The sequence below is a fragment of the Sphingobium sp. KCTC 72723 genome (assembly GCF_014280435.1).
GTDB lineage: Bacteria > Pseudomonadota > Alphaproteobacteria > Sphingomonadales > Sphingomonadaceae > Sphingobium.
On the sequence record NZ_CP060388.1, the window covers coordinates 57,672 to 113,941 of the forward strand.

The 56,270-nt window shown below is 63.4% G+C and carries 54 protein-coding genes (1 of these 54 only partly in view); 37 read left to right on the forward strand and 17 right to left on the reverse strand.

The window, feature by feature from the left end; genetic code table 11:
* Nucleotides 1–208, forward strand: the end of a protein-coding gene (locus SPBM01_RS00295; protein ID WP_188063482.1) for a hypothetical protein. The gene continues 209 nt to the left of window position 1, outside the view; 208 of the gene's 417 nt are visible here — the last part of the coding sequence; its start codon lies off the left edge, out of view; its stop codon occupies nt 206–208.
* A 97-nt stretch (nt 209–305) separates the two neighbouring features.
* Here the strand turns inward: SPBM01_RS00295 and SPBM01_RS00300 are convergent, their stop codons facing one another.
* Entirely contained in the window at nt 306–1,952 is a 1,647-nt protein-coding gene (locus SPBM01_RS00300; RefSeq protein WP_188062844.1) for an IS1634 family transposase, read from the reverse strand.
* A gap of 625 nt (nt 1,953–2,577) precedes the next feature.
* On the reverse strand, nt 2,578–3,546 hold the full coding sequence (locus SPBM01_RS00305) for a magnesium and cobalt transport protein CorA (RefSeq protein ID WP_188063483.1): 969 nt from the start codon (nt 3,544–3,546) through the stop codon (nt 2,578–2,580).
* 247 nt (nt 3,547–3,793) lie between these two features.
* Here SPBM01_RS00305 and SPBM01_RS00310 point away from each other — a divergent pair, with 247 nt between their 5' ends.
* From SPBM01_RS00310 to SPBM01_RS00350, 9 genes are all read left to right on the forward strand, one after another.
* Nucleotides 3,794–4,318 carry a hypothetical protein gene (locus tag SPBM01_RS00310; protein ID WP_262504286.1) on the forward strand — a complete coding sequence of 175 codons (525 nt, stop codon included), beginning with the start codon at nt 3,794–3,796 and terminating at the stop codon, nt 4,316–4,318.
* Nucleotides 4,319–4,520: 202 nt separating this feature from the next.
* Nucleotides 4,521–5,231 (forward strand): response regulator transcription factor, encoded by a 711-nt coding sequence (locus tag SPBM01_RS00315; protein WP_188065485.1) that lies wholly within the window; start codon nt 4,521–4,523, stop codon nt 5,229–5,231.
* 175 nt (nt 5,232–5,406) lie between these two features.
* Complete coding sequence (locus SPBM01_RS00320) at nt 5,407–6,105, forward strand: carbonic anhydrase (protein ID WP_188063484.1); 699 nt, start codon at nt 5,407–5,409, stop codon at nt 6,103–6,105.
* 3 nt (nt 6,106–6,108) lie between these two features.
* Nucleotides 6,109–7,605 (forward strand): SulP family inorganic anion transporter, encoded by a 1,497-nt coding sequence (locus SPBM01_RS00325; RefSeq protein WP_188063485.1) that lies wholly within the window; start codon nt 6,109–6,111, stop codon nt 7,603–7,605.
* Between the two features lie 281 nt (nt 7,606–7,886).
* Nucleotides 7,887–8,732: a TorF family putative porin gene (locus SPBM01_RS00330; RefSeq protein WP_188063486.1), complete on the forward strand. Its 846-nt coding sequence runs from the start codon at nt 7,887–7,889 to the stop codon at nt 8,730–8,732.
* A 189-nt stretch (nt 8,733–8,921) separates the two neighbouring features.
* The gene (locus tag SPBM01_RS00335) at nt 8,922–9,632 is read left to right on the forward strand and encodes a response regulator (protein ID WP_188063487.1); all 711 of its coding nucleotides are present in this window, start codon (nt 8,922–8,924) and stop codon (nt 9,630–9,632) included.
* A complete protein-coding gene (locus SPBM01_RS00340; RefSeq protein ID WP_188063488.1) occupies nt 9,629–10,960 on the forward strand; it encodes an ATP-binding protein in 1,332 nt (443 codons plus the stop codon). Before SPBM01_RS00335 ends, SPBM01_RS00340 begins: the two co-directional genes overlap by 4 nt.
* A 97-nt stretch (nt 10,961–11,057) precedes the next feature.
* Nucleotides 11,058–12,050, forward strand: a complete 993-nt coding sequence (gene epsC / locus SPBM01_RS00345) for a serine O-acetyltransferase EpsC (RefSeq protein WP_188065486.1) — start codon at nt 11,058–11,060, stop codon at nt 12,048–12,050.
* Between the two features lie 137 nt (nt 12,051–12,187).
* Nucleotides 12,188–12,553: a hypothetical protein gene (locus SPBM01_RS00350; RefSeq protein ID WP_188063489.1), complete on the forward strand. Its 366-nt coding sequence runs from the start codon at nt 12,188–12,190 to the stop codon at nt 12,551–12,553.
* A gap of 49 nt (nt 12,554–12,602) precedes the next feature.
* Here the strand turns inward: SPBM01_RS00350 and SPBM01_RS00355 are convergent, their stop codons facing one another.
* Nucleotides 12,603–14,246 (reverse strand): alkaline phosphatase family protein, encoded by a 1,644-nt coding sequence (locus SPBM01_RS00355; RefSeq protein WP_188063490.1) that lies wholly within the window; start codon nt 14,244–14,246, stop codon nt 12,603–12,605.
* Between the two features lie 75 nt (nt 14,247–14,321).
* On the opposite strand from SPBM01_RS00355, the gene SPBM01_RS00360 reads away from it, so the two are divergent.
* From SPBM01_RS00360 to SPBM01_RS00405, 10 genes are all read left to right on the forward strand, one after another.
* Nucleotides 14,322–16,352, forward strand: coding sequence for a protein-disulfide reductase DsbD family protein (locus SPBM01_RS00360; RefSeq protein ID WP_188063491.1), 2,031 nt, complete (start codon nt 14,322–14,324; stop codon nt 16,350–16,352).
* Nucleotides 16,352–17,089: a TlyA family RNA methyltransferase gene (locus SPBM01_RS00365; protein WP_188063492.1), complete on the forward strand. Its 738-nt coding sequence runs from the start codon at nt 16,352–16,354 to the stop codon at nt 17,087–17,089. Before SPBM01_RS00360 ends, SPBM01_RS00365 begins: the two co-directional genes overlap by 1 nt.
* Nucleotides 17,090–17,177: 88 nt before the next feature.
* Nucleotides 17,178–18,239, forward strand: coding sequence for an efflux RND transporter periplasmic adaptor subunit (locus SPBM01_RS00370; protein ID WP_188063493.1), 1,062 nt, complete (start codon nt 17,178–17,180; stop codon nt 18,237–18,239).
* 9 nt (nt 18,240–18,248) lie between these two features.
* Nucleotides 18,249–21,353 carry an efflux RND transporter permease subunit gene (locus SPBM01_RS00375; RefSeq protein WP_188063494.1) on the forward strand — a complete coding sequence of 1,035 codons (3,105 nt, stop codon included), beginning with the start codon at nt 18,249–18,251 and terminating at the stop codon, nt 21,351–21,353.
* 32 nt (nt 21,354–21,385) lie between these two features.
* Nucleotides 21,386–21,934, forward strand: a complete 549-nt coding sequence (locus SPBM01_RS00380; RefSeq protein WP_188063495.1) for a TspO/MBR family protein — start codon at nt 21,386–21,388, stop codon at nt 21,932–21,934.
* A gap of 40 nt (nt 21,935–21,974) precedes the next feature.
* Complete coding sequence (locus SPBM01_RS00385) at nt 21,975–22,238, forward strand: accessory factor UbiK family protein (protein ID WP_188063496.1); 264 nt, start codon at nt 21,975–21,977, stop codon at nt 22,236–22,238.
* Nucleotides 22,239–22,279: 41 nt separating this feature from the next.
* Nucleotides 22,280–22,786, forward strand: a complete 507-nt coding sequence (locus tag SPBM01_RS00390) for a YbjN domain-containing protein (RefSeq protein ID WP_188063497.1) — start codon at nt 22,280–22,282, stop codon at nt 22,784–22,786.
* A gap of 8 nt (nt 22,787–22,794) precedes the next feature.
* Nucleotides 22,795–23,607, forward strand: a complete 813-nt coding sequence (locus SPBM01_RS00395) for a pyrroline-5-carboxylate reductase family protein (protein ID WP_188063498.1) — start codon at nt 22,795–22,797, stop codon at nt 23,605–23,607.
* Between the two features lie 33 nt (nt 23,608–23,640).
* Nucleotides 23,641–24,144: an asparaginase domain-containing protein gene (locus SPBM01_RS00400; protein ID WP_188063499.1), complete on the forward strand. Its 504-nt coding sequence runs from the start codon at nt 23,641–23,643 to the stop codon at nt 24,142–24,144.
* 70 nt (nt 24,145–24,214) lie between these two features.
* On the forward strand, nt 24,215–24,448 hold the full coding sequence (locus SPBM01_RS00405) for a hypothetical protein (protein ID WP_188063500.1): 234 nt from the start codon (nt 24,215–24,217) through the stop codon (nt 24,446–24,448).
* 107 nt (nt 24,449–24,555) lie between these two features.
* Here the strand turns inward: SPBM01_RS00405 and SPBM01_RS00410 are convergent, their stop codons facing one another.
* From SPBM01_RS00410 to SPBM01_RS00425, 4 genes are all read right to left on the reverse strand, one after another.
* On the reverse strand, nt 24,556–25,083 hold the full coding sequence (locus SPBM01_RS00410) for a CarD family transcriptional regulator (protein ID WP_188063501.1): 528 nt from the start codon (nt 25,081–25,083) through the stop codon (nt 24,556–24,558).
* Between the two features lie 247 nt (nt 25,084–25,330).
* The gene (gene fdxA / locus SPBM01_RS00415; RefSeq protein ID WP_167302765.1) at nt 25,331–25,669 is read right to left on the reverse strand and encodes a ferredoxin FdxA; all 339 of its coding nucleotides are present in this window, start codon (nt 25,667–25,669) and stop codon (nt 25,331–25,333) included.
* Between the two features lie 100 nt (nt 25,670–25,769).
* The gene (locus tag SPBM01_RS00420) at nt 25,770–26,054 is read right to left on the reverse strand and encodes an RNA-binding S4 domain-containing protein (protein ID WP_188063502.1); all 285 of its coding nucleotides are present in this window, start codon (nt 26,052–26,054) and stop codon (nt 25,770–25,772) included.
* 4 nt (nt 26,055–26,058) lie between these two features.
* Complete coding sequence (locus SPBM01_RS00425; protein ID WP_188063503.1) at nt 26,059–28,707, reverse strand: helicase-related protein; 2,649 nt, start codon at nt 28,705–28,707, stop codon at nt 26,059–26,061.
* A gap of 285 nt (nt 28,708–28,992) precedes the next feature.
* Here SPBM01_RS00425 and SPBM01_RS00430 point away from each other — a divergent pair, with 285 nt between their 5' ends.
* Together SPBM01_RS00430 and SPBM01_RS00435 are read left to right on the forward strand one after the other, a co-directional pair.
* Nucleotides 28,993–30,489, forward strand: a complete 1,497-nt coding sequence (locus SPBM01_RS00430; protein ID WP_188063504.1) for a M23 family metallopeptidase — start codon at nt 28,993–28,995, stop codon at nt 30,487–30,489.
* Nucleotides 30,490–30,529: 40 nt separating this feature from the next.
* Entirely contained in the window at nt 30,530–31,330 is an 801-nt protein-coding gene (locus SPBM01_RS00435; protein ID WP_188063505.1) for a nucleotidyltransferase family protein, read from the forward strand.
* Here SPBM01_RS00435 and SPBM01_RS00440 read toward each other — a convergent pair.
* Together SPBM01_RS00440 and SPBM01_RS00445 are read right to left on the reverse strand one after the other, a co-directional pair.
* Nucleotides 31,318–33,630 (reverse strand): putative bifunctional diguanylate cyclase/phosphodiesterase, encoded by a 2,313-nt coding sequence (locus SPBM01_RS00440; RefSeq protein ID WP_262504287.1) that lies wholly within the window; start codon nt 33,628–33,630, stop codon nt 31,318–31,320. The two genes, SPBM01_RS00435 and SPBM01_RS00440, sit on opposite strands and share 13 nt — an antisense overlap.
* Nucleotides 33,631–33,638: 8 nt before the next feature.
* Nucleotides 33,639–34,262 carry a methylamine utilization protein gene (locus tag SPBM01_RS00445; RefSeq protein ID WP_188063507.1) on the reverse strand — a complete coding sequence of 208 codons (624 nt, stop codon included), beginning with the start codon at nt 34,260–34,262 and terminating at the stop codon, nt 33,639–33,641.
* A gap of 122 nt (nt 34,263–34,384) precedes the next feature.
* Between SPBM01_RS00445 and SPBM01_RS00450 the strand changes: the two genes are divergently transcribed.
* The 3 genes from SPBM01_RS00450 to SPBM01_RS00460 all read left to right on the forward strand — a co-directional run bounded on the left by SPBM01_RS00450 (nt 34,385) and on the right by SPBM01_RS00460 (nt 36,002).
* Nucleotides 34,385–35,257 (forward strand): DUF3034 family protein, encoded by an 873-nt coding sequence (locus tag SPBM01_RS00450; RefSeq protein ID WP_188063508.1) that lies wholly within the window; start codon nt 34,385–34,387, stop codon nt 35,255–35,257.
* 12 nt (nt 35,258–35,269) lie between these two features.
* On the forward strand, nt 35,270–35,740 hold the full coding sequence (locus SPBM01_RS00455) for a group I truncated hemoglobin (protein WP_188063509.1): 471 nt from the start codon (nt 35,270–35,272) through the stop codon (nt 35,738–35,740).
* Between the two features lie 79 nt (nt 35,741–35,819).
* Nucleotides 35,820–36,002, forward strand: coding sequence for a CsbD family protein (locus SPBM01_RS00460; RefSeq protein ID WP_188063510.1), 183 nt, complete (start codon nt 35,820–35,822; stop codon nt 36,000–36,002).
* Nucleotides 36,003–36,037: 35 nt separating this feature from the next.
* Here SPBM01_RS00460 and SPBM01_RS00465 read toward each other — a convergent pair whose 3' ends face one another.
* Entirely contained in the window at nt 36,038–37,429 is a 1,392-nt protein-coding gene (locus SPBM01_RS00465; protein WP_188065487.1) for an alanine/glycine:cation symporter family protein, read from the reverse strand.
* A 100-nt stretch (nt 37,430–37,529) separates the two neighbouring features.
* Here SPBM01_RS00465 and glmM point away from each other — a divergent pair, with 100 nt between their 5' ends.
* From glmM to SPBM01_RS00490, 5 genes are all read left to right on the forward strand, one after another.
* Nucleotides 37,530–38,870 (forward strand): phosphoglucosamine mutase, encoded by a 1,341-nt coding sequence (gene glmM / locus SPBM01_RS00470; protein ID WP_188063511.1) that lies wholly within the window; start codon nt 37,530–37,532, stop codon nt 38,868–38,870.
* Between the two features lie 12 nt (nt 38,871–38,882).
* Nucleotides 38,883–39,107 carry a DUF1272 domain-containing protein gene (locus SPBM01_RS00475; protein WP_188063512.1) on the forward strand — a complete coding sequence of 75 codons (225 nt, stop codon included), beginning with the start codon at nt 38,883–38,885 and terminating at the stop codon, nt 39,105–39,107.
* Nucleotides 39,104–39,859, forward strand: a complete 756-nt coding sequence (gene thiD, locus SPBM01_RS00480) for a bifunctional hydroxymethylpyrimidine kinase/phosphomethylpyrimidine kinase (RefSeq protein ID WP_188063513.1) — start codon at nt 39,104–39,106, stop codon at nt 39,857–39,859. The genes SPBM01_RS00475 and thiD overlap by 4 nt, the downstream gene beginning before the upstream one ends.
* Entirely contained in the window at nt 39,852–40,451 is a 600-nt protein-coding gene (locus tag SPBM01_RS00485) for a ribonuclease HII (protein ID WP_188063514.1), read from the forward strand. The genes thiD and SPBM01_RS00485 overlap by 8 nt, the downstream gene beginning before the upstream one ends.
* A gap of 90 nt (nt 40,452–40,541) precedes the next feature.
* The gene (locus SPBM01_RS00490; protein WP_188063515.1) at nt 40,542–41,186 is read left to right on the forward strand and encodes a L,D-transpeptidase family protein; all 645 of its coding nucleotides are present in this window, start codon (nt 40,542–40,544) and stop codon (nt 41,184–41,186) included.
* A 45-nt stretch (nt 41,187–41,231) separates the two neighbouring features.
* Here SPBM01_RS00490 and SPBM01_RS00495 read toward each other — a convergent pair whose 3' ends face one another.
* From SPBM01_RS00495 to SPBM01_RS00515, 5 genes are all read right to left on the reverse strand, one after another.
* On the reverse strand, nt 41,232–43,703 hold the full coding sequence (locus tag SPBM01_RS00495) for a TonB-dependent receptor (protein WP_188063516.1): 2,472 nt from the start codon (nt 43,701–43,703) through the stop codon (nt 41,232–41,234).
* Nucleotides 43,704–43,895: 192 nt separating this feature from the next.
* Entirely contained in the window at nt 43,896–45,476 is a 1,581-nt protein-coding gene (gene ahpF, locus SPBM01_RS00500; RefSeq protein ID WP_188063517.1) for an alkyl hydroperoxide reductase subunit F, read from the reverse strand.
* Nucleotides 45,477–45,569: 93 nt separating this feature from the next.
* Nucleotides 45,570–46,133 (reverse strand): alkyl hydroperoxide reductase subunit C, encoded by a 564-nt coding sequence (gene ahpC / locus SPBM01_RS00505; protein WP_188063518.1) that lies wholly within the window; start codon nt 46,131–46,133, stop codon nt 45,570–45,572.
* 143 nt (nt 46,134–46,276) lie between these two features.
* Nucleotides 46,277–46,915: a transcriptional regulator BetI gene (betI, locus tag SPBM01_RS00510; RefSeq protein ID WP_188063519.1), complete on the reverse strand. Its 639-nt coding sequence runs from the start codon at nt 46,913–46,915 to the stop codon at nt 46,277–46,279.
* Nucleotides 46,916–47,004: 89 nt separating this feature from the next.
* Nucleotides 47,005–47,343, reverse strand: coding sequence for an ArsR/SmtB family transcription factor (locus SPBM01_RS00515; RefSeq protein WP_188063520.1), 339 nt, complete (start codon nt 47,341–47,343; stop codon nt 47,005–47,007).
* A gap of 288 nt (nt 47,344–47,631) precedes the next feature.
* Between SPBM01_RS00515 and SPBM01_RS00520 the strand changes: the two genes are divergently transcribed.
* Complete coding sequence (locus SPBM01_RS00520; protein WP_188063521.1) at nt 47,632–48,762, forward strand: site-specific DNA-methyltransferase; 1,131 nt, start codon at nt 47,632–47,634, stop codon at nt 48,760–48,762.
* A 135-nt stretch (nt 48,763–48,897) separates the two neighbouring features.
* On the forward strand, nt 48,898–50,019 hold the full coding sequence (gene folP / locus SPBM01_RS00525) for a dihydropteroate synthase (protein ID WP_188063522.1): 1,122 nt from the start codon (nt 48,898–48,900) through the stop codon (nt 50,017–50,019).
* Here folP and SPBM01_RS00530 read toward each other — a convergent pair.
* A complete protein-coding gene (locus tag SPBM01_RS00530) occupies nt 50,016–50,636 on the reverse strand; it encodes a hypothetical protein (protein ID WP_188063523.1) in 621 nt (206 codons plus the stop codon). The two genes, folP and SPBM01_RS00530, sit on opposite strands and share 4 nt — an antisense overlap.
* A gap of 94 nt (nt 50,637–50,730) precedes the next feature.
* Nucleotides 50,731–52,179: a sigma-54-dependent transcriptional regulator gene (locus SPBM01_RS00535; RefSeq protein WP_188063524.1), complete on the reverse strand. Its 1,449-nt coding sequence runs from the start codon at nt 52,177–52,179 to the stop codon at nt 50,731–50,733.
* 166 nt (nt 52,180–52,345) lie between these two features.
* Between SPBM01_RS00535 and SPBM01_RS00540 the strand changes: the two genes are divergently transcribed.
* The 5 genes from SPBM01_RS00540 (at nt 52,346) to SPBM01_RS00560 (ending at nt 56,238) form a co-directional block, all read left to right on the forward strand.
* Nucleotides 52,346–52,471 carry an aa3-type cytochrome c oxidase subunit IV gene (locus SPBM01_RS00540; RefSeq protein WP_188063525.1) on the forward strand — a complete coding sequence of 42 codons (126 nt, stop codon included), beginning with the start codon at nt 52,346–52,348 and terminating at the stop codon, nt 52,469–52,471.
* Nucleotides 52,472–52,505: 34 nt separating this feature from the next.
* On the forward strand, nt 52,506–53,627 hold the full coding sequence (locus SPBM01_RS00545; protein ID WP_188063526.1) for an NAD(P) transhydrogenase subunit alpha: 1,122 nt from the start codon (nt 52,506–52,508) through the stop codon (nt 53,625–53,627).
* A gap of 86 nt (nt 53,628–53,713) precedes the next feature.
* Nucleotides 53,714–53,998 (forward strand): proton-translocating transhydrogenase family protein, encoded by a 285-nt coding sequence (locus SPBM01_RS00550; protein WP_006950157.1) that lies wholly within the window; start codon nt 53,714–53,716, stop codon nt 53,996–53,998.
* Entirely contained in the window at nt 53,998–55,431 is a 1,434-nt protein-coding gene (locus tag SPBM01_RS00555) for an NAD(P)(+) transhydrogenase (Re/Si-specific) subunit beta (protein WP_188063527.1), read from the forward strand. The genes SPBM01_RS00550 and SPBM01_RS00555 overlap by 1 nt, the downstream gene beginning before the upstream one ends.
* 117 nt (nt 55,432–55,548) lie before the next feature.
* Nucleotides 55,549–56,238: an aspartate/glutamate racemase family protein gene (locus SPBM01_RS00560; protein WP_188065488.1), complete on the forward strand. Its 690-nt coding sequence runs from the start codon at nt 55,549–55,551 to the stop codon at nt 56,236–56,238.
* Nucleotides 56,239–56,270: the final 32 nt, after the last annotated feature.

Genomic DNA, 56,270 nt, shown 5'->3' on the forward strand with positions numbered 1-56,270 from the left:
TCGCGAAAAAATCAAATCTGATGGAGGTAAGCCTGTTTTTGGATGGACCATATGGGAATGGCCATCTTTCCTGATTACAGCAGAATTCCATTGTATTTGGCAATCCGACGCTTCCGAGCTTTACGACATTACCCCTAAGCCCAAGGGCGAAAGCACCATATTATTCGCTCCCGATCCAACCTGTAGTGAGGACTTTGACCCAACTTGAACAGTGCTTTTGGAAAAGGCATTTTTGTTCAATGACATGCACGCACCGGCGCGAGTGTTACCACTACATTTTTGGGTTTGGTTGAGCTTGCAGAGGCTCAGGTTCGCGGCGGCAGTTCGCTGATATTGGCCGGCAGCGCGATGCCGGTTGCCTTGAAGACATTCCCCACCTGGCCCGAAACGTGGGTGCGGGTGGTAATGACCTTGCCGTCCTTTTCGATGGTGGCTTCCTGAAGGCGATCGAGATCGTTGAGGAGCGGCTGCCATTCGGGCTGCAAGCCCTTTTCCTGACACAAGCGGGTCAGTTCCTTGGCCAGCGTCAGGGCCAGGAACGAGACAAACACATGGCCGCGGATAGCGGCATCGGACTGATGGAAGATGGGACGGGTATCGAAGCTCGCCTTGGCAACCCGGAACAGGGCCTCGACCTGAAGCAGGTCACGGTAGCGGATGACGGCCTGCAGCGGGGTGATCCGGGCATTGGTGCGCAGCACGCTGATGCCGTCGTAGCGCGCCTCGTCGGCAAGCTTTCCCATGTCGATCTCGAAGGTCTTGCCGCTGGCCTTGAGATAGCGGCGATAGGCTGAGTTACCGACCAGGGCCTTGTCGCCCTTCTTCAGCTGGGTTTGGAGGCCATCGATGATCGCTTGCCGGTCGGCCTTGTCCTTCCTTGCCTCAGCTTCGTTGAGCGTGACGACGTAGCGCTGGGCATCTGCGCCTTTGCCAACGCGCACTTCCTTGACCCACAGCTGGGTGTCTCCTGCCTGTCGCTCGAGGACCAGGGGCACCATCGGAGCAGTGTCGGCAAGCACGACATCGCGGATGACGTTGCTGGTGCGCTCTCGCGCACCCAGGATGTATTCCATCCCCAGCTCTTCAAGGGCGGCGATCGTACCGGCACTGATCATGCCGCGGTCGGCCACGACGCACGAGCGGGTTATCCCAAAGCGGGTACGCAGGCGCGTGACGATGGGCATGAGCACCTTCACGTCGGCCGTGTTGCCCGGGACCATCTCGGTGCAGATCGGACGCCCCTCGGCGTCGATCACCACGGCCAGGATCATCTGGGCAAGCTCGGGCCGGTGGTCCTTGGAATGACCACGCCGACCCAGCGTGTCGCCGCCTGCACCGTAGAACGAGAGCGACGTCGTATCCATGAACACCAGGCTGAGATCAGTGAACAGGTCCCGCCGGCGATCGAACAGCTTCTCCTCGATCACGTCCTTCACACAGCGAGGTGCCAATGCGCCTTCTGTCTTCTCCTCGATCTCCTCGCCGAGCCAGGCCATGGCGCGATAGAAGTGATGAAGGGCAAGATCCTCGCTGCCGTCGATGGCGTAGCTCTCCATCCAGTCCAGGCAGGCTCGGTCCGAGCCGGAGACAAACAGGCGGTGCAGTGTGGCGACAAACACGGCGCGCTCCACGGCAAAGCCGAACTGGCGGCCTTCCAGCACCTCTTCCATTACAGCATCGATGCCAAACCGCTGCCACAGGCGCCCGAACAGCAGCGGACCGCCTATCCGGCGGGCTGCGATCCGGCCTGCATCAATGTCAGACAGAATGACACTGCGTCCCGCGTGACGTGCGATCGAGGCGGCCAGCCTGTCGAGTTCGCCACTGGCGGCCAGCACATCCTTACGGCCCAGAGCCTTGATCGTGCGCTGGCGGACGGCTTTGCCCTCGCGCACGCTCTCGACCAGGTACAGATAGCGGTGCCCGCGCGCGACTCGTTCGACGACATACATAGGCAGGTTGTTACTGCCTGCACCCGTAAAAATAAACCAAGCCGCCAGTCACAGGCAAAATGTTGTTAGCACACCCGGTTTTGCCACCAAATCCACGCCCAGCAATATCAGATACTTACTAGCTCACGTTCTCTGCGTGTTCCGCTGGCACTGTTCAACTTGGGTTTGATTTCGATCAGCGCCCCCGCAACCGGAGAGCAAACATCTACAAAGTTGCTGATCCTACGGCTCAAGTGGACGCAATTCTGAAGAGCCTTACAGGTGCAAAACTGCATTATGAGCAAACCCGGGCGGCCAAAGCTGGTTTGCCCCTAGAAACTTGGCTTTTACGCAAAATACCAGCCGATCCGGTCGCGACCGCTATCCATGAGTGGATAGCGGCTTGCGATGAACACGAAGAGTATTTCGACACATTCGGGGCCTATGGTGCAATAGTGCCTGACGCAAAATTGATTCAGCTTATGAAGCGAAGGGTCGCAACCCAAGCCCGATTCAAAAGCCTTATATAACTGCACTGTCCGTTAGGGCTGGGGCGGCTTGATCGACGTTGCCGCTAAAATCCGGTTCCAGTCTTCCAAATCCTGAAAGATTTGGTTTGCAGACTCGCCGGAGAGGGGCACCACCTTTACAGCCACTTCACCTTCTTGAATCGCGCGTAGAGAATGGCGCAGACCAGCGTGATGACGCCCAGCACGATGAAATAGCCGTAACGGGTCTTCAGTTCGGGCATATTTTCAAAATTCATACCGTAAATGCCCGCAATTGCGGTCGGCACAGCCAGAATGGCGGCCCAGGCGGCGAGTTGGCGCGTGATGACGCCGGTGCGCTGCTGTTCCAGCAGGTTGCTCGATTCGAATACCGAATTCAGCACTTCGCGCAGGTCGTCGACCATCGTCTGCACCCGGCGCACATGGTCGCGCACGTCGCTGAAATAGGGGCGAGCCTCCGGGTCGATGCACGGCACGTCCAGCTTGACGAATTTGGTCGCCACTTCATGCATGGGGCCAAGGATACGTTGAAAGCGAATGAGCTGGCGCCGAAGGTTGAAGATGCGGGTGATTTCGTCGCGGCCTAGGAAATTGTCGATCATATGCTGTTCCATGGTCAGCACTTCGTCTTCGATCCCCTCGATGATCGGCAGATAGCCATCGACGATGAAGTCGAGGATGGCGTGCAGCACATAGTCCACCCCTTGTGCAAGGCGGGCAGGGACCGCCTCCAGTTCATGGCGCAGGGTAACATGCGCGCGGGCGGAGCCATGGCGCACGCTGATGATATGGCTATGCCCCACGAAGATCGCGGTTTCACCATAACAGATGCTGGCGTCCTCGACATGCGCGGTGCGGGCGACGACGAACAGCTGGTCGCCATAAATATCGACCTTGGGCAGCTGATTCGCATTGATCGCATCTTCGACCGCCAGCGGGTGCAGCGCATATGTTTCTTGCAGGGTCTTCATTTCCTGCGGCGTGGGGTCCGCGACGCCGACCCAGACAAATTCCGACTTATCCTGCGCGCAGTCGATCCGTTCGTCGATCGACACTTCGCGCACGCGCGCACCATTACGGTAGAGATAGGCGGCGACGACGGTCATGAGCGGTTCCGGTTGATGGTAGGTAAGGCCGATTAGCAGATGGGATGGCGCGCGTCGCGCCCGCTCTGTCGAAGGCGGGGCTGGCGCATTTCGTCCACACAATCGCACGGCCCATATGATTTTTGTTCAAGGGCATGGCCCCTGACTTCGCCATGACATAGTTGGAGCCGACAGGGGGCGTAACGCAGCACTGGATAGCCGGAATACCGGCCCGAACACCGTTGTGGTGCGGGAGTGGAGCCAAATCGTGACGATCCTTTCCATTGATTTCGAGGCGTCGTGCCTGCCGCGTCATGGCCGGTCCTTCCCGATCGAGGTCGGCCTGGCCGGGGACGGAATGACGCGCAGCTGGCTGATCCGGCCGCATGATGCATGGGCCGGATGGGACTGGACAGCGGAAGCGCAAGCGCTGCACGGCCTGACTTATGCGCAGGTCGTGCAGGACGGGATGCCCGCCGACGTCGTGCTGGCGCAACTGGTGGAGGCGGTCGCCGGGCGGCGCGTAGTCGCCGACAGCTTGATCGACCAATATTGGCTGGATACGCTGGCCGCCGCCGCTGGCAAGCCATTCCCCTTCGTCATCGACCATATCGCCCTGGTGCTGGACGAACATCCCGTCGAGGAAGCGCGCATTGCCGCCGCCGTGGCGATCGCCGACCGGCATTGCCCCACGCGCCACCGCGCGGGCAGCGACGCGCGCTGGCTGGCCATGGTGATCGCGCATCTGTCGCCGACGCTGGCGGGATCGCGGTTGCCGGTGCTGGCATCCTGACCCGGTCCCGGCCGATCTATCCCGTGAAGCAATAATTTGTAACATTCGGCAAACTTCGGAGACATTGAGACGGCCTAACCCAAGGCTGCTGTCCGGTCCGGTGCCGGATGCGCCATATCGTCGGGGGAGACGCCAGCATGAGTTTCAGCGCCGCCCCCATGGGCCGACCAGTGCCGACGGCCTGCCGTGGCGTGGCCCCGGCATGATGCCGCCGCTGGTCCTGATCGCGGAAATGCAGCCGGACGTGCGCCACAGGACGCGCGAATTTCTGGAACAGGGCGGCTTTCGCGTGCTGCCCGCTGCGACCGGCAGTGATATTTTCCAGGCGCTGGGGACGATGCCGGTCAGTGTGGTGGTGCTGGACGCGGCGTTGCGCGGGTCGGACGGGATGGACCTGTGCCGCGATGTGCGCGACCGCAGCGAAGTGCCTGTGATTCTGGTCGGGGCCGACAGTTCGGAAGTGGACCGTGTCGTCGCGCTGGAGCTGGGCGCGGACGATTATATGGCCAAGCCCTATTCCCGTCGCGAACTGGCGGCGCGACTGCGGGCGGTGCTGCGCCGGGGCAGGGGGGAACGGGCGCTGGGCCTGCGCCGTCATCCGCAGGCCTGTTTCGATGGATGGGTGGTCGATTTCTCCCGGCGCGAAGTCATGGACCCTGCCCGCGCGCCGGTGGACCTGACGGCGGCGGAATTTTCATTGCTCGCTATATTGCTGGATCATGCGCGGACAGTGATCGGGCGGGCGCGGTTGATGGAACTGGCCGGGGTGCGCGACGCACCATCGTCGGACCGCAGCATCGACGTGTTGATCAGTCGGTTGCGGCGCAAGTTGCGCCATCGCGATCGAGCGGCACCAATTGTTACAGTGCGTGGTGCCGGATATATGTTCAGCGCCGTGGTGGAACGGCGCTGATCTGCGAAAATGGCGGAAAACGGCCATTATATCGAGATGTGGCAGTATATCTGCCATTCGCGTGTCAGACACAGTTTTTAACAAAGCTGCCGCGACGCAGCAAAATCCCCTCTCTATCTGTAACTCTACGCCGGTCCGCCCCCTGACCGGCAACGCCACAGAAGGATGGACTTTCATGAACGAGCTTCTCGGTCGCGTCTTCAGTTTCGAAAAGCATGTCTTTCCGAACGAAAGCGCGCTCTACAACCGGCTCGCCAGCGATGGCCAAAGCCCCAAGGCGCTGATGATTTCCTGCGCCGATTCCCGCATCGTCCCCGAACATATCATGCAGGCTGCGCCCGGTGATCTGTTCGTATGCCGCAATGCGGGTAACATCGTGCCGCCCCATGCGACGCAGAATGGCGGCGTGACCTCCACCGTCGAATATGCCGTGATGGTGCTGGGCGTGCGCGACATCATCGTGTGCGGTCATAGCGATTGCGGCGCGATGAAGGCGCTGTCCACCAACGCCGATCTGACGAAGATGCCCAACGTCGCTGCCTGGCTGCGTCACAGTCACGCCGCGCAGCAAGTGTGTAGCGAAAGCTATTCCGACGACCTGAGCGATTCGGAAAAGCTGCGTAACATGGCGTTGGAAAATGTCGTGGTTCAGCTGGCGCACCTGCGCACCCATCCGTCGGTCGCCTCGGGCATCGCGCGTGGCGATATCGCTCTGCATGGCTGGTATGTGGACATTCACGCCGGTCAGGTTCTGGGCCTTGACGGCGACACGGGTCGGTTCCTGCCGCTGCGCGAAGATCAGCCGATGCCGATCGCTCTCCCCCACGCGCGTCGCCTGGCCGGCGACAGCGAATACGCCCAAGCGGCGGAGTAAATCATGTTCAAATCCCTTTCCGGCGGCGTATTAGGCCGCGATTTTACTGCATCCATCGTGGTGTTTCTGGTGGCTATGCCCTTGTGCATGGGCATTGCCATCGCGTCTGGCGTGCCGCCGGAAAAGGGTCTGATCACTGGCATCATCGGCGGAATCGTCGTTGGCCTGCTGGCCGGTTCGCCGTTGCAGGTCAGTGGCCCGGCAGCGGGTCTGGCCGTCATCGTTTTTGAAATCGTCCGCGAACAGGGACTGTCCGCCCTGGGGCCGATCCTGATCCTGGCAGGCGCGATTCAGGTGGTCGCGGGACTGCTGCGTGTCGGTGGCTGGTTTCGGGCCATTTCTCCTGCCGTCGTCCACGGGATGCTGGCGGGCATTGGCATATTGATCGTCGTCGGCCAGTTCCATGTGCTGTTCGATGACAAGCCTTTGTCGAGCGGATTGCACAATCTGATCGCCATGCCTGCGCAGATTTTCGGTCTGACCAACCAGGACGCTGCAACGGCCTTTGCGGTTGGTCTGGTGACCATCGGTGGCATGTTGGGGTGGGAGAAATTCCGTCCTGCCTCGATGAAGCTGGTTCCCGGCGCGCTCGTCGGCGTGGTTCTGGCGACGTTGGTAGCGTTCGTCCTTGGCTTGCCGGTCGCACGAGTCACCGTACCTGAATCCATCGTCGCTGCCATCAGCCTGCCGGAACAGGGTCTGCTGGCGCAATTGCTCAATCCCACAGTGATCACGACCGCGATCGCGATCGCCTTCATCGCCAGCGCCGAAACCCTCTTGTCGGCCGCAGCGGTCGACCGGATGCATAATGGCGTGCGTACCGACTATAATCGCGAACTCAGCGCGCAGGGCGTGGGCAATCTGCTGTGCGGCTTTGCCGGTGCGCTGCCGATGACGGGCGTGATCGTGCGCAGCTCGGCCAATGTGCAGGCCGGGGCCACGACCCGGCTGTCGGCGATATTGCACGGCGTCTGGATCCTGGGCTTCGTAGCGTTGCTGCCCTGGCTGCTGCGCGAAATTCCGATGGCGGCACTGGCGGGCATCCTTGTCATCACCGGCATCCGTCTGGTCAGTGTCGATCATGTCAAGCATCTGCTGCATCGCTATGGGCCGCTGCCTGCCGTGGTGTGGGCGGCGACGCTGATTTGCGTCGTGGCGACTGACCTGTTGACTGGCGTGCTGGTCGGCATTGGCCTGTCGCTTATCGAACTGGTGCCGCATATTCGCCGCCTGCGCCTGAATGTAGCGGAGGAAAGCCGGGGCGACGCGCATGAAATGGCGCTGCGCGGCACCGCGACTTTCCTGACCCTGCCCAAATTGTCGGCCGCACTGGAAGCGTTGCCAAAGGCCGGGCTGGTGATCCTGAACGTCGAACGGCTCAGCCATATCGACCATACCAGCGCGGAAATGGTACGCGAATGGGTGGAGCGCCGGCGCGGCATGGGTGGCCCTGTCGAACTGTTCGGTGCCACAGGAAATATGCGCCAGCTCGTCGCCTGAACCTGTTCGTCCGACACGGTCGTGATGCCGTCGCGCTCCCCGGCGCGGCGGCATTTTCATATTTGCCCTAAAACAACCGAACCGTCCTTCCCTGTTCATAATGGGGCAAGAAATTGTGTTCTTTATGCCACAGGCTTGCAGGTCATTTCGCATGTGCGGCAAAAAATGGGTTTGCCTTCCGGTCGGTTGCGCATAGTCATGGCGCATCCATCGGCACCGGAAGCGCAACAGACTTCTGGGTCAGAGTGGAAGCAGGAAGGAACATTCTTTCGTAAAGGGGAATGTTCATGAAGTATCAAATCGCCTGTGCCGCCCTCGCGCTCATGTCCAGCGTACCGGCTTTCGCACAGGAAGAACCCACCAGCCCGATCACCGTCACCGGCAGTGTTGGCCTGGTTTCCGACTATCGTTTCCGTGGCGTGTCGCAAAGCGACAAGGGCATGGCTGTGCAGGGCGGCATCACCGCCACGCATGAAAGCGGCGCTTATGCCGGAACCTGGGCTTCGAACCTGGGTGGCTGGGGTCGTTTCGGCGGTTCCAACATGGAACTCGACCTGTTCGCCGGTTATGCCATCCCGCTGGGCGGCGCGACGCTGGACGTCGGTGCCACCTGGTACATGTATCCGTCGGGCGCAGACATCACGGATTTCGTCGAACCCTATGTGAAGCTTTCTAGCACATTGGGTCCGGTCAAGGGTCTGGTCGGCGTTGCCTATGCGCCCAAGCAGGAAGCCCTGGGCAACTGGTGCAGCGATGCGGCCTGCACCATTTCCAATCCGGGCGACAAGGAAGACAATCTCTACGTCTGGGCCGACGTGAGCGGCGCGGTGCCCAACACCCCCGTCTCGCTGAAGGCGCATGTGGGTTGGTCGAACGGTAACCCCGGCCTTGGCCCGAACGGCACGTCGATCGCGCCAACCGGCAAATATCTCGACTGGCTGGTCGGCGCGGATGTCGCGGTTCCCGGCACGCCGTTGACCTTCAGCGTGGCCTATGTCGACACCGACATCGCCCGCGTCGAGGAAAATTACCTGCGTCCCAACTTTGCCGTTTCGGGCGACAGCAAGGATGTCGGCAAGTCGATCGCGCGCGGCCAGGTCGTATTCTCGGTCACTGCCGCTTTCTGATCTGTATAAGGGTAGGGGCCGCACCATGCGGCCCCTACCTTCGTCTTGCGATGGCACCGATTATCTTTCGCCGAGCATGACAAAATGTTTCTGGACCGCGTCGGTCGATGACCGTGCCGTCCGGGCGGTTGACCCCCGATACGGCCCGCCCTATCCCTGCGCCATGAACCCAAAATCCTGGCTGCTCCCATGACCGCACCATCCATCATATTGGTCGAGGATGATCCGCCGCTGCGCACCCTGACCGCGCGTGCGTTGCAGGAACATGGCTATCAGGTGCGCCCTGCTTCTTCCGGTCCCGAAATGTGGGTGGCGTTCGACGCCGGGCCAGTCGATCTGGTCGTTCTGGACGTTATGCTGCCCGGCACCAACGGCATTGACCTGTGCCGCCAGATCAGGCGCAAGAGCGATGTTCCCATCATATTTATCAGCGCCAAGGGCAGCGAAACTGACCGTATCGTCGGGCTGGAACTGGGCGCGGACGATTATCTGCCCAAGCCGTTCGGCACGCGCGAGCTGATCGCGCGCATTCGCGCGATCCTGCGCCGCATCGGGCTGGAACGCGGGCCGGACGAGCATCGGGAAAATGAAGCGCGGTTCGACGGCTGGGTGGTCAATTTCCCCCGCCGCGAATTGCGATCGCCCACCGGCGCGATCGTTGATCTGACGGGGGCGGAATTCGACCTGCTGGGCAGTTTCCTCAGTCATCCCCAGCGGGTGATCGCGCGCGAACGGCTGATCGAATTGTCGCGCACCCGCATGGGCGACAGCAGCGACCGCAGCATCGACGTGCTGGTCAGCCGCCTGCGTCGTAAATTATCCACAGAGGAAAAAGGCGCGCCGATCACGACGGTTCGCGGGGTCGGTTACATGTTCAATGCTGAGGTCAGCCGCGCTTGAAACGGCATTTTCGCGGATCGCTGGGGCTGGTTGGCCGCATCTTTGCGATCCTGTTGTTGACCGTGACGCTGGAATTTGCGGTCGGTACGCTGATCTACGAACGGGCCAGCCAGCTATCGCTTCAGGATGACGAAGCACGGCGGCTGGCCGAACATCTGGTCATCGCGCGTAAATTGTTGACCGAACAGCCATCGCAGGACCGGCGCGCGCTTGGCACTCAGCTGACGACCGATCGCTACGATGTGCACTGGTCGCCCGCCGCGCCGCCACCGCCGCCGCTATCGCCCGGACTGGAGCGGATGCGGCAACAGATCATTGCTTGGGAACCCAGTCTGGAACGGTCGCGCCTGTGGCTGCGGCTGGCCTCGCCGGGGCGGCATTCCATCATCAATGGCGGGTTGCAGTTGCCCGATGGCAGCTGGCTCTATTTCGGGATGCACCATAGCGGCGGCAAATGGGCGTTTACCATCGGGCGCATGGGGCTGGCGCTGATCCCGGTGCTGGCGCTGCTGATCGCTGGCGGGGTGTTGATCCGCAAGACGCTGGGGCCATTGCGCGACCTGACGCGCGCGACCGACCGGATCGGGCTGGGGACAGAGGTGATTCTGCCCGAAGCTGGCACCAACGATGTGCGCAACCTGATCCGCGCGTTCAATGCGATGCAGACACGCATCCACCGCCTGATCGACGAGCGGACGGAGACTTTGGCAGCGGTGGGGCATGACATGCGAACCCCGCTCGCCCGGTTGCAATTGCGGCTGGAAACCGTGGCAGAAGGCGAAACGCGCGAGGCGATGGGCGGCGACTTGGACGAAATGGGGGCGATGATCGAATCGCTGCTCGCGTTTCTGGGGGGCGAAAAAAACCCCGAACCTGCCGAACGGATCGACCTGGCCGTCACCATCGCCACCGTGGTCGATGCGTTTCAGGATCATGGGCAAGATGTCGATTATGCCGGGCCGGATCATCTGGAGATGGAAGTCCATGCGCTGGCGCTGCGCCGGGCGGTGAGGAACCTCATCGAAAATGCGCTCCATTATGGCAAGCGGGCGCGGGTCACTTTGTTGAGGACGGGGGCCGAAGTGCTGATCCGGGTCGATGATGATGGCCCCGGCATTCCGCGCGACCAGATCGACGCGGTACTGAAACCTTTTGCCCGGCTGGATACCGCGCGGCAGCGCAACACGCGCGGGTTGGGGCTGGGGCTGGCGATCGTGGCCAATGCGGTGGAACTGGAAGGCGGACAGTTGACGCTGGCCAACCGGCCCGAAGGGGGATTGCGCGCTGAAATCTGCCTTTATCCAGCCGGGCGCGTCGGCAAGGCTTGATCCTAGCGCGAATGAGAAATGTCAGGGTTGCAAGCAAAACTCGTTTATCGAGCCGATGTCGCGCGCGCTAGACCCGGCGATGAAAGACGAGGCGCAGATGACGGCGGACGTGCATAAAACAGACGGCGAGATGGACAGTTACTGGGACATCGACAATCTGGTCGCGCAGTTGGGTGCAGTGCGGGGGCGCTGGCGGCGCGATCAGCAGCATCATGCCGAATATGGCGCGCAGGGTTTCCCGTCGCGCGCCAACCTGACGAAGATCATGCAGGCGCTGTGCGGCGCACTTTTTCCGCTACGGCTTGGGCCGGATTTCGTCCGGTTGCACAATGAGGATGCGTTCGTTGCGGAGACGTTGCAGACGGTGTTGAGCCGCCTGTACGGCCAGATCCGGCTGGAGTGCATCTATGCGCTCAACGACCAGCCTGCCGAAGCGATCGATGCGCAGGCGGCGCGGATCATCGCGGGCTTCGCCGACAGCCTGCCCGCTCTGCGTGAACTGCTCGATACCGATGTGGAAGCGGCGTTTCTGGGCGATCCGGCGGCGCGTAGCGTGGACGAGGTGCTGATCTGCTATCCATCGATGCTGGCGATTATCCACCATCGGCTGGCGCACCGGCTGTATCAACTGGATGCGCCGCTGGTCGCGCGGATCATTTCGGAGATTGCGCACAGCAAGACAGGGATCGACATTCATCCCGGCGCGCGGATCGGGCCGAGTTTCTTCATCGACCATGGCACGGGCGTCGTCATCGGCGAAACCGCGATCGTGGGCCAGCGGGTGCGGCTGTATCAAGGGGTGACGCTGGGCGCGCGCAGCTTTCCGGCGGATGAAAAAGGGGCGCTGGAAAAGGCGCTGCCGCGCCATCCGATCATCGAGGATGACGTGGTCATCTATGCGGGTGCGACTGTGCTGGGACGGATCATCGTGGGCAGCCGGTCGGTCATCGGCGGCAATGTATGGCTGACCGACAGCGTGCCAGCCGATTCGAGCGTGCGGCAGGCCAAGGCGCATTATGAAGTGACCAGCCGGGTCGATGTGTCCGCGCCGCACCGTGTCCATGCGCAGCGGGGCGAGACAGAGGCATGACCTGGGAGCGTGCAGGCGCGCGCCTGCCCGATACAGGCGAAGTCCTTGCAATATCGAGAAAAATCGATGGCGATGAACTTGCAACATAGTCATGCGTAGGGGCTTGTCAGGCCGATAAGGCTTTGGACCGGAGGCCTATGTTTCACGTAGAATATGACCGTCACACCAACTGCCTGACCCTCATGGTCAAGGGCTTCTGGAAATTGGAGGATGTCGCCCCCTTTGCCAAAGAAGTGGGAACGAAGGCCCGGCAGGCGCGTGAGATCCGGGAGGATTTCAACGTCATCGTCGAATCGCTGGAATTCCCGGTACAGGCCAATGATGTCGCCGACCTGCTGACCAACATCATGCGCGGCGGAATGGCCATCACCAGTGGGCGGAGCGCGGTGGTCGTTGGCAGCCAGCTTAACAAGGCACAGGCCGAACGGACGCTGGTCCATCCCAGGGTGCGAGTTTTCCTGAGCCTGGAAGAGGCGCGACTTTGGCTGGCGCAACCGGGCTGAAGGGTTGTCGCGCCCCGGTTTTTTGAACCGGGGGCGGCAACCATGGGCATTATTGCGGGCAGCTGTCCCCGTCGCCTGCGATCAGATCAAGGCAGCGGCCGTCAATGTCGCTTTTCGCCACAGGCAGGCCGATCAGCGCGGCCAAGCTGGGCATGATATCCACGGTTTCGACGCCCAAAGGCTGTTCGAAGCCGCGCATGTTCTTGCGCCAGAACAGGATCGGAACGCGACGGTCGGTGTCCCACGGGCTGCCATGGGTAGCGACGCTGCCCATCACGGCCTGTTCGGGGATGGACATGACGCGGGCCTTGAGCAGCAGCAGCAGGTCGCCCGACCGCTGGGAATCGAAGCTGGCGCGTGCCTCCTGAAGCAGGCTCCAGCTTTCGGGCGGGCCGGAGGGGGAGGGAGTGGCCGCGATCTGCGCCCTGGTAAACACGGTTTCAACCTGAGGATGGGCGCGCAGCAGTTTGAGCGCTTCGGCTTCCACGCGGATGCGCTGCGCGGGGGTCAGTCCCTTGTCGAAATAGAGGTCGCCTGACGGGCCGTCGCCCCAGATCACCTTCTTGCCCGGCAGGCCAGCCTTGTCGGCGATGGCGATGTTCAGCGCCTTGGGCGTCAGCGCCATGTCGACCCGCTGTTCCATCGGCATGGCGTTGAGGCGATGGCGTTCGGGCAGGTCATGGCCGCCATGGTCGGCGGTCAGCACCACGGCATAGTCGATGCCGTCGCGGTCCAGCCGTTCAAAAAATGCGCCCAGTTCGCGGTCCAGCCGATCGACCTGGATGCAGCTTTCGGTGCCTTCGGTGCCGAATGTGTGGCCGATATAGTCGGTCGCCGACAGGCCGATGGAGATGATGTCGGGCTGTGCCTGCTTACCCAGCCCCATGGCTTCGATGGCGGCAGCTGCAAAGGCCAGCGTCATCGCGTCCTGTTCCGGCGAGATGCGGAAGCCCTTGTAATCGCCTGCTGCGCGCGCGAAGCGGCCGGTGCCGACGGTGCGGTCGCCCGCCTTCACGGCGAAGTCCTTGCCCGCGCACTGGGGTGGCAGTTCAAAGCCGGGATTGGCCTGCGCCAGACGTTCGCCCATGACGGTGTTGATCTTTGCGACCAGCGGCGGAGTGGCCACGCCCTTATAGCTGACATAGCCCTGCGCGCCGCCGAGCCACCAGACCTGATCGGCGGTCGGGCCGCCCATCATGATCGCCGCGCGATCCTTGCCCGCGACCGACACGACGCGGGTTGCGGGATTGGCCAGCTTCATCCGGCCGCCCAGCGTTGGTACTTTGAGGTGGACGGGCGAAGCGACATAATTGTCGCTGTTGCTGCCCGGCTGGCTTTCATCCTCGGCGCAGTAGATCGCCTTGTCGGGCCGTGCGGCGGACAGGTCGAACCAGTTGTTGGCGATGATGCCGGTGCGCGACGGGCGGCTGCCGGTCAGGATGGTCGAATGGCCGGGGCAGGTTTCGGTCGCGGCATGGCTTTGATAGCCGCGCGGGAACACTGCCCCCTGTGTCAGTCGCTTGAGGCCGCCGCTATAATATTGGCGATATTCGCTGAACAAATCGGCCGAAAACTGATCGACGGATATGGCGACGATCAGTTTGGGCGGAGTCGCCGGGGCAGGCGCTGCCGGTTGCGCCAATGCGGGGATGGCGGCGGTGAACAGCAGGGCGGCGACGACGTGTCTGTACATAGGGGAACCTTCTCATGCCTTGACGGCGGATGCCCGTGGACCTAGCCCGCTCACATCCACCAGACCAGAGGCCCGATGCGCATTTTTCAAGTCATATTGATGACGCTGGCGTCGATGCTGGTGGCTTTTCCGGCATTGGCCCAAGGTGCGTTCGGCAACGGGCCGCCGCATATCGCCGCGCGGCTGGTGGCGGAAAGCACGGCACCCGCGCCGGGAAAAGGCACGGCCATCGCTTTTGCCATGGTGCCGGAAGCCGGGTGGCACGGTTATTGGGAAAATCCGGGCGACGCGGGTCTGGGGATGACTGTCACATGGACGCTGCCCAAGGGCGTTTCGGTCGGACCGCTGCGCTATCCTGTGCCGGAAACGCTGCTGATTTCCGGCCTGATGAACCATGTCTATGAAGGGCCATATGGCGTGCTGGCCAACCTGACCGTTGCGGCGGGAATTGCGCCCGGCACGCGCTTGCCGGTGCGGGTGAAAGCGCAATGGCTGGCCTGCACCGACAAGGTATGCGTACCTGAAAGCGGCGAAATGGCGCTGGACCTGATCGCGGGCGACGGCGCGGTGGTGGCAGCGGATCGCGCGCGCTTCGACGGCTGGCGCACGCATCTGCCCCGACCGCTGGGCGCGCAGGCGACCTATGCGGTGGTCGATGGCAAGCTGCGCCTGTCGGTGCCGTTCCCCGCCGATGCGCAGGCAAGCGACATGCATCTGTTTCCGCTGGCCGAAGGGCTGACCCGCTACGCCGCGCCGCAAAGCGTAACGCGGCAGGGCGACCGGCTGCTGGTGGAAACGCAAGCGGGCGAGGATGCGAAGGCCGGGCCGGTGCAGGCAGTCCTGCGGACTGGCGATCATGTCGGCTTCCTGCTGACCGCTGCGCCGGGTGTGGTCGAGGGCGCGGCGAGCGGCGGACAGGCGAGTGCGATCCTCGTCGCGCTGGGCGGGGCGCTGCTGGGCGGGCTGCTGCTCAACATCATGCCCTGCGTCTTTCCGATATTGGGCCTGAAAGTCATGAAGCTGGCCAAGGCGGGCGGCGACGAGCGGATCGTCCGGCGGGAGGCGCTGGCCTATGCGGCGGGGGTGATTGCCACCTGTCTGGCGCTAGGCGGACTGTTGCTGGCGCTGCGGGCGGCGGGGGTAGCGGCGGGATGGGCGTTCCAGTTGCAGGATCCGCGCATCATATTGGCGCTGCTGCTGCTGGTCGTCGCGATTGCATTCAACCTTGCTGGCCTGTTCGATCTGCGCGCGGTGGGTGGTGGCGACGCGCTGGCGGGCAAGGGCGGGCTGGCCGGTGCGTTCTGGACCGGGGCGCTGGTCGCGTTCGTCGCGACGCCCTGCACCGGGCCATTCATGGCGGCGGCGATGGGGGCGGCCTTGCTGTTGCCGCTGGTCGCTGCGCTGGCGGTGTTCGCCGGGCTGGGCGTCGGGCTGGCGCTGCCGTTCCTGTTGATCGCTTATGTCCCCGCGCTGCGCAGCCGCTTGCCGCGCCCCGGACCGTGGATGAGCCGGTTGCAGCGAATATTGGCGCTGCCGATGTTTGTTACCGCGCTGGGTCTGGCGTGGCTGCTGGGGCAGCAGCGCGGCGTTACGGGCATGACCGTGGGGCTGAGTGCCGCGCTGGGCGTGGCATTGGCGCTATGGTGGCTGGGAATACGCCAGCGCGCCGGGCGTGGCGGCGGGCTTCTGGTGGCGCTGGCGGTGGTGGCGCTTGCAGTTGGCGCGGCGGCGCTGCTGCCGGCGCGCGCACCTGCCGCTGTGGCGGAACGTGGTGACAGCGTGCCGTTCGATGAAGCGCGGCTGGCCAGTTTACGCGGCGCGAACAAGCCGGTGTTCCTCTATTTCACCGCCGACTGGTGCCTGACCTGCAAGGCGAATGAGGCAGCGTCGATCGACAGAGCGGAAACCCGTGCTGCTTTCGAAAAGGGCGGGGTGACGGTGATGGTAGGCGACTGGACCAATGCCGATCCCGCGATCACGCGCTTTCTGGAAGGGCAGGGCCGGTCGGGCGTGCCGCTCTATCTGTGGTATGCGCCGGGGGCGAGCGACCCGCAGACATTGCCGCAATTGCTGACGCCCGCGACGCTGACCGGGCTGGTGCGCTGATGGCAAAGGTGCGTGCCGACCAGTTGCTGGTTGATACGGGCCAGGCGGAAAGCCGCGCCCGTGCGCAGGCGCTGATCCTGGCGGGGCATGTGTTTCTGGGCGAAAAGAAGATCGAGAAAGCGGGGCAGCAAGTCGCGCCCGACGCGGCGCTGGACGTGCGTGGGCGCGATCATCCCTGGGTGTCGCGGGGCGGCATCAAGCTGGCCCATGCGATCGCAGAATATGCGATCGACGTGACGGGCCATGTCGCGATGGACGTGGGCAGCTCGACTGGCGGCTTTACCGACGTGCTGCTGACGAACGGGGCGGTCCGGGTCTATGCGGTCGACAGCGGCACCAACCAGCTGGCGTGGAAGCTGCGCAGCGACGACCGTGTTGTGGTGCATGAACAGACCAGCGCGCGCATATTGACGCACGCGCATATTCCCGAACCGATCGATATCATCGTGTGCGACGCCAGCTTCATTTCGCTGGCCAAGGTGCTGGAACGGCCGCTGACCTTTGCCCGGCCCGGCGCAGCGCTGGTCGCGCTCATCAAGCCGCAGTTCGAGGCGGGGCGCGAGGAGGTGGGCAAGGGCGGCGTGGTGCGCGATCCCGTGATCCATCAGCGCGTGTGCGACGAAGCGGTAGCATGGGCGCAAGGGAACGGCTGGAGCGTGATGGGCGTTATCCAAAGCCCGATTACCGGGCCGCAGGGGAATGTCGAATTTCTGCTCTACGCCCGCCTTGGTGGATAATGGACGTATGTTCGTTTTCTTCCAGCAGGTCCATGCCACGACCAACGTTCATATTGTCCCGCTCGTAAAGGCCCGTTAGCCCCCCGTCATGCGTCATTCCTATCCCCTCATTCTGACGGTCCTTTGCCTTGCCGGTTGCGGTGGCGACAAAGCCCCCAAACAGCGCCCGCCGGCTTTGGTGGAGGCCAGGCCAATCGCCACGGCCAGCTTCAACGACACGCTGGAGGCAGTCGGCACTGCCCTTGCCAACGAACAGGTGGTGCTGTCCGCGCCCGTGACCGAACGGATCGCAACGATCAATTTTTCCGATGGCGGCTATGTGCAGCGCGGCCAGGTGATCGCGACCATGGCGATCGCGCAGGAGCAGGCCGAACTCGCCGCCGCGCAGGCGCAGGCGTTGCAGGCCAAGCAGCAACTGGACCGGGTACAGGCGTTGAAAAGCCGTGGTTTCGCTACGGCATCCTCGCTGGACCAGCAATTGGCGCTCAGCAATGCCGCGCGTGCCAGCGCCGATCAGGCACGCGCCTCGATCAGCGACCGGGTGATCCGCGCGCCCTTTCGCGGCTGGGTCAGCCTGCGCACCGTATCGCCAGGCGCGATCGTGACGGCAGGAACCGCCATTGCCACGGTCAGCGATATTTCGCGGATCAAGCTGGACTTCACTGTGCCGGAAACCCGCTTGTCGTCGATCAGGGAAGGGCAGGTCATTCGCGCAGTGTCCGCCGCCTGGCCCGATCGACCGTTCAACGGCACTATCGCCACGATCGACCCGGTGATCGACCCGGCGACTCGCGCGGTGCGGGTCCGCGCGATCCTGCCCAACCCCGACCGCGCGCTCAAACCCGGCATGTTGCTGACCGTCAGTGTCGTGTCGCGGCAGCGTCAGTCGCTGGCGCTGCCCGAACTGGCCGTCATCGGCGATGGCGAGGAGCGCTACGCTTTCGTGCTGGAGGACAGGAAGGCCAAGCGGGTGAAGGTGGAAACCGGCATCCGCCAGAACGGACTGGTCGAGATCGTCGGCGGGCTGAAAGCCGGGCAACAGGTCGTGACGGACGGCGTCGTCAAGCTGAGCGATGGCGCGCCGGTGCGGCTGGCAGGCGACAAGGTGGCCGGGGATAAGCCCGGCCGCGCGCCCAAGCCCGCGCAATAAGGGCGGACCATGCAGCTTTCCGACCTGTCCGTCCGCCGCCCCGTCTTTTCGGCGGTCGTAGCGGTGCTGCTCTGCATCGTGGGCGTCGTGGGCTATATGAGCCTGTCGGTGCGCGAATATCCCGATACCGATCCGCCGATCGTATCGGTGGAAACTGCCTATAGCGGCGCAGCGGCTTCGGTCGTGGAAACCCGCATCACCCAGTTGATCGAGGATGCGGTCGCAGGTGTGCAGGGCATTCAGATGATCACGTCCACGTCGCAGGACGGCACGTCGAACATCAATATCGAATTCGATCCTTCGCGCGATATCGACACGGCCGCCAATGACGTGCGCGACCGGGTGGGTTCGGTGGTGGAAGATTTGCCGGAGGACGCGCTGGCCCCCGAAATCCGCAAGGTGGATTCGGACGCGCGTGCCATTCTGTTCCTGGCCTTTTCCCGGCCGGGTTGGTCGCCGATCCGCATCAGCGACTATCTGGATCGCAATGTCGCGGACCGTTTCGCCGCGATCGACGGCGTGGCGCGCGTCAACATCAGCGGTGAAGCGCGCCCCTCGACTCGCATCTGGTTCAATGCCGAAAAACTGGCCGCTTTCGCCCTCACGCCTGCCGATGTGGAAAATGCGCTGCGCAGCCAGAATGTCGAACTGCCCGCCGGTCGTTTCGAATCGCAGGATCAGAACCAGACGCTGCGCGTCGAGCGCCCCTTCGCCACGCCCGACCAGTTTGCGCGGCTGGTGGTCGGGCGCGGGACCGATGGCTATCAGGTGACGCTGGGCGATGTGGCGCGGATCGAGGAGGGGGCGGAAAATCCCTATACCAGCTTCCGGTCCAATCAGGGGACGGCGATCGGCATCGGCATCATCCGCCAATCGGGCGCGAACACGCTGGACGTCGCGCAAAAGGCAAAGGCGCTGATCAAGGAGCTGGAGCCTAACCTGCCTGCGGGGATGCGGGTTGCCGTCGGCACCGACGAATCGCTGTTTATCGAACGGGCGATCGAAAATGTCTACGACACGCTGATCGAAGCGGCTTTGCTCGTCATCCTCGTCATCTTCCTGTTCCTGGGGTCGGTGCGCGCGACGATCATCCCCGCCATCACCGTGCCGATCTGCCTGTTGGCGACCTGCGCGGTCATGTGGCTGCTGGGCCTGTCGATCAACCTGCTGACATTGCTCGCATTCGTGCTGGCGATCGGGCTAGTGGTGGACGACGCCATCGTGGTGCTGGAAAATGTCTATCACCGGATCGAACAGGGCGAAGATCCGCTGGTCGCTTCCTACCTGGGTACGCGGCAGGTCGGCTTTGCGATCATTTCCACGACGCTGGTGGTGTGCGCGGTGTTCGTGCCGGTGATGTTCTTGGCCGGGCAGACCGGCCTGCTGTTCCGCGAACTGGCCATCGCGATGATCGCCGCAATTGCCTTTTCCGGCTTCATCTCGCTCAGCCTTGCGCCGATGCTCTGTTCCAAATTGCTCAAAAACGCCGAGCGCGGGCGGCTGGCGCGCTGGGTCGATGCGCGGTTCCAGCGGCTGGAGGGCGGCTATGCCCGCTGGCTGGACCGCGCGATTCGCAAGCCATTATTGCCATTGCTGGGCGTCATGCTGTTTCTGGGCGTGGCGGGCGCGCTGTTCACTTTGTTGCCAAGCGAATTGGCCCCGGCCGAAGATACCGGCGCGATCGATGCGCAGATCAGCGCACCCGAAGGCACCGGGTTCGACCGGATGATGACCTATATGCGCAAGATCGAGAATGATCTGGCTTTCCTGCGCAAGGATGGGACGCTCCAGAATCTGGTCATTCGCACGCCGTCCGGGTTCGGCACGACCGACGATTATAATGGCGGCAACGTCATTGCCTTCCTGCGGCCGTGGGAGGATCGCACGATCACCACGGCGGAAGTGGCGACCATCATCAACAATGTGATTGCGCAGCAGCCCGGCGTGCGCGGCAATGCCGCTCCCCGGTCCGGTCTGGGGCGTGGGCGCGGATTGCCGGTCAATATCGTGCTGGCCGGGTCGACCTATGAAGGGTTGATGGCGGCGCGCGACCGGATTATGGAATCCGCCGCCAGCTATCCGGGTCTGATCAACGTCGACAGCGATTATAAGGAAACCAAGCCGCAGATGCGGATCGAAACCGATCTGGCGCGGGCAGGTGATCTGGGCGTGTCGGTCAACGATGTCAGCCAGGCGTTGCAAAGCCTGTTGGGGTCGCGCCGCGTCACCACCTATGTCGACCGTGGCGAGGAATATCGCGTGCTGGTGCAGGCGGAGCGCGAAGGGCGTGAGACGCAGGCGGATCTGGAACGCATACAGGTGCGCAGCCGCACCGGTGCTCTGGTGCCGCTGTCGGCGCTGGTGACTGTGCGCGAAGTGGCCGGGCCGCGTCAGCTCAACCGTTACAACAAGCTGCGCTCGATCACGCTGACCGCCGCGCTTGCCCCCGGCACGTCGCTGGGCGAGGCTTTGACCTTCCTGGAAAATGAGGCGCGCCAGTCGCCCGAAGTGCTGGCGATCGGCTATCGCGGCGAAAGCCAGTCGCTGCGCGAAACCGGCGGGTCGATCTGGCTGATCTTCGGCCTGACCATCCTGATCGTCTACCTGTTGCTGGCGGCGCAGTTTGAAAGTTTCATCCACCCCGGCATCATCATCGCGACGGTGCCTCTGGCCGTGGCGGGCGGCGTGCTGGGCTTGATCGTGACCGGCGGGTCGATCAATCTCTACAGCCAGATCGGCATCGTCATGCTGGTGGGGCTGGCGGCCAAGAACGGCATCCTGATCGTGGAATTCGCCAACCAGTTGCGTGACGAGGGGATGGAGATTGCGCAGGCGATCCGCGAAGCGGCGACTCGTCGTCTGCGTCCCATTTTGATGACGTCGATAGCGACCGTCATCGGTGCGGTGCCGCTGGTGCTGCGCGGCGGGGCGGGGGCGGCGGCGCGCCATTCGATCGGCGTTGTCGTGGTGTTCGGCGTATCGATGGCGACGCTGATCACGCTGTTCCTGATCCCGATATTCTATTCGCGTGTTGCGAAGCGCACGGTTTCTCCGCAAACCGTCGGCCGCAAGCTGGATTCGGCGCTCAGGGATTCGCCTGATCCTGCGGAATGAACGGGTTGCCCGATGGTGGAGAAGCGTTGCCGATGAATCAGATCGCGTCCCCTGGCCAGTTGCGCCTCGCCTATCTGCGCTGGGCGCTGGTGACTGTGCCGGTCATCGTGCTGCTGGGTTTTCTGTCGGGCAAATTCGCCAATAGCGGCTTTGGCAATCGCTGGTTCGATGCACTGGAAAAGCCTGCGCTGATGCCGCCGGGCTGGGCGTTCGGTGCGGCATGGACGGTGCTGTATATTCTGATGGGGCTGGCCTTTGCCATGATCCTTCATGCGCGTGGCGCACGGGGGCGGGGCGTGGCGATTGCGCTGTTCCTGGTCCAGCTGCTGCTCAACCTTGCCTGGTCGCCGCTCTTTTTCCGCGCGCATCAGATTGGCAGCGCGCTGGCGCTGATCCTGATCCTGCTGCTGGTCGTTGCCGTAACGGCCCTGTCGTTTGCGCGGATTCGCCGGGTGGCGGGCCTGCTGCTGCTGCCTTATCTGGCGTGGCTGGCCTTTGCTTCCTTCCTCAATTATGAGATTGGCAGGCTTAATCCGGGCGCAGAGACCCTTGTCGCCCCGGCGCTCAAGACCCAGATATAAAGACGGGCGCATCGCGTGCGCCGCAAAGAGGATATGAGCAATGCAGAGCGAGAACCGCTTTTTCGACGATCTGGCCAAGCTGGTGAACGGCGCTGCCGGCACAGTGGCAGGCGTGACACGCGAATTTGAATCCAACGCGCGTGAGCGGGCGAAGGAATGGATTGGCGGACTGGAATTTGTGTCGCGTGAGGAATTCGACGCGGTCAAGGCGCTGGCCGCCGCCGCGCGGGAGGAAGTCGAACTGCTCAAGGCGCGGATCGACGCGCTGGAAGGCAAGGGCGGCGCTGTAAAATCGGCGGATTGATCCATCTGTCCTTTCGCCGCACGCGGTGATAAGGCGCGCCGATGATGGACAGCGACGAGTTTGAACATGGCGGCCAGGAAGCCGCGCCGATCGACATGCTGGCAGCCTATTTCGAGGCGCATGGTTGGACGTTCGAGCAGGTGGGCGAGGATGAGATCGTTGCGAACACGCAGGGGTCGTGGGCGCAATATGAGTTGCGTGGTATCTGGCGCGACGAAGATCAGGTGCTGCAACTGCTCGCGCTGCCCGACATCAGGGTGACCGACGAAAAGCGGGCGACCATCTATGAAACGCTGGGCCTGATCAACGAACAGCTGTGGCTGGGCCATTTCGAGCTTTGGTCGTCGAGCGGGATCATATTGTTCCGCCACGGCGCGCTCCTGGGCGTGGGTGGCACGTTGACGCTGGATCAGGCGCAATTGCTGGTCGAAACTGCAATCGATGAATGCGAACGCTTCTATCCCGTGTTTCAGTTCGTGCTGTGGGGCGGCAAAAGCCCGACCGAGGCAATTGCCGCCAGCCTGATCGAAACACGCGGCGAAGCCTGAGGGCGGGCATGGCGACGCTTTGGCCCGATCATCTTTTCCTCGTCGGTTGCGGCAATATGGCGGGTCAGATGCTGGCGCGCTGGCTGGATTGCGGGCTTGATCCGGCGCGGGTGACGGTGTTGCGACCCAGTGGCAAGACGGTGGCCGACGGCGTGCGGGTAGTGACGGATTACCCTGTCGCTTTGCCTGCCGGCACGACGATCCTTCTGGGGATGAAGCCTTACCAGATTGACGATGTGGCCGCCGCGCTCGCGCCGCTGAGCGACGCCACCATGCAGATCGTGTCGATATTGGCCGGAACGCCGCTGGCGGACCTGCGCACGCGCTTCCCGGCGGTGCGGGATATCGTGCGCGCCATGCCCAACCTGCCTGTGGGATTGGGGGAGGGCGTGACGGCGCTTTACGCCGATGATGGCACGTCCAACATCGCAAGAGCCAGCATCGACGCACTGATCCGGCCTTTGGGTCTGGCGGAATGGATGGACGCGGAATCGCTGTTCAATCAGGTGACGGCCCTGTCCGGCTGTGGCCCCGCTTTCCTGTTTCGTTTCATCGACGCGCTGGCGCAGGCGGGGGAAGCGCTGGGCATCCCGGCGGATCAGGCCGCGCGCATGGCACTGGCCACGGTGCAGGGGTCGGCAAACATGGCCGCGCGCGCAAGCGATGGCCCCGGCGTGCTGGCCGACCGCGTCGCCAGCCCCGGCGGCATGACGCGCGAGGGTATGAACATCCTCGACGCCGACGACCGGCTGCTGACCCTGTTGATCGACACGTTGACCGCCGCGCGCGATCGTGGCGAAGCGATGGCCCGCAAGGCCTAGCCGCTTCTTTTCCTTCTCCCCGGAGCCATCCTCATGCTGTCCCCCGACACCCCCATTCTGTTGCTCACCACCGGCGGCACGATCGACAAGGTCTATTTCGACGCGCTTTCCGACTATCAGGTCGGCGAAACGGTGGTGGGCCGCCTGCTGGACGTGGCGCGGGTGAAACGGCCTTTCCGGGTCGAGGAAGTGGCGCGCAAGGACAGTCTGGAACTGGACGATGCAGATCGGGCGCTCATCTACGCGCGCGTGGCCGCCGCACCTGAAAACCATGTCATCATCACCCATGGCACCGACACGATGACCGATACGGCCAGGCAATTGGCCGACATCCCCGGCAAGACTGTAGTCCTGGTCGGTGCGCTGGCCCCCGCGCGCTTTGGCGAAAGTGATGCCAGCTTCAACCTAGGCATGGCCTTTGCGACGGTGCAGGTGGCACAGCCGGGCATCTATATCACGATGAGCGGTTCGGTATTTCCCGCCGATCAGGTCATCAAGGATCGCGCCAAAGGGGCGTTCGTTCCCGTCGCACAATAGCCGCATCGGAACATTGCGGGCCTGCTGCGCATTCTCCCCCTCATATTTGGGTAAAGAGGAGGAGAGAGACATGGCCGATTATCAGGAACGTCCCACAACGACGACGACCGTGATCGAAAAGCGCAGCGGCGGCGGCATGACGTTCGTCATGCTGTTGCTCGTGATAGTCGTGGCAGTTGCCGCCTATTTCCTGATCAATGGTGAAAGCCGCAAGGACAGTGCCGTTGAAAGCGCCGCAACGCAGGTCGGACAAGCCGCCAGCGATGTAGGGGCCGCCGCCAAGGATGCGGTCAAGCCTGAGTAAGATCATAGGGGGTTCGCCCCCTCGACAGTCATAAAAAGGGGCGTTCCGACGGATCGGAACGCCCCTTTTTTGTTCAGATCGCGGCCGTCACTGGCCTGCCGATCCTGTTATCCCTCGACCTTGGCATATTTCGGCGCGGCTTCGTTGAGGATCGCCAGGATCTTCTTGAGCGCGGTCGGCTCGTCGGTTTCTTCCATCGCCGCCAGTTCGCGGGCGAGGCGGCTGGACGCCGCTTCAAAGATCTGACGTTCGGAATAGCTTTGTTCGGGCTGGTCGTCGGCCCGGAACAGGTCGCGCGTCACTTCGGCGATCGACACAAGGTCGCCCGAATTGATCTTCGCTTCATATTCCTGCGCACGACGCGACCACATGGTGCGCTTCACCTTGGGCTTGCCCTTGAGCGTTTCCATGGATTCTTCGAGCGTCTTGTTGGAGGACAGCTTGCGCATCCCCACGCCTTCGGCTTTATTCGTCGGAACGCGAAGCGTCATCCGCTCCTTTTCGAAGCGCAGAACATAAAGTTCCAGCTCCATGCCCGCAATCTGCTCCTTCTGGAGTTCGATCACACGGCCAACGCCATGCTTGGGGTAAACGACATAATCACCAACGTCAAAGGACAGCGCCTTGGCAGCCATTTGATACCTTTCCAATCAACCGGGGAACGGGGCCGTCGCGGGGCAAATGCACAAGGGCAAATGCGTAGAAGGTCCGCAGCGCCACCGTCAGGACATGAAGGTTATTCTCCAGCGGTGAACATGGGTGTGTCCGACCGTTGCGACGCTAGTTAGCAGATTCGTAACAAAATTACCACCCCCGGTCGCAAAGGCCGGGAGCGTGGCGCAAAACAGGTCAATAGTGACGGACGGCGCGCGCCGTCCCGCCTCAGTCGCCGGAACCGGGTTCGGGGGAGAAAAACTGCTCCAGCTTGTTTTCCACGCCCTTCATGTCGTCGGCATCGGCGGGCGCTTCACCTTTGACGGTGATGTTGGGCCATTCGGCGGAGAATTTGGTGTTCAGCTCCAGCCATTTTTCCAGCCCGTTCTCGGTGTCGGGCAGAATCGCTTCGGCCGGACATTCCGGTTCGCACACGCCGCAATCGATGCACTCGTTGGGATTGATGACCAGCATATTCTCACCCTCGTAGAAACAGTCCACGGGGCAGACCTCGACGCAATCCATATATTTGCAGCGGATGCAGTTGTCGGTCACGACATAGGTCATTGTCAGGGCACTCTTGGTTGGAAAAGCGCCGTCCTGCTATGCTCAGGCGGGCGCAAGGTCAATGAGGATAATGTTGGCGGGCTGGTAGGGGGTGTTGGCATCACCCCCCGATCGTCAGTTCCTCGTAACAGGCCTGCGCTTCGGGTGCGGTGCCACGGCGGGCGGGAAGGGCGACAACGCGCACCACGCGCACGGCATCGCCATGGGGAAAGGTAATGAGATCGCCGGGCCGCACCGGCGCATGGGCGCGCTCGATGCGGCGGCCGTTGACACGGATATGCCCGTCCTCCGCCAGTTTCTGCGCGTTCGATCGGCTTTTGCACAACCGCGCGAACAACAGAAATTTGTCGATGCGCAAGCTGGGACCATGTCCCGAACCCGCCATCGGATCAGCCATTGCGACCCAGCAGCGCGGCAAGGCCGGCAAATGCGTTGTTGACGGGTGCAGGGGCAGGGCGGGGCGCGGCGGCGCGGGCTTCCTCGCTCCGGGGTTTGCGACCGCCGGATTTTTCGCCCGCAGCCCTCTCGCCACGCGGCTTGCCGCCCGGTGCCTGATTGGATGGCTGGGCAGGACGAGGCGGACGGGCCTTTTGCCGGCCCTTGAACACCCAGTTGGGTTTGCCTTCTTCCGCGCCCTCTACCGCACGGAAACCGGCCGCGCGCATCAGCACCAGAAAAGCCGCCTCGGACAGGCCGAGCGAGACGATCTGCGGGCTGAGCTGGGTGAAGGCTTCTTCCTTGGCGATGGCTTCATGCGCGGTGCGGGCCATGCGTTCGGCCATGTCGATGCGCAACATCTGTTCGTCGAAGGTCCGAAAACCGGCGATGCGCGCGCCCATCTGTTCGAATTTTTCGCCAGCAGGGATCAGGGTGAGGCCGGGGCCAGGCATCGGCAGGCAGGGCTTGCCGATGCGCGCCGCCAGCAGAGCAGAGCGCCAGCGCGCGGCACCCGGTTTCAACAGCCCCGGATGATAGAGGTCGAGAACGCCGATATCTATTCCTGCACGACGCAGCAGATGACGCTGGTCCTTGTCCAGATGGCCCAGTGCCGAATCAAGATCGGTGCGCGGGGCCACGCCACCGGCATCGGCCAGTTGCGCGAACACGGCGCGCACCACCGGCGGCACCTGCGGATCTTCGGCGCTTTGCGCCATCTTCACTAGCGGCAACAGATGCTTCTGCTTCTGCGCCTCTACCCAGTTGGCCAGGCGCGACGCGATCTGCTTTTGCAGGTCCGGCTCCAGCGCCACTATCGCGCGGTCCAGCCGGATTTCCGGCGCCAGCAGGCTGGGTCCAGCCTGCAGCGTGGCCACGACCGTGTCGCTCCATCCGATGCGCGGTTCCTGCCCGGCCTCGTCCAGAAGTGCGAAATCCGCGTCCGTCGCGCCGATCAATTCGTCTGCTTTCACCCGCAATACCTTTCCAAGGCGCCTTTCCGCCGCCGCCAACAGCAATTTCCTGTCCACAAGGCGCGTAGACGGATCGACCGAGAAGCGGAAGCCGTCAAGTCGTCCAATCGTTTCGCCATCGACGCATACACTGCCATCGCTCTCCACCGAAACCGGCAAAGTCGCCACATTCTGGCCAATGTCCCGCAACAGCACGGTCGTGCGCCGGTCGACGAAGCGTTGGGTGAGTGCGGCGTGCAGCGCGTCCGACAGCTTTTCTTCCGTGGCGCGGGTGCGTTCGGCCATTTCGGCAGGGTGGGCCAGCCAGTCGGCGCGATGGGCGATATAGGACCATGTCCGCACCGCCGCGATTCGTCCCGACAGCGTATCGATGTCGCCCTGCACCGAATCGAGTCGCGCCAGTTGCTGGGCAAACCAGTCGCGCGGGATATGGCCGCTATCCTCCGACAGGAAACGCCAGATGCGGCTGACGGTGCGGGCATGATGGTCCGCGCCCAGTTTCTGAAAATCGGGCAGGCCACAGGCATCCCACAGCCGCGCGACCTGCTTTGGCCCGCGAACCCGGTCGATGACGACGGGGTCGTCGGCCAGTTTCTTCAATACCGCCAGATCCACCGCCTGCGGCGCGGCGCGCAGTTCGGGGCGGTCGGGCCGTTCCTCCAGATCGCCGATCAGCGTGGCGATACTGTCCATCCGGGGTTGGCCATCGCGCCAGAACAGATGCTCGACCGGAGGAAAGCGATGCGCCTCTATCGCGTCGATTTCTTCGGGGGTGAAGGCCGCGTCGCCGTCTTCCCCGCCAAGGCTGCCGAAGGTGCCATCCTTGTGATGACGCCCCGCGCGCCCGGCGATCTGCGCCATTTCCGCCACTGTAAGCCGGCGGCTGCGGCGGCCATCGAACTTGCGCAGGGAGGCGAACGCGACATGGGCGACATCCAGGTTCAACCCCATGCCGATTGCATCGGTGGCGACCAGATAATCGACTTCCCCGTTCAGGAACATCTGCACCTGCGCATTGCGGGTGCGGGGGGACAAAGCCCCCATCACGACCGCCGCGCCACCGCGAAAACGCCGCAGCATTTCGGCGACGGCATAAACTTCCTCAGCCGAGAAAGCGACGATGGCCGAACGTTTGGGCAGGCGCGATAGCTTCTTCGCGCCCGCATAGGACAAGGTCGAAAAACGCGGGCGGCCAATGATGTCGATGTCCGGCACCAGCGCCTTGACGATGCGCGATATGCTGGCCGACCCCAGGATCATCGTTTCTTCCCGCCCGCGCGCGCGCAGCAGCCGGTCGGTGAAGATATGCCCGCGCTCCGGGTCCGCGCCGATCTGCGCCTCGTCCAGCGCGACGAACGCATAGTCTCCCTGAAGCGGCATGGATTCGGCGGTGCAGAGATAATAGCGCGCCTGTGGCGGAACGATTTTTTCCTCGCCGGTGATCAGCGCGACCTGGTTCGCACCCTTGATCGCAACCACTCGGTCATAGACTTCGCGCGCCAGCAAACGTAGCGGAAAGCCCATCATACCGCTGCTATGGCCGCACATCCGCTCGACGGCCAGATGGGTCTTGCCGGTATTGGTCGGTCCCAGAACGGCAGTGACAGGCGAACGGGCGAACTGGACCATGGCCTATTCTGTCGGGCAGGACGGGGCTGGGGGCAAGCGGATTCGATGGTTCCCGCATTCGCTGCTATCCTGTCGGGATGACAGCACGATTCATCGCAAGGGCTGTGGTCGCCGCAGCGTCTTAAATTGACTTTAACCCTGTGCGTTCACAACAGTGCCTCCCGATGCACGGCGCTTTGGGGCGTGTTGCAACAGATGCAATGAAAAATATGGCCTGAAAGGGCTGCGGGGGTCGCGGGGTTGTTTCAGGAAAGTCATTTCGGATCGCAGCAGGGTGGCGCTTCCATGTCGCTGTGGCTGGCCGATTCGCTTGGCCGCGCACCTGCCGCGCCCGCGCCGCAGGACTGGCGCGCCCGCCTGCGCGACTGGGCGGACGCCGTCGAACTGGTGCCGGACCTGGGCCAGCGCGTCGGCAGCCTCATCTGGTTTCGCGGCCTTGCCACCTGTTTTGGCCTGTGCGCCACGGCGCTCTATCTTTCTCCCGGTTTTCAGCCGGTTCCCGGCGCGTCCGGCCCAATGCTGAGCGATGCGCAGTATGACGAAGTGCGCAGCCAGATGATCACGCCGCTGGCGCTGGGTGCCGACAGTGGCCATCGCATGGGATCGACCGATGCGGTGCAGCCCCTGCGCCAGACGCCCGAACGGCCACAAATCGAACTCAATGCCCAGATCGGCAGCAGCGATACGCTGGCCCGCGCCTTGTCGCGCGCCGGGGTCAGCGGCGGCGACGTGGCGACGATCACCAGCATGGTGGGGGGCGACATCAGTGGCGGGGTGAAGCCCGGCACGCGGCTCGACATCATCCTGGGTCGCCGGGCCAGCCGCGACCGGCCCCGTCCGCTCGATAAACTCGCCTTCCGCGCCCGGCTCGACCTTGGGCTGGAACTCACCCGTCCGGGCGGGGTGCTGTCGGTCCGGCGCATCCCCATCCGCGTCGACAATACGCCGCTGCGCATTCAGGGCGTCGTCGGCGACAGCATCTATCAATCCGCCCGTGCGTCGGGCGCCCCGCCAAAGGCGGTGCAGGCGTTCCTGCGCGTCATCGTGGGGCAGGCCGATCTAGGTTCCATCGGCGCTGGCGACCGCTATGACATCGTCACAGAATATCGCCGCGCCGAAACGGGCGATGTGGAAGTGGGCGACCTGCTCTATGCCGGGTTGCAACGCGCACGCGGCAAGTCGATCGACATGCTCAAATGGACGACCGGCGGCCGCACCGAATGGTTCGAAGCATCGGGCGTGGGCGAACGGCGCGGCGTATTGTCCGCGCCGGTCGCCGGGCGCATGTCGTCGGGCTTTGGCCAGCGGCGGCACCCGATATTGGGCTATACGCGGATGCACGCAGGCATTGACTTTGCCGCGCGTTACGGATCGCCCATCTATGCCGTGACCGATGGCGTCGTGGCCTTTGCCGGGCGGCATGGCGGCCACGGCAATTATGTCCGTATCCAGCATGGCGGCGGCCTGGCCACCGGCTATGCGCATATGAGCCGCATTGCCGCTGCGCCCGGCCAGCGCGTGCGCCGGGGTCAGGTGATCGGCTATGTCGGATCGACCGGCCTGTCGACTGGCCCGCATCTCCATTATGAACTGTATCGCAATGGCGCGACGGTCAATCCGCTGTCGGTGAAATTCACCACGACCGCGCAACTGGCCGGGGCCGATCTGGCAGCGTTCCGGGCGAAACTGGCACAGTATAAGGGACTGCGCGCCGGGCAGCAGGATCGGTTTGCCCAACGATCGCCTGCGCCATCCTCCGTGCCGGTCGCCAGCGGGAAATAAGCCGCTTTCCGCGCCGACCCCGCTTGGTTAGAGAGCGGGCATGACCGCGCCTATCCAGATCACCGCCATCCTGCTCGCCGGGTCGCGCCCCACGCCCGATCCGCTGGCGGTGGCTGCGGGCGTCCCGGTCAAGCCGCTTGCTCCCGTGGCGGGCGAACCGATGATCAACTATCCCGCCCGCGCGCTGTTGGCGCACCGGGCCGTCGGGCAACTCATCGTCCTGACCCAATCGCCCGATCCTTTCCTGACCGATCCTGCCACCGCATGGCTGGCCGATCACCCCCGCGTCCGCTTCGAACGCAGCGGCGCAGGGATCGCCTCGTCGCTGCTGGCGCTGCTGGAACGGGGCGACGTCCCTTTCCCCATGCTGCTGACCACGGCGGACCATGTCCTGCTGGACGCGGCCATGCTCGATCAATTTATAGCCGAAGCGTCGGGCGCGGACATTGCCGTTGCTCTGGTCGAACGCAGGACGCTGCTGGCCCGCTACCCGCAATCGCGCCGGACATGGCTCAAATTCCGTGATGGCTGGTGGTCGGGCGCGAACATCTTCTGGTTCGGCAGCGACCGGGCGCGCCCGGTCATCGCCCTGTGGCAGGAAGTCGAGCAGGACCGCAAAAAGGGGTGGAAGATCATGTCCGCCTTTGGCCCCGTCGCGCTGGTCGGCACGCTGCTGCGTATCCTTACGCTGCGCGGCGGGATCGCCCGGATCGGCCGCCGGTTCGGGCTGGCCGCGCGGCTGGTGGCGATGGACAGGGCCGAAGCCTGTATCGATGCCGACAAGGTCGAGGATGTCGTGTTGATCGAACGGATATTGGCGGATCGCGATCAGGCCGCCTGACGTTCTCCGTCGAGCTTGGTCAGCAGCGCCGCGACTTCCTGCGCCGGGATCGGGCGGCTGAAGAAATAGCCCTGGATCTGCCCGCACCCTTCGGCCTGCAATATTTCCAGCTGGTCGCTCGTTTCCACGCCCTCCGCCGTCGTTTCGATGCCCAGCGCGTCGGCCAGCGTCGTGATCGCGCGGATGATCGCGGTCGCGCCCTTATGTTCCAGCAGGTCGACGATGAAGCTGCGATCGATCTTGAGCTTGTCGAACGGAAAGCTGCGCAGATAGCTCAATGAGGAATAGCCTGTGCCGAAATCATCGAGCGCCACCCGCACGCCCAGCGCGCGCAGCGAATGGAGCGAGGCCAGCGTCGTTTCGACATTGTCGATGAACAGGCTTTCGGTAATTTCCAGTTCCAGCCGGTTTGGGTCGATGCCCGAACGTGCCAGCGCCTGAAGCACTACGGCGGCCAGATTGGGGCTGCGAAACTGGATCGGCGAAATATTGGCCGCGACGCGGATATGGTCTGGCCAGGTCGCGGCGATGCGACAGGCTTCGTGCAGCACCCATTCGCCGATCGGGATGATAAGGCCGGTTTCCTCCGCCAGCGGAATGAAGTCGATCGGCGACACCATGCCGCGTGTGGGGTGGTGCCAGCGCAGCAATGCTTCGAACGCGGTAACGCGGTTCTGGCTCAGGCCGAACAGCGGCTGAAAATGCAGCGCCAGTTCGCCATTGCGCAGCGCATCGTGCAGGTCGGTTTCCAGCGCGCGGCGTGCCTGCGCCTGCGCATCCATGCCGCTTTCGAAGAAGCGGTGGCTGCCCTTGCCCTCGCTTTTGGCCCGGTGCAGCGCCAGTTCGGCGTTTTTGAGCAGGCTCGTCGCGTCCGCTCCGTCCTGCGGTGATAAAGCAATGCCTATGCTGGCGCTGACGATGATGCGATGCCCGTCGACCTGGAATGGCTGCGCCATTGCGCCGACCAGCGCGCGCCCGATCTGATCGGGGGTTTGGGTGCCGCCGCGCAGCTTGACCGCAAATTCATCGCCCGCCAGCCGCGCCAGAAAGCCACCGGGGCATGTCGCGCCCAGCCGCTCGGCCACTTGCCGCAACAATGTGTCGCCGACCGGATGGCCCAGCGTTTCGTTGATTGATTTGAAATTGTCGATGTCGATGCAGAACAGCGCGATCGGCCCGCCATCTGTGCGTTGCAGCCCCAGCGCCACCTGTTCACGCAGCAGCGTCCGGTTGGGCAGGCCGGTAAGCGCATCATGGAAAGCCATATGCGCGATTTTTGCCTCACGCTGTTCGACGGCGTCGACCATGCGATTGAAACTTTGGGCAAGGCGGCCAATCTCGTCGCGCGTTTCGACCTGGACCTGCGCATGTTCGCCCGCGCTCACCCTGCGCGCTGCGGCCGCCAGCGCCACGATCGGCCGGGTCAACCGACGCGACGCGACCCATGCGCCAGCGATCGCCAGCATTGCGCCGAACGCGCCGAAACCGAACAGCGCCCACAGGATCGGCGCATAGCCGGCCATCGCGCGCGTCATGCTATATTCCAGCATCAGCACTTCGGGCGCCTGTTCCGCCAGCGTTTCGACGGCGCGCGCCTGGATCAGCATATGTTGCCCGTCGCGCTCGATTTCATGCAGCGCGGGCGTGCTGTTACCGCTGGGCAGCGTATTTGACGGCACATGGGCCAGCGGCACCAGTTGGGGATGCAGGTCGAGCGAGGACAGCTTCGCCAATGCTTCCAGATCCGCCGGTCCCATATTGCGGGCGAACACGACCCACCCGACCAGCATCGGCGATTTGACCGGCGCGGCGGCGGCGATGTGGCTGTCCGTGCCCCAACGGACGACGCCTTGTCTGCGCCCTGAATCCAGCGCGTCGTAAAGCTGGTCCTGCTCCGGGCGGCTCAGGTCGTTCAGATCGCCGATAACCGTGCCATCGACCGCGACGAACATCGCATGGTCCAGCTGGAACCGTCCTTCCAGGCTTTGCAGCGCGGACATGATGGTGGGCGCGTCGCCGGTGCCGACCGCCTCCCGAAAGCCGAAATCGCTGGCCAGCACATCGGCGGCCTGGCCAAGCTGGCGTTGCTGCATCACGGAAATACGGTCGAACAGCGCGCTGCCGACATTCATTTCCCGCCGGATCACATTTTCCGCATAAGTTTCGATGACCTTGCGCGTCCCGTAAAGCGTCAGCATCGTGACGCCAACGAACAATGCGCCATAGAATAGCGTCATCTTGAGCGTCAGCGTGGCGCGGACCTGCCACACCCAGCGCAACCATTGACGTTTCAGGCGCACGGCGTGGATCATTGTGCGGAACGAAGCGCCAGCGGAACGGTCTTGTTCACGGTCCCGCTCGCCGGGATCGGCAGGTTCATGATCATCTCATTATCCTTGCCCTTGAGCAGCGGGTGCCAGACCGTCACCTGCGCCGTGCCAGTGGCCAGTCCGTCGATCTGCGCCTGACCTGCGGCATTGCTCTTGGCCGCGAACGGCGTGTTCACCACGCGGATGAAGCCGGCCATCTGGTCATGGATATTGCACCCCAGCGCAACGGCACCTTCGCTCTTGAAGGTATAGGTGCGGCTTTCATCCTGTCCGAACAGCTTGATTTCGAACTTGGCGGCCTTGGAAAAGGAATAGACGTGGTGCCGCACCTTGTCCTTGTTGGGGAATTTGACGGTCGCGCCGACCGGGACGATCAGGACATGGGGCGCAAAGCTGATATTCTGCTGCACCATGCTGGTCCCCCATGGAAAACGGATCGGCCCAGAAGGGATGCCGCCTGCCGGGCGCACGGTCACGACCGCGTCGGGAACCGGGCGGCCCGCCGCATCGACGATCCGCAGGTTCAGGTCGCCTGCCCATGCAGGCATGGCCAGAATGGAAAGGAGGGCGGCGGGCAGGAAAGCCAGGCATGGTTTACGCATGACCCACGCTGATAGGGTCAAATATTGAACAAATGTTTAGTTCGTTTTGGACTTATTTCGGCGCATTGGGCCATGTCGCGTCGCAAACCGGATGTTAACCATATGGCGGGTAACAGGCCGGCATGACCTATATGCGCCCTTTCCTGCTTTCCGCCTGCACCCTGCTGGCTGTCCTGCCTTCAAGTGTGGACGCCCGACCACTCCGAAATGGAGGCAAGTTGCTGCTCACCAATGGCATCACCTCGCTGGAGGGGGCGTCGGGCGGTGGCCTGACCCCCTGGGCCGTCATCGCTGGCAATGCGACGTCGGACGGCATCGGCCTGTCCGCCCATGGCACGCTGGTGGAGGTCAAGGATTATGATTATCAGAGCGCTGGCGTCGCTGTCGGCATCCGCGACCGGATCGAACTGAGCTACACCCATCAGGATTTCAACACGAACGAGATTGGCGCGGCGCTGGGTCTGGGGAAGGACTATGCCTTTTCGCAGGATGTGTTCGGCGCAAAGGTCCGTGTGGCAGGCGATCTGGTCTATGACCAACTGCCTGCCATCGCGCTGGGCGTGCAATATAAGAAGAACAATCAGGGCGCTACCGTCCGTGCCATCGGCGCGCAGGATGACGAGGGCGTCGATTATTATGCGTCGGTCAGCAAATTATTCCTGTCCCGCTCCATCCTGTTGTCCGGCACCGCGCGCCTGACCAAGGCGAACCAGATGGGCCTGCTGGGCTTTGGCGGCGGCAAGAATGACGATTATACTATCCAGTTCGAAGGATCCGCCGCATGGCAATTGTCGCGGCATGTCGCGGTCGGCGGCGAATATCGGCGCAAGCCCGACAATCTCAACATCGCGCGCGAGGATGACTGGTTCGACGCTTTCGTCGCCGTCGCGGTCGCGCGCAATGTCACTGCGACGATCGCCTATGCCGACCTCGGTTCCATCGCCACGGTGAAGAACCAGCGTGGCGTGTTCCTGCAACTCCAGACTGCTTTTTAAGGGACGAAACCTATGTCCATCATCCTGTCGCTCCTTTTGCTTCGGGCGCCGCACGCCCTGCCGGGCGAGGCCGCCGTCGATCCCTATGTCGCCGACAATCGCCATGCCGGAGCCGCGCCGTTCGATGGCGACGGCATGGCAAAGGCCTTCCACGGGCAGGACGGCATCCGCCGCATCGTGGATCGCTTCGTCGTCATCAACTATGCCGACCCGGTGATCGGCGAGATTTTCGCCAATCATGATCAGGTCCGGCTGAAACGCACCTTGTTCGAACAATTTTGCTACATATTGAACGCGGGGTGCAGTTACAGCGGACGCGACATGGCCAGTTCGCACAAGGATCTGGGCGTGCAGAAGGCGGACATGAACCGCCTGGTCGAAACGCTCCAGCGTGCCATGGCGGAGGAAGGCGTCGGCTTTCAGGCGCAGAACCGTTTCCTGTCAAAACTTGCCCCCATGCGCCGCGACGTGCTGGAAAAGTAACGTTACGCCACCGTATCGTCGGCAACTCTTTCTGCGTGCGCCCGTTTAACCACAGGAAATCACGCAAGGAGTTAAACACATGGGTGAAGCAACCGATAAGTTGAAGGCCGCTGGCAACAAAGCTGCTGGTGCCGTCAAGGAAAGGATTGGCAAGGCAACGGACAATGAACGTCTGGAAGCCGAAGGTCAGGCGCAGAAGGCCAAGGGTACGGCGCAGGACGTAGCCGGATCGGTCAAGGGCGCGCTCGGCGACAAGATCTGATTTGATTTGCTCCCAAGCAAGAGGAAACCCCGCCCTTATCCGGCGGGGTTTTCTTTGTTGCCCTCATCCCCTGCCAGATAAGCCCGCACGTCCCGCCGCAATTCCCCGGCGCACAGATAGAGCGCGATGACGTTGGGGATAGCCATCAGGAAGAAACTGCTGTCCACAATGCCGACCACCCGGCCCAGGTCGATCGCAGCGGCGGGGGGCAGGGCGACGACATAGAGAATCTTGTAGGTCCATTGCGCCCGCGCGCCATGGCCGAACAGATAGCCCCATGCCTGCAACCCGTAAAAGCCCCATGCGACCAGCGTGGAATAAGCGAACAAGAACACTACCACGGCCAGCAGCCACGGGAACCAGGGTGATACCTGCGCGAAGGCGGCCGACGTGATCGCAATCCCCTCCAGCCCGCTATTCCATGTTCCCGCCACTACCAGCGCCAGCCCGCCCAGCGCGCAGACGATCATCGTGCCGAGCAAAGGCTCCAGCAGCGCGACCAGCCCTTCGGATACGGGATGCCGCGCCCGCGCCAGGCTATGCGCCATCACTGCCGACCCTACGCCTGCTTCGCTGGCGAACACCGCGCGCCGCATCCCCGCGACGAAAGCACCGACCGCGCCTCCGGTCGCCGCGCTGCCGCTCCATGCCCCGTCCCAGATCAGCGCCAGCGCGCCGGGGATCGCATCCAGATGCAGCGCCAATATCGCCAGCACCCCAACCAGATAGACGGCCACCTTGATCGGCGTCAGCCGCTTGGCTACTTCGCCCAGCCACGCCGCGCCGCCCAGCGTCACCAGCGCAACCGCCCCGGCCAGAAACACGCCATAGGCCCAGCCGTTGGTCAGGCCGGTGACGACATTCACCTGCGCGAAACTCTGGTTCACCTGCACCATCGGGATCGCCCCGAACAGGGCGAAGAACGCATAGGCACCGCCCAGCGCCATGCCGATCCGCGGCCAGCCGCGCGCCGCGCCGACCGCTTTCAACACATACATCGGCCCGCCATGGACGTGGCCCTGCGCGTCGAACACCCGATATTTCAGGCCCAGCGTCACTTCGGCCATCTTCACCGTCATCGCGAACCATCCGATGACGAACATCCACAATATCGCGCCCGGCCCGCCCGTGGTCAGCGCCACCGCGACGCCCGCAATATTGCCCAGCCCGATCGTGCCGGACATCGCGGTGCTGAGCGCGGCCCATTGGCTGACGTCGCCCTGCGCCTCGCCCTTGTCGGGTTGGGTCCGCAATATGCGCAGCGCCCGGCCGACATGACGAATATTGGGGAAACCCAGCCACGCCGTGAAGAACAGCATCGGCACCGCCAGATACAGGACGATCAATTCGATCTGCGCACCCAGTAAAGGCACCTTGAAAAACACCGCGTTGGAAAGCGCGTCCACAAAAACATTGAAACTGTCCATCGCGCGGGGATGCCGCGCGTTCAAAAGAAAGTCGATCAAAGATTTCTCGACGCGCCTTGCGGGTTGAAACCCGCCCCCTGTCCGGTGCATGGGAAACATCATGAGCAGGAAATATTTCGGCACCGACGGCATCCGTGGCCGCACCAACGCTTCGCCGATGACGGCGGACATGGCGATGAAGGTCGGCATGGCGGCCGGCACGCATTTTCTGCGCGGCAGCCATCGCCATCGCGTCGTGATCGGCAAGGACACTCGTCTGTCGGGCTATATGGTCGAAAATGCGCTGGTCGCGGGCTTTACCGCCGTGGGCATGGACGTGGTCCAGTTCGGGCCGATCCCGACGCCTGCCGTCGCTTTGCTCGCCCATTCGATGCGCGCCGATCTGGGCGTCATGATATCGGCCAGTCACAATCCCTATTTCGACAATGGCATCAAATTGTTCGGCCCGAACGGCTACAAGCTGTCGGACGAAGATGAATTGAAGATCGAGGCGCTGCTGGAGCAAGACATTCCGCTCGCCGCGTCGAAAGACATTGGCCGCGCCCGCCGGGTGGAGGATGCGCGCGGTCGTTATATCCACGCGGTGAAATCCAGCTTCCCTGCCGACCTGCGGCTCGATGGCCTGAAAATCGTGATCGATTGCGCCAATGGTGCCGCCTATCAGGTCGCGCCGTCCGCCTTGTGGGAACTGGGCGCGACTGTGGTGGCGGTCGGCGTCAGCCCCAATGGCACCAACATCAACGACGGCTGCGGATCGACTGCGCCCTTGCTGTGTCAGGAAACGGTGGTGTCATCCGGCGCGGACATCGGCATCGCGCTGGATGGCGACGCGGACCGGCTGATCGTGGTCGATGAAAAGGGCCAGATCGTCGATGGCGACCAGATCATGGCGCTGATCGCGGCCACATTCGCGCGCGAAGGCACGCTGCGCGGCGGCGGTCTGGTGGCGACGGTCATGTCGAACCTGGGCCTTGAACGTTTCCTGACCGGGCAGGGCATTGGCCTTGAACGCACCAAGGTCGGCGACCGCTATGTGCTGGAACGGATGCGTGAGGGTGGCTTCAACGTCGGCGGCGAACAGTCGGGCCATATGATCCTGTCCGACTATGGCACCACGGGCGACGGCACGGTCGCCGCGTTGCAGGTGCTGGCTGCGCTGGTGCGTTCGGGCAAGCCCGCCAGCGAAACGCTGCACCAGTTCGATCCGGTGCCGCAACTGCTGAAAAATGTCCGTTTTTCCGGTGGCAAGCCGCTGGAGCATGACGACGTCAAGCGCGTGATCGCGCAGGCGGAAGCCGAACTCAACGGATCGGGCCGCCTCGTCATCCGTCCGTCCGGCACAGAGCCGGTGATTCGCGTCATGGCCGAAGGCGACAGTGCGGATCAGGTCCGCGACGTGGTCGACCGCATCTGCGCGGCGGTGGAAAAGGCAGCGGCGTAATGAGGTTCCCCCATGCTTGAAATGCGCCCCGATTGCGAACGCTGCGGCACGGATCTGCCCGCTGACGAACCCGGTGCGTTCATCTGCTCGTTCGAATGTACCTGGTGCGCGCTCTGCGCCGAGGCGCTGGATGATCGTTGCCCCAATTGCGGCGGCGAGCTGATGGACCGGCCCAGCCGCACGGGCAAGGCGCTGGCGACCAATCCCGCCTCCACGCAGCGTCGCTTCGGCGCGTGAGCATCGCGCGCATCCTCATCATCGCCGGGTCCGATAGCGGCGGCGGCGCAGGCATACAGGCGGACCTCAAAGCCGTCACCCTGCTGGGCGGCCACGGCATGACCGCGATCACGGCCATCACCGCGCAAAATACGCTGGGGGTTCAGGGCGTCCACCCCGTGCCGACCGCCATGGTGCTGGCGCAGATGGAAAGCTGCATCAGTGACATTGGCGTCGACGCGGTAAAGATCGGCATGATCGGATCGGCAGCAACGGCCATGGCAGTCGCGGAACGGCTGGCGCAACTGGACGGCGTGCCGATTATCTTCGATCCCGTCATGGTCGCCACCAGCGGATCGCTGCTCGCCGACGCTGCCACGATCGCCGCGTTCGAACGGCTGATGGCCATTGCCACGCTGGTCACGCCCAACCTGCCGGAATTGGCTGCGCTCGGCGGGGAGGATGCTGTCCTGCGCCATGGCTGCGCTTTGCTGGCGAAGGGCGGGCATGGCGACGGGGCAATGCTGACCGATCGTATGCTGGACGGGGCAGGCCAAGTCGCGGTCTGGACCGACCCGCGCATCGACACGCGCCACACTCATGGCACCGGCTGCACCCTGGCCAGCGCGATTGCAACGGGGCTTGGGCAGGGGATGGCGCTGACCGCAGCCGTTGAACGTGCGCGCGCTTATGTCCGCGCCGCCCTCACCCTCGCGCCGGGGCTTGGCGGGGGGCATGGGCCGATGGGTGCGCCAACGGGGTTCCATGCCTGACTTTGCGCATGAAGCGCTCCATCATCCCGGCCGCGTCGCGGGCGTGGACGAAGCGGGGCGGGGTCCGCTGGCCGGGCCGGTGGTCGCTGCCGCCGTCATCCTGCGCGCCGAAGATTGCCCCGACGGTCTGAACGACAGCAAGAAATTGTCCGCCACGCGCCGCGCCGCGCTGGAGGTGGAGATCAAGGCCCGTGCGCTGTGCTGGGGGCTGGGCGTCGCCAGTGTGGAGGAAATCGACGACCTGAACATATTATGGGCAACGATGCTGGCCATGACCCGCGCGGTCGATGCGCTGACCCATGATTGCGCGCATGTGCTGGTCGACGGCAACCGCCTGCCGCGCTGGGACCGGCCCTCCACTGCCATTGTGGAGGGCGACGCCAAATGCCTGTCGATCGCGGCAGCGTCGATATTGGCGAAGGAAGCGCGGGACCGGATGATGGTGGAGGCGGCGCTGGCTCACCCCCAATATGGCTGGGCCAGCAACAAGGGCTATGGCAGCGCGCAGCATCTGGCCGCGCTGCGCACCCATGGCCCGACCCCGCTGCACCGCCGCAGCTTCGCGCCAGTCGCGCAATTGCTGCTGCTTTAGCGCGGCTTGCGCTGTCCCAAGCCGGGACCATGCGACCAGTTGAAGCAGCGGCCCTCTGGCATCGGCGCGGCATGTGGTTAAGAAAGCCTTATGTTCGTCCGCCGCCTGATCCTGCCCGCGCTATTGCTGCTGGGCGCATCCAGCACGGTCCTTGCCGCCTCCGACGCACCGCTGGCACCGGGAGCCTATCGCTGGAGCGACGATGGCGGGGCGGACGGCCCGCTCTATATGATCGTCAGTATCGAGCGGCAGAGGGTGCATGTCTATCGCGGCGGCACGCTGATCGGTCAGGCGCGGGTGTCGACCGGGACCAAGGGGCATCGCACCCCGACCGGCGCCTTCCCGATCCTGCAAAAACGGCAATGGCACCGCTCCAACCTGTATAGCAATGCGCCGATGCCGTTCATGCAGCGGCTGACATGGGATGGCATCGCGCTGCACGCGGGCCATGATCCGGGCTATCCCGCCAGCCATGGTTGCATCCGGTTGCCCTATGCTTTTGCGCGGCAGTTGTTCGGCCTGACGCAGATCGGCACATTGGTCGAAGTGACGGGCGACCGGCTGAGCGCTGCGCTGAAACTCGATCCGCTGCTGCTCGGCGATCCGGGGAGTACGGTCGTGACCTTCACGCCGGACCTTGGCCGCCTGACGACACCGCGCGATCCCATGCAGGATCGCGTGCCGATGCTGGAAATCGACCCGGCCATTTTCGGCCTGCGCTTTTCCCTATATTGAAAAAGGGGGGGGCTGCAACGATCCGCAGCCCCCCTTTCGTCACGCTCAATATTTGATGTTCAGCGTCGCGATTGCCGTGCGTCCGGCCGCCTGATTGGCATAGTGCGAGCTGTACGCCTTGTCATAATAGCGCTTGTTCAGCACATTCTGGACATTGACTTGCACCTGCACCGCGTCGGTGATGGCGTAGGACGCATTGCCGTCGAACCGCCAATAGCTTGGCACCATGCGCGCCAGTTGCTTGGTGATGACGACCGCATTGTTGGAGATGGTGCGGGTGTCGGAATAGCCGCCATAGACCTTGCCCATATAGATCGCGCCGCCGCCCACGGTGAAGGCCGGTGTCACCTTGTAATCGGTGAACAGCGTGCCGCTGTGCCGGGGGGTATTGGGGAACCAGCGGCCCGTGGTCGCGGCGGGCGCATAGCGCGTCACCGTGCCGACGGTCGTTGCGGTAAAGCCGCCGTCGACCACTTCGGAATCCATGAAGGTGTAGCCGCCAAAGATATTCCATTCCGGCGTGATATTGCCGTTGAAGCCGAACTCGATACCGTCGATCCGCCTTTCGCCGATGAAGCTGACCAGCCCGTTGGCATCGGTCGCCCGTGCATTTTGCGTTTCGGTGCGGAACGCGGCCAGCGTCAGCGACAGGCTGTCGCCCAGCAGGCTCCACTTTGTGCCGACTTCATAGGATTTGGTCTTTTCCACTTTCAGCGCGTCGGTCAGCGCCTGTGACGTGACGTTCAGCGCATTGCCCTCCGTCCCGTTGGCCAGGAAAGATCCGGGCGGGGTCGCGGACGTCGCGGTGGAGATATAGACGCTGCCATTGGGCGCTGGCTTGAAGATCAGGCCCGCCTGATAGGTCCACAGATCGTCCTTGCGGGTAAAGCTGACCCGGTTGGCGGTGGACGTGGCGGTCAGGCCCGGCGTCACCTTTGTCTCATAACGGTCGAACCGCCCGCCAACGTTCAGTAACAGGGAATCGCTGAACGTGATCGTGTCGAAGAAGGACGCCGCCTTGGTCGTGGTGTTCGACCGGGTCCAGGTCTTTTTTGCGCTTAGCATGATCGGCGCGACGACCGACGACGCATCCGTGGCATAGCTGACCCAGGGATCATAGGGGTTGGGATTGGCTGCGCTGGTGCAATTGAACCGCGCGATCGACGCGGCGCCGCACCGCCCGCCCGTCGCTGTCGTGCCGGTCGCAATCGCCGCGCCGGTCGCTGCATCGGACACATAGCTGCCATTCCATGCCGTTTCTTCGCTGAATTCGACGCTGGCGGCAAAACTGTTCCTGATGCCGCCCAGCGTGAACTGGCCCGACAGGTCGGTCTGGTTCAGCAGGCCCGACGTCTTGCTATACCGGCTGTTGATCCGCCGCCACACCAGGCCGCCTGCCGTCGCCGTGCTGGCCGCGCTGGTGCCATAGACATTGCCCTGGCTGTCGTCCGGCTGGGTCCACACATAGCCTTGGCTGCTCGCGCCATAGCGGCTGGTGTTGCGCAGCGTGACGCCGTCATCGAACTGATGTTCGAAACGGAAGGTCAGGTTGTTGACGTTGGTCTTGCGGAAATCGCGGTCGGCCAAACCATAATAGGCACCGCGCGCCACGCTGACCGACTGTCCGCCGATCGTGGTATAATCGCGCGCCGGGCCGGTTTCGCTGACGCCTGCGGGCGCATTGGCGATGGTGTAGAGATAGGGGATGCCCGAATCGGGCAGTTCGTCGGTTTCCAGATGATAATAGCTCACGCTCAGGCTGGTCGGCCCGGCCAGACCCAGTTTGATCGACGGCGCCACGCCCCAGCGTTTGGACCAGATGGCGTCGCGCCCGGCAACGTCCTGATCATGCCACATGGCGTTCAACCGCACGCCGACGAAATCGTTGATCGGCTGGTTGATGTCGATCGTCGCACGCTTGTAGTCGGCATTGCCCAGCGCGCCGCTGGCCGCGACGAAGCGGTCGGCGGTCGGCACTTTGGTCAGCAGGTTGATCGAACCGCCTGCATTGCCGCGCCCGCCCATGCTGCTGTCGGATCCCTTGACCACTTCGATCTGCTCGACCGCGAAGATTTCACGGCTCTGCGCACCAACATCGCGCACGCCGTCCAGATAGGTGCTGGCCTGCGAATCAAAGCCCCGGATGAAAGGGCGGTCGCCCAGCGGATTGCCGCCTTCGCCCGCGCCTAGCGTGATGCCCGGCACCGTGCGCAGCGCTTCGACCAGCGATGCGGACGCGGTGTCCTTGATCAACTGGCCCGGAATGATGGTGATGGTGCGCGGCGTGTCGATCAGCGGCGCGGTGAATTTCGGGGAGGATGCTTTGTCGACCTTATAGCCTTCTTCCTCGATCGCCGTGTCGGTGACGGTCATGGAACCCAGCCGCTTGCCTTCGCTCGGCGCGGCCTGCTCCTGCGCGGTCGCTGGCATAGCCATCGACAACACGCCGACGCAGCTCATGGCCAGGAAAGTCGGGGTCAGTTTGGCAGCCCGGTCGGGCTTGGAAATTTTCTGCATGGTCGCTCCCTCGGATTCGTCTTTGGAAGCGCTAATGCGAATGATTGCCAGATTATGCAATATCCATTGCGAAGCGTTAGCAGATTGTGGCCAGCCTGTTACAATTTAATACATTTGGATGAGCGGAAAGAGGCCGATCTGTCGCCGGATCGACCTCTCACCATTGTCCATCTCGCTGTCTACGAAAGCCGCTTACGCCGCCTGCGCCGCCTCTTCACTGGCAGGCAGTCGGATCAGGTAGTCGAACGCCGACAACCCCGCCGTCGCACCCGCACCCGCCGCAACGATGATCTGCTTGTACGGCACGGTCGTGCAATCGCCTGCCGCGAACACGCCCGGCTGACTGGTTTCGCCGCGCGCGTCGATTTCTATTTCGCCGCGCGGGGACAGGGCGATCGCGTCCTTGAGCCATTCGGTGTTGGGGACCAGGCCGATCTGGACGAAGATGCCTTCCAGTTCGATGTCATGTTCGGTGCCGCTGTTGCGATCCTTGTAGGACAGGCCCGTGACCCGCTCGCCATTGCCGTCGACTTTGGTGGTCAGGGCCGACGTGATGACCTTGACGTTGGGCAGGCTGCCCAGCTTGCGCTGTAGTACCGCATCGGCGCGCAGCTGGCTGTCATACTCGATCAGCGTGACATGGGCGACGATCCCCGCCAGGTCGATCGCGGCTTCCACGCCGCTATTGCCGCCGCCGATCACCGCGACGCGCTTGCCCTTGAACAGCGGGCCGTCGCAATGGGGGCAATAGGCCACGCCCTTATTCTTATACTCCTCCTCACCCGGCACGCCCATCTGGCGCCAGCGTGCGCCGGTGGAGAGGATGAGGGTGCGGCCCTTGAGCGACGCGCCGTTTTCCAGCACGACTTCATGATAGCCGCCCTCGGTCTTGGCCGGGATCAGCTTTGCCGCCTTTTGCAGATTCATGATCTCGACCTCATAGTCGCGGACATGGCTTTCCAGTGCGGAGGCCAGCTTTGGCCCTTCGGTCCGCGACACCGAAATGAAATTCTCGATATCCATCGTGTCCAGCACCTGCCCGCCGAAACGTTCGGCGGCGACGCCGGTGCGGATGCCCTTGCGCGCGGCATAGATGGCCGCCGCCGCGCCTGCTGGCCCGCCGCCGACGATCAGCACTTCGAACGGCTCCTGGGCCTTGATCTTCTCCGCCGCGCGGATCGCTGCGCCGCTGTCTATCTTCGCGACGATCTGCTCCATTTCCATGCGGCCCGACCCGAAAGGTTCGCCGTTCAGGAAGATGGTGGGGACGGCCATGACCTTGCGGCTGTCCACTTCATCCTTGAACAGCGCGCCGTCGATCGCGACGTGGCTGATGCGCGGGTTGAGGACGCTCATCAGGTTCAATGCCTGCACCACATCCGGGCAGTTCTGGCAGGAAAGCGAGAAATAGGTTTCAAAGGCGAAGTCGCCATCCAGTCCCTTGACCTGTTCGATCAGATCCTGTGCCGCCTTCGACGGGTGGCCGCCCACTTGCAGCAGGGCAAGGACGAGCGAGGTGAACTCATGGCCCATCGGCAAGCCGGCAAAGCGCACACCGATGTCGGTGCCGGTGCGGCGGATCATGAAGCTGGGGACGCGCTTGTCGATGCCGGTGGTGACGGAAACCTTGTCCGACAGGGCAGCGATTTCGTTGAGCAGATCGCCCAACTCGCGGGATTTGGCGTCGTCACCCAGAGAGGCGACGAGTTCGATTGGCTCACGGATGTTGACCAGATAGGCCTTGAGCTGCTGCGTCAGGGTGGCGTCGAGCATGGGTAAAATTCCTTCGATAGATACAAATATGGCCCGGAGCGGAGGAGGGGTTCCACTCCGAGCCACTTTGCGACCCGCTGGGGGAACCGTTATTTAGATTTTGCCGACCAGGTCGAGCGAGGGGGCGAGAGTGGTTTCGCCTTCTTCCCACTTGGCGGGGCAGACTTCACCGGGGTGCGCGGCGACATATTGCGCGGCCTTCACCTTGCGCAGCAGTTCGGTCGCGTTGCGGCCGACGCCTTCCGATGTGATTTCCATGAACTGGATCACGCCTTCGGGATCGACCAGGAAGGTCGCACGATCCGCCAGACCGACGCCCGGACGCATCACGTCGAAATTGTTGGTGATCTGGCCCGACTGGTCGCCCAGCATATAATAGCTGATCTTGCCGATGGCAGGCGAGGTGTCGTGCCATGCCTTGTGGCTGAAATGCGTGTCGGTTGACACCGAATAGACTTCGACGTTCAGACCCTGGAGGGTCGGATAGATGCCGGCCAGGTCTTCCAGCTCGGTGGGGCAGACGAACGTGAAATCGGCGGGGTAGAAGAAGAAGATCGCCCACTTGCCCTTCACGTCGGCGTCGGTGACGTCGACGAACTTGCCTTCCTTGTAAGCGGTGGCCGAGAAAGGCTTGATGGTCGTGTTGATGAGAGCCATGGGCTGTCCAGTTCCTTGTTGAAGGGGTTGCTGTTGCCTGGCCTATGTAGGGAAGGGGACCGCTCAGGGGAAATTGCTTTTCTCGGACGGTCTAAGTGAGAAAAGCGATCAATGATCGGTGTGATGATCGACGCCGTAGCTGTTTACGGCTCCAGCGCGCGCAACATCGCGGCTTCGACCATCGCCTGCGCTTCGCCAGCGGAGAAGGTGGTGGGGTCCAGGCAGAGTTCCAGCCACAGCCCGTCGACCAGCGCGGTCAGGCTGATCGCCGCGATCCGGGCCTGCGCCGGGACCATGGCGGGGGCGGCGGCATGGAGCATCGTTTCGAGTTGCGCGCGGGTGCCGCCATAGACTTCGGCATGAATCGCCGCGATTTTGGGATCGGTCTTGACCAGGCTCCAGAACGCGATCCAGGTGGCCAGCAGGTCCGGGTCCAGTATCGGCGCATGGAAATTGGCCTGAAGGCAGGCGCGCAGCCGGTCGCGCGGGTCGGCGCCAGCGGCCTCCACTGCGCTGTCGATCGCGGCGGATACTTTGGCGCCGACATCGGCATAGGTTGCCAGCACCAGCGCATCGACGCCGTCGAAATAATGCGTCAGCAGGCCGGACGAAACCCCCGCCTGCGCACAGATGGCGCGGACCGATGTGCCGCCGACGCCCTTTTCGGCGAGGCAACGGGCCGTCGCTTCGATCAAAGCCTGTCGCCGGACATCCGCCGTTTCGCGGACGAAGCGCGCTCTGGGACGGGCCTTGGTCGTGCGCGCTGTATTTTTGTCGTTCATAATTTCCCCCGCACCTCCTTTGCGGAATGGCGGGTGACTGGCAAGATAGCGCGGCCCGATTTGTGTCAGTGACGTTACGGAAAGCTGGCTTAGTCGCCAATCCCTTCCAGCGCGGAAAAGCGCTGCGACCATAATGCGCCATAGACGGCCATCCATTGCACCACCGGGGCCAGTCCCTTGGCCCGCGCACTATACCAGGTTTCGCGCCCCGCGCGCCGGGCCGTCACCAGATCCGCACGGCGCAGCTTGCTCATGTGGCGCGACACCATCGGTTGCGATACGCCCGATATGGCGGTCAGCGCATGGACGCTCTGTTCCCCTTCCTGCACCAGATATTCCAGCAGGGCGCGGCGCGTGCCGTCGGAAAGCGCTTTGAACTGGGCATCGGTCGTGGCGTTGCGATCGTCGGTTCGGGAAACATGCTGCATCGCAAAACTATAACCATCAGGTTATGAATAAGTCAAACCCTATGTCCATCTCGCTGTCTGTTTGCGCGTTAACCAAAAAAAGTCAGACACCCGCTTCCGCTGAGTCTTTTGGGTCACACCGCCCGATATGGAGTCCCGATGGAATCGGGAGACTCAATATCTTGTGGCTACCCCCTTCGTTCCGCGCCGCGTTAACCATTTTTCGAAAGGTTAACGGCAAGCTGTTGATCTTGACGGGGGACTCCCAAGGACTCATCGCTGGGACTGGAATTTGACGGGGGCAGAAATATGGGTGTGATGGAGCGCGTCGCGACGCGGCGGAAGAAGGCGGTTGCGCTCGCCCCGGTCGAGATCGAGGCCGATCGCCTGCTGCGCGGCGATTGCATTGCCGAAATGGCCAAGCTGCCCGACGGCTGCATCGACATGATCTTCGCCGATCCGCCCTATAATCTGCAACTGGGCGGCGACCTGTTCCGGCCCGAAGGCGGCCGTGTCGATGCGGTCGACAATGACTGGGACAAGTTCGACACGCTGGCGGCCTATGACCGCTTCACCACGGCCTGGCTGCGGCAGGCGCGGCGCATCCTGAAACCCAATGGCTCCATCTGGGTGATCGGCAGCTATCATAACATCTTCCGCGTCGGCACCGCGTTGCAGGATGAAGGCTTCTGGATCCTCAACGACATCATCTGGCGCAAGTCCAACCCGATGCCCAATTTCAAGGGGACGCGGTTCACCAATGCACATGAAACGCTGATCTGGGCCAGCCAGGGCGAGGACGCGAAATATACGTTCAATTACAAGGCGATGAAAACGCTGAACGATGAATTGCAGATGCGGTCCGACTGGGTGCTGCCGATCTGCGGCGGGCAGGAACGGTTGAAGCGCAACGGGACCAAGGCGCACCCGACGCAAAAGCCCGAAGCGCTGCTGTATCGGGTGATGCTGGCCTGCACCAAGCCGGGCGATGTCGTGCTGGACCCTTTCTTCGGCACCGGCACGACCGGCGCGGTGGCCAAGCGGCTGGGCCGCAAGTGGATCGGCATCGAACGCGAGGACGCCTATATCGAAGTCGCGCTGGAACGGATCGAGGCGGCGCTGCCGCTGGACGAATCGGCGCTGACCATCATGCAGACCGCGCGGCAGCAGCCCAAGGTCGCCTTCGGGACTCTGGTCGAAACCGGCTATATCAATCCCGGCACGATTCTGTGCGATGCCAAGCGCCGCTGGCGCGCGGAAGTGCGCGCGGACGGATCCCTGAGCGTGGGGACGGACAGCGGGTCGATCCACAAGATGGGCGCGACGTTGCAGGGCGCACCCAGTTGCAATGGCTGGACTTTCTGGCACATCGAGACGGACGGCAAGTTGCAGCCCATCGACACGCTGCGCCAGACCTATTTGCTGGCGAACGAGCCTTAGGATGATTGCTGCTCCCGCGCAGGCGGGAGCCTAGTCCGGCTGTTGGTTCTGCTACGCAAGATCGGAACTAGGCTCCTGCCTTCGCAGGAGCACGCCGCGTATTGACGCACGCGCCTGCTGCCTGAAGGATAGTCCATGCTGCCCACCATCCCCGCCGACGCCCGGCTCTACCTGCGCCCGGTCTGGTTCGTCCCCACGCCCATCGGCCTGCCCGACGGGTCGGTGGCGCGGATGGGCAATGGGTTGATCTGGTTTCAGGGTTATGAACTGACCGCGCTGAATGGCGCCGGGCGCGTGGCACGGGCGACCATCCCGGTCGCCGATTTCGACGCGACGGTCGCATCCCTGCCCGAACCCCTTGCCGCACGAGCGCGGACATTGGCGGCCAATATTTCCGCGACCCGTCCGCCGCTGGTGCTGGGCGACCGGACGATCCGCTTCGACGGGCCGCAGGTCATGGCGATCCTGAACATCACGCCCGACAGTTTTTCCGATGGCGGCAGGCATGTCGGCAATCCGCAAGCGGCCGCCGATGCGGGCTTTGCGATGGCGGCGGCGGGCGCGGCATTGATCGACGTGGGCGGGGAATCGACCCGGCCCCGCGCCGAAAAATTGTGGGAAGGCGATGAAATCGCGCGGATCGTGCCAGTGATCGAGCGGCTGGCGGCGGCGGGCGTGCCGGTGTCGGTCGACACGCGCAAGGCCGCCGTGATGGAAGCCGCGCTGGCGGCGGGCGCGAAAATCATCAACGATGTCAGCGCCCTGCTCCACGATCCGCGCAGCATGGACGTGGTCGCCAAAGCAGGCTGCCCGGTCATCCTGATGCACGCGCCATCGTCGGGCGACGACCCGCATGACAATCCTGCCGGATATAGCGATGTGGTCGCGGACGTGTTCGACCATCTGGAGGCGCGGGTGGCCGCCTGCGTCGCTTCTGGAATAGCGCGCGAGCGGATCATGGTCGATCCGGGGCTGGGGTTCGGTAAGGGGCTGGCCGACAATCTGGCGCTGGTGAACGGACTGGCGACTTTTCAGGGGCTGGGCGTGCCGTTGCTGTTTGCGGGCAGTCGCAAGCGTCTGATCGGTGCCTTGTCGAACGAAGCGCCTGCCGCCGACCGGCTGGGCGGATCGGTCGCGCTGGCATTCCGCGCGGCGGAGCAGGGCGCGCAGATGGTGCGCGTGCATGATGTGCGGGAAAGCGTGCAGGCGCTGCACCTGTGGCGCGGGCTGGCCGATGCGGGCCTTAGCGCGGTTTAGGGCTGGGCGGCATTGTCCGCCTGCGCAGGAACGGCAGCGTCGTCGGCCTTGGGCGCGAACAGGCGCAGGCTGGCCAGCGTCTTGTCCACGATCGGCTGATATTGTTCGCTCAGCATTTCGGGATAGACGAAAGTGGCGGTCACGATCGACCCGTCCCCCTGCCGCAACAGGCGGATGGCGACATTATTGCCTTCGCCGTCATTGGCGGTGCCGCGATATTCATTGGTGCCGATAAATTCGCCATCGACGCCTTCGGACCCGTTGCTGACCGTCTCGACAATCTGTTGCAGCGTCTGGTCATTGTCGTTCTTTTGCCAGAACACCCGCACATCGGCACCTGCGCCCGGATCGGCATAGATTGCGCCGTCGGCGTTGCTGCCCGCCTTGTCGATCATCCAGCCTTCGGGGAAAGTGACGGAAAAGCCGCGCTCGACATTGGTGTAGGCGCGATTTTCATCGGCATCGAGCGCCTGCTGGTCCGTCACGGCCTTGGCGGCAGCTGCCTTGGCGGCAGCTTCCACCTGTTCCTGGCTCGGCATTTCGGCGACCGGCTCGATCCGGCCGCAGGCGGCCAGAAGCAGGAAGGGGAGGCAGGCGGCAAGGGATGGGCGTGTCATCCCCGATCCAAAGCATAGGCGCGCCGATAATTCAACGCCGTAACCGCAATGGGCGCGCCAATCGGGTCAGGCAGCCCGGTTCAGGCCGCCCAGTTCAGGCAGCGCTGTCGATGCCCAGTTCGGTCAGCTTGCGATACAGGGTGGAACGGCCGATGCCCAGTCGCCGGGCCACTTCGGTCATGCGCCCGCGATAATGGCCGATAGCCAGGCGAATGACGTCAGCCTCTATCTCGGCCAGTTGGCGGACATGGCCGTCCCCTTCGAACAGAGTGATGCCCGCGCCGTCGCGATGCGGCTGGCTGGCGGCGCGCGGGCGGGGCGCGATGCGGTCTAACGGGTCGCGGGTATGGATCTGCGCGGCGATCTGCGGGAAATCCTGCGGCGTCAGCGCGTCGCCCTCACACAATACGGCGGCACGGAACAGGGCGTTCTGTAACTGACGCACATTGCCCGGCCAGCCATGCTGCATCAACAGCGCCAGTGCGTCGTCGGTCAGGCCCAGGCCACGCAGCCCCGGCTGGGTCGCGATGCGGGCGAGCAAATGGCGGCAGAGCGCGGGAATATCCCCCATCCGTTCGCGCAAAGGCGGGATGGTCAACTGCACCACGTTCAGGCGATAATAGAGATCCTCACGAAAGCGCCCGGCCTCTATTTCCTCGATCAGCCGCTTGTTGGTCGCGGCGATGACGCGGACGTCGACATGGACGGGGCGACGCGCGCCGATTGGCTGCACTTCGCCATCCTGCAACACCCGCAGCAGCTTGACCTGCGCGTCCAATGGCATTTCGCTGACTTCGTCGAGGAAGATCGTCCCCATGTCGGCGCTGGCGAATTTGCCGACATGCCGCTCGAACGCGCCGGTAAAGGCGCCGCGTTCATGCCCGAACAGTTCGGATTCGACCAGATTGGCGGGGATAGCGCCGCAGTTGACCGTGACCATCGCTTGTTTGTGGCGGGGGGAGGCGGCGTGAATGGCGCGGGCGATCACATCCTTGCCGACGCCGCTTTCGCCCTCCACCAGCACCGGGACACGGGCGCGCGCTGCCTTTGCCGCGATGGCCAGTGCCGCGCGGAATTGTGGCGCGGAACCGACCACATCCTCAAAGGAGAGGGGGGCAGTGATCTTTTCGGTCAGCGGGCGCAATTCGCCATGGGCCGCGCCCTCGGCAACGGTGACGTTCAGCGCGGCGAGCAGCCGTTCGGGTGCGATGGGTTTCGACAGATAATCGGTCGCCCCGGCGCGCATCGCTTCCACAGCGACGGCGACATTATTGTGCGCGGTCAGGATCAATATGGGCAGCGCCGGGCGGCGCGCGCGAATCTCGCGGATCAGGCCGGATGGTTCAAAATCGGGACTCCACTGGTCCAGCAGGATCGCGTCCAGCTGCATCCCGTCCTGCGTGCCGAGCATCGCAATCGCGGTTTCCCCATCGGGTGCAAAGATGGTGCGCCATCCCGCACGGGCTGCCAGCGCCGAAACCAGCCGCCGTTGCGCCGGTTCGTCGTCGATCAGCATCAGCATCGGTATGCCGTCGCGCGCCATCTGCACCCCTTAATTCCCACAGGTGGCCGACCCTATCGCCCGTAGGTAAAGGGCCGCTTAACCGCGAAAGATTTTCTTGTGCGGGTCCGGGTTGAGGGGGGCGGCGGTTATGGATAAGAGATTGGCGATAACGGCAAGACCATATTTCAATGCAAGGGGACCGGACATGGCGTCGGACGGAAATATCAAGAGCGCGGCCAAAACCTATGAAAGCTTCATCGGCGTGATGAAGTGGGGCACGATCGCTTCGGTTGCAGTGGCGGCCATCGTGGTGTTGCTGATCTCCAGCTAAGCGACACACACGGACGGGAGGGGATATAAAAATAATGAAAATAGCAGTGGTAAAAGAACAGGCAGCGGGCGAACGGCGCGTTGCCGCCACGCCTGAAACGGTCAAGAAGTTCATCGGCCTGGGCGCACAGGTTTCGGTAGAAGCAGGGGCGGGGCTTACCGCTTCGGTCGCCGATACCGATTATGCCGCGGCTGGCGCAAGCGTGGCTGACCGCGCGGCGACGGTCGCGGGCGCGGACATCATCCTTGGCGTGCAGGGACCGGATGTGGCCAGCATCGCCGGGGCAAATCCGGGCGCATGGATCGCCGCCGGGCTTAATCCTTTCGGGGAGCGGGCGCGGGTCGATGCCTATGCCGCCGCAGGCTATGAAGCGCTGGCGATGGAATTCATGCCGCGCATCACCCGCGCGCAGTCGATGGACATATTGTCGTCGCAATCGAACCTGTCGGGTTACAAGGCGGTGCTGGATGCCGCCGGCGAATATGGCAAGGCATTCCCGATGATGATGACGGCGGCCGGCACTGTGTCGGCGGCCAAGGCATTCATCATGGGCGTGGGCGTCGCGGGCTTGCAGGCGATCGCCACCGCGCGCCGCCTGGGCGCGCAGGTCAGCGCGACCGACGTGCGTGCCGCGACCAAGGAACAGATCGAATCGCTGGGTGCCAAGGCGATCTTCGTGGAGAAGGTCGCAGGAATCGAGGGCGAAGGATCGGGCGGCTATGCCACCGAGATGTCCGACGAATATAAGGCTGCGCAGGCCGAACTGGTGTCCGCGCATATCGCCAAGCAGGACATCGTCATCACCACCGCGCTGATTCCGGGTCGTCCCGCGCCACGCCTCATCACCGACGCGCAGATCGCGACGATGAAGCCGGGCAGCGTGATCGTCGATCTGGCGGTCGAACAGGGCGGCAATGTCGAAGGCGCAGTCGCAGGCGAAGTCGTCATACGCCACGGCGTCAAGATCGTGGGCCATCGCAACGTGCCGTCGCGGCTGGCCACCGACACGTCGGCCCTCTTCTCGCGCAACCTGTTCAATTTTCTGTCCGCCTTCTGGGACAAGGAAAAGAATGCGCCGGTGCTGGACGAGGAAATCGGCAACGCCATCCGCCTGACGCAGGGCGGCAAGGTTGTTAATGAGCGGCTGTTGGGCTGACCATCATGATGCGCGTGGCTGCCGTGGGGGCGACACGCGCGACAACGTCCCTGCGCTGAAAACGGGGACGAACAGGGAGTAGGACGATGGACTTTATTTCCATCCTGTCGGTTTTCGTGCTGGCATGTTTCGTCGGCTATTATGTCGTGTGGTCGGTGACCCCGGCTCTGCACACGCCGTTGATGGCGGTCACTAACGCCATTTCGTCGGTTATCATCGTCGGCGCGCTGGTCGCGTCGGCGGAAGCGGGGAGCGCGGCGGCCAAATATCTGGGGCTGCTGGCGGTCGTCTTTGCATCGGTCAACATCTTCGGCGGCTTTGCGGTCACTGAGCGGATGCTGGCGATGTACAAGAAGAAGGAGCGCAAGTGATGCATGAGATCGCACAGATCCCATGGGGCGTGAGCCTGGCCTATCTGGCCGCTGGCGTCCTGTTCATCCTGGCGCTGCGCGGGCTGTCCAGCCCGGCGACCAGCCGTCGCGGCAACCGCATGGGCATGATCGGCATGGCAATTGCCGTCGGGACCACGCTCTACACCCATGACGTGGTGAGCCTGCCCGAAATCATCGGCGCGATCGTCATCGGTGGCGGCATCGGCTTCATCATCGCGCGACGGATCGCGATGACGGACATGCCGCAACTTGTCGCGGCGTTCCACAGCCTCGTCGGCCTTGCCGCCGTGCTGGTGGGGGCTGCCGCTTATCTGAACCCCGGCGCGTTCGGGATTCTCGACGCTGTGACCGGCGAAATCCACAATGCCAGCCGCATCGAACTGGGGCTGGGCGTGGCGATCGGCGCGATCACTTTCTCCGGTTCTGTCATCGCATTCCTCAAACTCAACGGCAATATGTCGGGCAAGCCGATCATGCTGCCGGGCCGCCATGTCATCAACCTTGGCACGCTGGTCGCGATCCTGGGCCTGATCGGCTGGTTCTATGTCATGGCCGCACCGACGATCATGGCACCATGGCTGTTCTGGACCGTCATCGGCCTGTCATTCGCCATCGGTTTCCTGCTGATCATCCCGATCGGCGGGGCGGACATGCCTGTCGTGGTGTCGATGCTGAACAGCTATTCGGGCTGGGCCGCCGCCGCGATGGGCTTTACGCTGGGTAACAGCGCGATGATCATCACCGGCGCGCTGGTGGGTTCGTCGGGCGCGATCCTGTCCTACATCATGTGCAAGGCAATGAACCGCAGCTTCATCAGCGTGATCGCAGGTGGCTTCGGCGCGGCACCCGAAGCGAGCAGCGGCGGCGCGGTGATCGACCGTCCCTACAAGCGCGGCTCTGCCGAGGATGCCGCGTTCCTGATGAAGCAGGCCGACAGCGTCATCATCGTGCCGGGTTACGGCATGGCAGTGAGCCAGGCGCAGCACGCGCTGCGCGAGATGGGCGACCTGCTCAAGAAGGAAGGGGTGAAGGTCAAATATGCGATCCACCCCGTGGCGGGGCGTATGCCGGGCCATATGAACGTGCTGCTGGCCGAAGCGAATGTCTCCTATGACGAAGTGTTCGAACTGGAGGACATCAACAGCGAGTTTGGCCAGTGCGACGTTGCCTTCGTCATTGGCGCGAACGATGTGACCAACCCGGCGGCCAAGACCGACAAGACGTCGCCCATCTATGGGATGCCGATTCTGGACGTGGCCAATGCCAAGTCGGTGCTGTTCGTCAAACGATCCATGGGCGGTGCGGGCTATGCCGGTGTCGATAATGAAGTATTCTATATGGACAATACGATGATGCTGCTGGCCGACGCCAAGAAGATGGTCGAGGAAATCGTCAAGGGGCTGGCGCACTGACAGCGCCCTTCCTTTCCCGTCATTCCAGCGAAAGCTGGAATCTCTCTTTTCTTTCGCTATCAGGCAGACGAGAAGTGAGATCCCGGTTTTCGCCGGGATGACGGAACAGGGGTGACAATGCACAAACTTGGCCTGATCGGCGGTCTTAGCTGGACGTCCACTGCCCGCTATTATGAGATCATCAACAAGGCGGTGCATCGCGCCAAGGGCGGCCAGCATAGTGCGCCGTTGTTGATCGAGAGCCTGGATTTCGCCATGGTGGCCGGGTGCGCTACCGACGACGACTGGGATTGCGCGGCGACTCAGTTGATCGACGCGGCACGGCGGCTGGAGAGCGCGGGGGCCGGCGCGCTGCTGATCTGCGCCAATAGCATGCACCGCGTGTACGACCGGGTGCAGGGTGCGGTTGCCATCCCCATTCTCCACATCGCCGAGCGGGTGGGCAAGAAGATGCAGGCCGACGGCATCGAAAAAGCCGCGCTGATCGGTACGCGCAATGTGATGACCGAGAAATTCTATCGCCAGCGGTTGGTGTCGCATGGCGTGTCGTTGCTGCCCGCCGACATGGAGTTGGCCGATCGCATCGACCGGATCGTTTATGACGAACTGACCGTGGGCAAGATCAGCCGGGAATCCGAACGCTATATGAAATCGGAACTGACCGACATCGCCAAGCAGGATGTGCAGGCGGTTGTGCTGGCCTGCACCGAGTTGGAACTGATCGTGGACGTAAAGGCCAATGTGCTGCCGATCTACGACTGCACCAGCATCCATGCGAAGGCGGGCGTGGACTTCATTCTGGGATGAAGCGGGGGCCGTGGGATTTTGGTCCCACGGCC

What these genes read in the sequence shown, in the direction of transcription:
- SPBM01_RS00300 (WP_188062844.1), bottom strand. Translation starts at nt 1,952, where the DNA reads ATGTATGTCGTCGAACGAGTCGCGCGCGGGCACCGCTATCTGTACCTG.
- SPBM01_RS00305 (WP_188063483.1), bottom strand. Translation starts at nt 3,546, where the DNA reads ATGACCGTCGTCGCCGCCTATCTCTACCGTAATGGTGCGCGCGTGCGC.
- SPBM01_RS00315 (WP_188065485.1), top strand. Translation starts at nt 4,521, where the DNA reads ATGATGCCGCCGCTGGTCCTGATCGCGGAAATGCAGCCGGACGTGCGC.
- SPBM01_RS00320 (WP_188063484.1), top strand. Translation starts at nt 5,407, where the DNA reads ATGAACGAGCTTCTCGGTCGCGTCTTCAGTTTCGAAAAGCATGTCTTT.
- SPBM01_RS00325 (WP_188063485.1), top strand. Translation starts at nt 6,109, where the DNA reads ATGTTCAAATCCCTTTCCGGCGGCGTATTAGGCCGCGATTTTACTGCA.
- SPBM01_RS00330 (WP_188063486.1), top strand. Translation starts at nt 7,887, where the DNA reads ATGTTCATGAAGTATCAAATCGCCTGTGCCGCCCTCGCGCTCATGTCC.
- SPBM01_RS00335 (WP_188063487.1), top strand. Translation starts at nt 8,922, where the DNA reads ATGACCGCACCATCCATCATATTGGTCGAGGATGATCCGCCGCTGCGC.
- epsC (WP_188065486.1), top strand. Translation starts at nt 11,058, where the DNA reads ATGACGGCGGACGTGCATAAAACAGACGGCGAGATGGACAGTTACTGG.
- SPBM01_RS00350 (WP_188063489.1), top strand. Translation starts at nt 12,188, where the DNA reads ATGTTTCACGTAGAATATGACCGTCACACCAACTGCCTGACCCTCATG.
- SPBM01_RS00355 (WP_188063490.1), bottom strand. Translation starts at nt 14,246, where the DNA reads ATGTACAGACACGTCGTCGCCGCCCTGCTGTTCACCGCCGCCATCCCC.
- SPBM01_RS00360 (WP_188063491.1), top strand. Translation starts at nt 14,322, where the DNA reads ATGCGCATTTTTCAAGTCATATTGATGACGCTGGCGTCGATGCTGGTG.
- SPBM01_RS00365 (WP_188063492.1), top strand. Translation starts at nt 16,352, where the DNA reads ATGGCAAAGGTGCGTGCCGACCAGTTGCTGGTTGATACGGGCCAGGCG.
- SPBM01_RS00370 (WP_188063493.1), top strand. Translation starts at nt 17,178, where the DNA reads ATGCGTCATTCCTATCCCCTCATTCTGACGGTCCTTTGCCTTGCCGGT.
- SPBM01_RS00375 (WP_188063494.1), top strand. Translation starts at nt 18,249, where the DNA reads ATGCAGCTTTCCGACCTGTCCGTCCGCCGCCCCGTCTTTTCGGCGGTC.
- SPBM01_RS00380 (WP_188063495.1), top strand. Translation starts at nt 21,386, where the DNA reads ATGAATCAGATCGCGTCCCCTGGCCAGTTGCGCCTCGCCTATCTGCGC.
- SPBM01_RS00385 (WP_188063496.1), top strand. Translation starts at nt 21,975, where the DNA reads ATGCAGAGCGAGAACCGCTTTTTCGACGATCTGGCCAAGCTGGTGAAC.
- SPBM01_RS00390 (WP_188063497.1), top strand. Translation starts at nt 22,280, where the DNA reads ATGATGGACAGCGACGAGTTTGAACATGGCGGCCAGGAAGCCGCGCCG.
- SPBM01_RS00395 (WP_188063498.1), top strand. Translation starts at nt 22,795, where the DNA reads ATGGCGACGCTTTGGCCCGATCATCTTTTCCTCGTCGGTTGCGGCAAT.
- SPBM01_RS00400 (WP_188063499.1), top strand. Translation starts at nt 23,641, where the DNA reads ATGCTGTCCCCCGACACCCCCATTCTGTTGCTCACCACCGGCGGCACG.
- SPBM01_RS00405 (WP_188063500.1), top strand. Translation starts at nt 24,215, where the DNA reads ATGGCCGATTATCAGGAACGTCCCACAACGACGACGACCGTGATCGAA.
- SPBM01_RS00410 (WP_188063501.1), bottom strand. Translation starts at nt 25,083, where the DNA reads ATGGCTGCCAAGGCGCTGTCCTTTGACGTTGGTGATTATGTCGTTTAC.
- fdxA (WP_167302765.1), bottom strand. Translation starts at nt 25,669, where the DNA reads ATGACCTATGTCGTGACCGACAACTGCATCCGCTGCAAATATATGGAT.
- SPBM01_RS00420 (WP_188063502.1), bottom strand. Translation starts at nt 26,054, where the DNA reads ATGGCGGGTTCGGGACATGGTCCCAGCTTGCGCATCGACAAATTTCTG.
- SPBM01_RS00425 (WP_188063503.1), bottom strand. Translation starts at nt 28,707, where the DNA reads ATGGTCCAGTTCGCCCGTTCGCCTGTCACTGCCGTTCTGGGACCGACC.
- SPBM01_RS00430 (WP_188063504.1), top strand. Translation starts at nt 28,993, where the DNA reads ATGTCGCTGTGGCTGGCCGATTCGCTTGGCCGCGCACCTGCCGCGCCC.
- SPBM01_RS00435 (WP_188063505.1), top strand. Translation starts at nt 30,530, where the DNA reads ATGACCGCGCCTATCCAGATCACCGCCATCCTGCTCGCCGGGTCGCGC.
- SPBM01_RS00445 (WP_188063507.1), bottom strand. Translation starts at nt 34,262, where the DNA reads ATGCGTAAACCATGCCTGGCTTTCCTGCCCGCCGCCCTCCTTTCCATT.
- SPBM01_RS00450 (WP_188063508.1), top strand. Translation starts at nt 34,385, where the DNA reads ATGACCTATATGCGCCCTTTCCTGCTTTCCGCCTGCACCCTGCTGGCT.
- SPBM01_RS00455 (WP_188063509.1), top strand. Translation starts at nt 35,270, where the DNA reads ATGTCCATCATCCTGTCGCTCCTTTTGCTTCGGGCGCCGCACGCCCTG.
- SPBM01_RS00460 (WP_188063510.1), top strand. Translation starts at nt 35,820, where the DNA reads ATGGGTGAAGCAACCGATAAGTTGAAGGCCGCTGGCAACAAAGCTGCT.
- SPBM01_RS00465 (WP_188065487.1), bottom strand. Translation starts at nt 37,429, where the DNA reads ATGGACAGTTTCAATGTTTTTGTGGACGCGCTTTCCAACGCGGTGTTT.
- glmM (WP_188063511.1), top strand. Translation starts at nt 37,530, where the DNA reads ATGAGCAGGAAATATTTCGGCACCGACGGCATCCGTGGCCGCACCAAC.
- SPBM01_RS00475 (WP_188063512.1), top strand. Translation starts at nt 38,883, where the DNA reads ATGCTTGAAATGCGCCCCGATTGCGAACGCTGCGGCACGGATCTGCCC.
- SPBM01_RS00485 (WP_188063514.1), top strand. Translation starts at nt 39,852, where the DNA reads ATGCCTGACTTTGCGCATGAAGCGCTCCATCATCCCGGCCGCGTCGCG.
- SPBM01_RS00490 (WP_188063515.1), top strand. Translation starts at nt 40,542, where the DNA reads ATGTTCGTCCGCCGCCTGATCCTGCCCGCGCTATTGCTGCTGGGCGCA.
- SPBM01_RS00495 (WP_188063516.1), bottom strand. Translation starts at nt 43,703, where the DNA reads ATGCAGAAAATTTCCAAGCCCGACCGGGCTGCCAAACTGACCCCGACT.
- ahpF (WP_188063517.1), bottom strand. Translation starts at nt 45,476, where the DNA reads ATGCTCGACGCCACCCTGACGCAGCAGCTCAAGGCCTATCTGGTCAAC.
- ahpC (WP_188063518.1), bottom strand. Translation starts at nt 46,133, where the DNA reads ATGGCTCTCATCAACACGACCATCAAGCCTTTCTCGGCCACCGCTTAC.
- betI (WP_188063519.1), bottom strand. Translation starts at nt 46,915, where the DNA reads ATGAACGACAAAAATACAGCGCGCACGACCAAGGCCCGTCCCAGAGCG.
- SPBM01_RS00515 (WP_188063520.1), bottom strand. Translation starts at nt 47,343, where the DNA reads ATGCAGCATGTTTCCCGAACCGACGATCGCAACGCCACGACCGATGCC.
- SPBM01_RS00520 (WP_188063521.1), top strand. Translation starts at nt 47,632, where the DNA reads ATGGGTGTGATGGAGCGCGTCGCGACGCGGCGGAAGAAGGCGGTTGCG.
- folP (WP_188063522.1), top strand. Translation starts at nt 48,898, where the DNA reads ATGCTGCCCACCATCCCCGCCGACGCCCGGCTCTACCTGCGCCCGGTC.
- SPBM01_RS00530 (WP_188063523.1), bottom strand. Translation starts at nt 50,636, where the DNA reads ATGACACGCCCATCCCTTGCCGCCTGCCTCCCCTTCCTGCTTCTGGCC.
- SPBM01_RS00535 (WP_188063524.1), bottom strand. Translation starts at nt 52,179, where the DNA reads ATGGCGCGCGACGGCATACCGATGCTGATGCTGATCGACGACGAACCG.
- SPBM01_RS00540 (WP_188063525.1), top strand. Translation starts at nt 52,346, where the DNA reads ATGGCGTCGGACGGAAATATCAAGAGCGCGGCCAAAACCTATGAAAGC.
- SPBM01_RS00545 (WP_188063526.1), top strand. Translation starts at nt 52,506, where the DNA reads ATGAAAATAGCAGTGGTAAAAGAACAGGCAGCGGGCGAACGGCGCGTT.
- SPBM01_RS00550 (WP_006950157.1), top strand. Translation starts at nt 53,714, where the DNA reads ATGGACTTTATTTCCATCCTGTCGGTTTTCGTGCTGGCATGTTTCGTC.
- SPBM01_RS00555 (WP_188063527.1), top strand. Translation starts at nt 53,998, where the DNA reads ATGCATGAGATCGCACAGATCCCATGGGGCGTGAGCCTGGCCTATCTG.
- SPBM01_RS00560 (WP_188065488.1), top strand. Translation starts at nt 55,549, where the DNA reads ATGCACAAACTTGGCCTGATCGGCGGTCTTAGCTGGACGTCCACTGCC.